Genomic DNA, 55,873 nt, shown 5'->3' on the forward strand with positions numbered 1-55,873 from the left:
GATGCCGACGGTGGTGATCTCCATGGGGATGGCTCCTGCATGAGCGTGGCTGCTGCTTTGACAGCAACCACATCTTGGCATCGAGATGCCGTCAGTCGGAGCGGGAGCCATCCACCCCATCTGCTTCGGAGTAGACATATCGCGAGAGCGGACACGGCTTTCAGAACGGCGCCGGCATTCTACTCGGCTGGCTGACCCGCGACTCCGCTCTCAGGCGTCTCCCTGGCAGCGTCGCCGCGCCCGAGCAGCCGCTCGAAGGCGACGTAGAAGGTCGGGGTGATGAACAGGGTGATGAAGGTCGCGACGACGAGGCCGCCGATCACCACCGTCCCCATGGAGACGCGGGCATGGGCACCGGCGCCGCTCGCGATGGCCAGCGGGATCGAGCCGGTGATGAAGGCGAACGACGTCATCAGGATCGGGCGCATGCGCAGCCGTGCCGCGTCCTGGGCCGCCTTTAGCACGTCCTCGCCCTGCCGGCGCAGGTCCTCCGCGAAAGACACGAGCAGGATCGAGTTCTTGGCGGCGAGCCCGACGAGCAGCAGCAGACCGATCTGGCCGAAGATGTCGAGTTCGAGCCCGCGCACCGCCAGGAAGCCGATGGCGCCGAAGATCGCGACCGGCGTCGCCAGCAGGATGACGAAGGGCAGGCGCAGCGACTCGTACTGCCCAGCGAGCAGCAGGAAGATCATCAGCACGCCGAGGCCGAAGATCAGCGGCGCGTAGCCGCCCGCAACCTTCTCCTGGTAGGCGACATCGGTCCATTCCACAGCATAGTCCGAGGGCAGCCGGCTCTTAGCGAGGGTCTCGACCTCCTTGAGCACCGTGCCGGAACTCGCGCTCGCGGACACCTCGATCGCCACTTCGATGGCCGGGTAGGTGTTGTAGGACAGGACCGCGGTGGGCCCGGTGGTGAACTCCGCCCGCACCAGGGAGCCGATCCGCACGGGCTCGCCCCTGCCGTTGAGGACCGGCAGGGCCGCCAGATCCTGGATCGTGCGCCGCCCCGTGGCCTCGCTCTGCACGTAGACCTGGTAGACGAAGCCGAAGCGGTTGAAGAGGTTGACGAAGCTCGACCCGACATAGGTCCCGAGGGCGTCGAACAGGTTCTGGAGCGGCACGCCGAGCTGCTCGGCCTTGGCCCGGTCGATTTCTAGGCGGATCTGCGGGACGCCGTAGCTCGTCGTCGGCAGCGCCTGGGCGATGTTGGGGCTCTTCTCCATCTCGTCGATGAAGCGCTGGGCCGCCTCGGCGAGCTTGATGCCCCCGGCGCCGCTGCGGTCCTGGATCTCGAGCGTCAGGCCGCTGCGGGTGCCGAGGCCCGGGAGCGGCGACGGGTTGACCACCCGCACCTTCCCGTCCGGATCGTGCCGGAATTCCTTCTGCACGCGGGCGATGATGGCGTCGGCCGAGGCCGCCCGCTCGCCCCAGGGCTTCAGGACCGGGATCTGGAACCCGTAGAACGGCGCCACCGCGTCGGCGAGGATGCTGCGGCCGACGACGCCGATCGTGTGATCGACCTCCGGCATATCCCGTAGGCTCCTGCCGAGCCGCTCGACCATCCGGTCGGTGCGCGCTACCGCGGCGCCCTTGGGCAGGGCGACGTCGGCGAAGAAGTAGCCCTGGTCCTCGTTCGGGACGAAGCCGGTCGGGCGCTGCATCACGAGGAGCACGGTGAGCGCCGCGAAGACCGCGAAGGCGAGGCCGACCAGCGCGAGGTGGCGGGTGAGCCGGCCGATGATCGCGGTGAGGAGGCCCGCGGCCCGCTCCAGCGTCCGGTTGAACCAGCGCAGCGGCGCCCTCCACCGACTCCGGTGCGCCCCGGTGCCCTCCGGGCGGTGCTTCAGGATCAGGCCGCAGAGCGCCGGCGTCAGGGTCAGCGAGACCACGGCCGAGATCATCACCGAGATCGCGATGGTCAGGGCGAACTGGTTGTAGAGCTGGCCGGTCAGGCCCGGGATGAAGGCCACCGGCACGAACAGGGCCGCCAGCACCAGGGTGGTGGCGATCACCGGGCCGGCGACCTCGTTCACCGCCTCCCGAGAAGCCGGGCGCGGCTCCATTCCCTCGTCCATGAGGCGCTCGGTGTTCTCGACCACGATGATCGCGTCGTCGACCACAAGGCCCACCGCCAGCACCATGCCGAGCAGGCTGAGGGTGTTGAACGAGAAGCCGAGCAGCGCCATCGGCCCGAAGGTCCCGACCAGCGCGACCGGCACGGCGATCGAGGGGATCAGCGTCGCGCGCCAGTTCTGCAGGAACAGGTAGGTGACCACCACGACGAGGATCAGCGCCTCGAACAGGGTGTGCACCACCTCGCGAATCGCCTCCCGGACAAACTCGGTGCGGTCGAGGGCGATCTTGTATTTGAGCCCGGGCGGGAAGCGCTGCGCCAGCTCGGCCATGGTGGCCTTCACGCCGTCCATGACGTGGACGGCGTTGGCGCCGGGCGTCTGGTAGAGGCCGAGCGTCGCCGAGGGCTGCCCGTCGAAGCTCGAGCGCACGCCGTACTGCTCCGAACCCAATTCCACCCGCGCCACGTCGCGGACCCGGACCACGGAGCCGTCCGGGTTGGCCCGCAGCAGGATGTTGGCGAATTCATGGGGCTGGCTGAGCCGTCCCTGGGTCACGACCTGCAGCTCGAAGGCGGTGGGCTTGCCGTCGGTCGGCGGCTTGCCGAGGGAGCCGGTGGTGATCTGCTTGTTCTGCTGGCTCACGGCCTTGATGACAGCGTCGGGGCTGATCGCGAGCGCCTCCATCTTCACCGGATCGAGCCACAGGCGCATGGCGTAGCGCTTCTGGGAGAAGTTCTGGATCCGGCCCATGCCGTCGACCCGGCGCAGTGGCTTGATCACCTGGGTCTCGGCCCAGTTGGCCAGGAACAGCTCGTCGTAGGGCGCGCCCGGATCGGCGTAGAGCACGATGTTGCCGAGCCGCTGGCGGGAGCTCTTCTGGATCTCCAGACCCTGCGCGCGCACCGAGGCCGGAAGCTTCGCCTCGGCCCGGTTGGCGCGGGTCAGCACCTCAGCGGCGGCCGCGTCGAGGTCGGACCCGATCTCGAAGGTGGCGTCGAGGTTGACGCTGCCGTCGGTGTTGCTGGTCGAGGCGATGTAGAGCAGGTGCTGGGCGCCGTTGATCTCCTGCTCCAGGGGTGTCGTGACCGCGTCGTAGGCCTGCTGCGCGCTGGCACCCGGATAGGTCGCCTGGATGTTGATGATTGGCGGCGCGATCTCGGGGAACTGCGCGATCGGCAGGGTCAGGCCGGCCACGGCGCCGATCAGGGTGATCAGCACCGAGATGACGGCCGCCAGGATCGGCCGGTCGACGAAGCGGGCGAACATCGCACCTCGGCGCTGCGGGGACGGTCGCGAGGACCGGGCGTGCAACGCGAGCGCGTTTGGCGTGTTCCCTGTCCGGTCCGGCGCGCGCAGCGCCGCAAAGGGGAGCGGACGGCGTGCGGGCGGGGGTGCGATACGGATTGCTCGGCTGCGGGGCAGCCCTGGTCCTGGCGGCGGGTGGCTGGTTGGCCCTGGGCCGACCGCAGCCGTCCGCCGTGATGGCCGCTCTGCCGGGGTCGGACAAGCCCGCTGCGACCGCCGAGACCGAACCGACCCTCGCCGTGACAGTCGTGGCGGCTCGGACGGAATCCGTGCCGATCAGCTTCACCTACACGGGCACGATCATCGCGCCCCAGGACGCGGCCCTGCAGGCCCGGGTGACCGGCAACGTCACCGAGCGTCCCTTTGAGCCGGGCAGCCACGTGAAGAAGGGACAGGTGCTGTTCCGGATCGATCCGCGCCCGTTCCAGGTGGCGCTGGCCCAGGCCAAGGCGCAGGAGGCGCAGGCCAAGGCGCAGCTCCAGTTCGCCCAGGCCGAGGTGAGCCGCACCGACACCCTGGCCGACAAGGGCTACGCCTCCGAGCAGCGGCTGCAGCAGCTCCAGTCGAACGCGGCCTCGGCTTCGGCGCAGGTCCAGGGGGCCGAGGCCGCGATTGCCCGGCAGAACCTCAACCTCGACTACGCGGTGGTCAACGCACCCTTCGATGGGCGGGTGAGCCTGTCGATCATCAACCCCGGCGACCTCGTCATCGAGAACCAGACGGAGCTGGTCAGCGTGGTGCAGCTCGACCCCATCGACGTGCAGATGGCCCTCTCCTCCGAGGATTCCGAGGCTCTGCGCGAGGCGATGCAGAACGGGCCCGTGAGCGTGGAGGTGCTGGACGAGGCCGGCAAGCCGGTGCGCGACGCCAAGGTCTACCAGCTCGACAATCGGTTCGATCCCCGCACCGCCCGGCGCCTCGTGCGCGCGCTGCTGCCGAACACCGACGAGCGCTTCCTGCCCGGTCAGTTCGTCCGTGCCCGGGTCAAGACCGGCACCGAGGAGAAGCTCCTGGTCCCGACGGTCGCGCTGTCGGCCCGGCTCGCCCAGCAGATCGTCTACGTCGTGGACGATGAGGGCGTGGTGCGCCAGAAGCCCGTGACCACCGGCGACAGCTTCGGCGACGCGACCGCGATCCTGACTGGGCTCAGGGCCGGCGAGCGGGTGGTGACCGACCACCTCCAGGACATGCGAGAGAACCTCAGAGTGGAAATCCGGTCCGCGGATGCCGGGGCTGCGGTCGAGCCTCAAGCGCCGGATGCCAATCGGCGTGCCGCGGGCAACCCGGGCTGACCGGACGATGCGATTCTCACTCGCTGTCGCACTGGTCTCGGCCCTGCTTCAGATGGCATCCATCACGCCGATATGGGCCGCATCGCGGACAGGCTGCCGCGTCGACCACACGCAGTATGCCTCTCTCACACCGGGGATGACATATCGGCAGGTGCGCTCCCGTCTGGGGTGCGACGGCCGGCGGGTTTCCCACCTGCTCATCGGGGACGTCCGGCGCGCGACGTATTCCTGGCTCGGGCGCGGATCGTACGGCGCCAATCTCACGATCACATTTCGCAATGACCGGCTCACTGATAAGTCGCAACTCGGCCTGCGCCCGGATTGAGTTATCCTTGCAGTTTTTACTGCCTGTCTGCTCGGCCTGGATGGGGACAGGGGGATGGCTTCCGACACCCCATCGCGCACCTGACCGCAAATAGTTGCCGGATAGCCTGCCCCATCCCCGTCATCGCATGAATGATGTTTGGCGATCAGCGCCGTCGGCGCGAGAGTCTGCTAGGAATCCGTGGCGCGTCGAGCGGCCTGTCTGAGCATGAGGCGGGCGAGAGCGACGAGGCGCAGGTCCGCCAGGGTGCCGGCACAGCGCTCGGAACCGTTGACGAGCCTGCGGAAACGGGTGGCGCGGCAAAGGAGCGCTCTACGCCCCGACGGCGTGGGTAGACGGCCGATTGCCGGGTCCGCCGCAGCGCGCAGTGCCGCCCGATGTCCGACTTCGTCGGGCCGCGGGCGGATCCGGTCACGCTCTCAGGCCCTGCCCGCCGGACGCGCCGGTACCCGCAGCTCCGGCGAGGCCGCGGGCGCCCCTCAGCCCCCCGCGGCCTCGCCGTAGAACCAGTGGATCGGCGCCAAGGCGAGCCAGGGCAGGTAGGTGCAGATCAGCAGCACCACGAGCAGCACGCCGATATAGCCGAGATTGACCTTGGTGGTTTCCCAGATGTCCGCCTTGGCAATCGCGCAGGCGGCGATCAGCACGGAGGCCACCGGCGGGGTCTGCTGCCCGATGGCGAGGTTCAGGGTGAGGACCAGCCCGAAATGGACCGGATCGATGCCGACCTGCTGGATCAGCGGCAGCACGATCGGCACCGTCAGGATGATAGCGGCCGCCGAGTGCAGGAACATGCCGAGGATTAGGAACAGAACGTTGAGCAGCAGCAGGACCAGATAGGGATTGGTGGTGTAGCTCTGGATCGACCGGGCGAGGGCCTGCGGCACCTGCGCCTCGGTGAGCAGCACCCCGATCAGCGCCGACGCCGCCACCAATAGCATCACGACCGCGGTCTGGATGGCCGCGTCGACCAGCGCCTTATAGAGATCTGCCAGGGAGAGTTCGCGGTAGACCAGCGTGGCGATCAGCAGTGCCGCCACGACCGCGACGGCTGCCCCCTCGGTGGCCGTGACGAAGCCGCCGAAGATCCCGCCCAGGATGATGACCGGCAGCATCAGCGCCCAGAGCGCCTCGCGCAGGGCTGTTCCCAGCACCGCCAGCGAGAAGTGCTGCTCGACCGGGAAGTCGTACTTGCGCGCGTAGCCGTAACTCGCCAAGGCGAGGCCGGCCGCACCGAGCAGGCCCGGGAGCAGGCCGGAAATGAACATCTTCACCACCGAGACCTGCGCCATAACGGCGTAGAGGATCATCGGGATCGAGGGGGGAAGGATGATCGCGAGGCTCGCCGACGACGAGGACACCGCTGCGGAGAACTCCTTCGAGTAGCCTCGGCTCTTCATCGCCGGGATCAGGAGCGTGCCCAGGGCTGCGACGCCGGCCACCGCCGAGCCGGAGATCTCTGCGAAGAACATCGAGGCGCCGATGGTCACCATCGCAAGGCCGCCGCGGACGAAGCCCAGCATGGCGGAGGCGAGATTCACCAGCCGCCGCGAGATCGACGACGAGTTCATGATGCCGCCCGCGAAAATGAACAGCGGGATGGCGAGCAGCGGAAAGTTCGTCGCCCCCTCGAACATGACCAGGGCGGCGTTCGGCAGCGAATCGGCCCCTTGCGTGAACCACATGGCGGCCACCGCTACGACGCCCAGCGCCACCGCGATGGGCACGTTCAGGAGCACCATCCCGAACAGGCCGCAGAACATGCAGACTAGGAGTGCGGTCATGACCGGGCCTTCCCGAGTGCGGGTTCCCGCGCCGAGTCGGTTGAGCCCAACGCTTCCTTCAGTTCATGGTCCTCGAACCCTCCGGTGCGGGCGTCGTGAATCACCTCCGGCAGGCGCAGCAGCTCGGCGACGATGAACAGGACCGAGGCGATCGGGATCACGGACTGCGTGACCGTCTGGGAGACGGCGGGCAGCGACACCAGCGTCGAGCCCTGGAGGACCATGACGACCTCCGTCCCGTAGACGGCCAACAGCAGGAAGAAGCCGATCACGATGGCTTCGGCCACCAGGGTGACGGCGACGCGCAGCCCCGGCGGGAACGCGTTGACGATGCCGGGGAAACCGATATGCGCCCCGCGGTGCGCCGCGAGCGCACTGCCGTAATAGGTGAGCCAGGCGAGCCCAATCGACGCGACCTCATCGTACCAGACCAAGGACATACCGAGGAACCGGTAAACGAAGCCCAGGACGAGGATGATCGTCAGCGCCGCCATCAGGAGCGCCGCGATGGCCTCCAGACAGCGGTCGAACGAGCGGCGGACGGTTTGCATGCGTGGGTCTCAGGCTCCCGCGCGATCCCGCCTGGACGAGATCGGGACGTGCTGGGATCGGTATCCGGTGGGGTGGCGGATCAGGATCCGTTACCGAGGGCTAGAGCAGGTTGTTTTTTGACGGAATCGAGGTTCACGGGCCGGCTGTGGTCTGGTTGTCTGTCAGCGCTGCAGCGGAGGGCGATGTGGGATGACGCAGCCCTATTCGGAGGATTTACGCGAGCGGGCCCTGGCCCGCGCTGAGGCCGGCGAGACGATCCGGATGATCGCTCGGGCTTTGGCGATCAGCCCGTCCTGCGTCTCGAAGTGGCGCAAGCTCAAGCGGGAGACGGGCACGCTGAGCCCTGGGCAGATTGGCGGCCACAAGAAGCCGGTGCTGTCGGGTGAGCCGGGCACATGGCTTTCCGAGCGGGTGCGGGGTGGGCCGTTCACCCTGCGGGGCTTGGTGGCGGAGTTGGCCGAGCGCGGGGTGAAGACGGACCTGCGTGCGGTCTGGGTGTTCGTGCGCGCCCAGGAGCTAAGCTTCAAAAAAAACGCTTCGGGCGAGCGAGCAGGATCGGGCCGACGTCGCGCGTAAGCGCCAACGCTGGCAAAGGCATCAGGCGAAAGTCGATCCGCGCCGTTTGGTCTTCCTCGACGAGACCTGGGTCAAGACCAACCTGGCGCCGTTGCGCGGCTGGGGACCGCGCGGCCAGCGCTTGGACGCGCAGACCCCACACGGCCACTGGCGTACGCTCACCTTCATCGCCGCGCTCCGCCATGACCGGGTCAGCGCGCCCTGGGTCGTCGACGGGCCGATCAACGGCGCCATCTTCCGCCGCTACGTCGAGACCGTCCTCGTCCCTGAGCTGAAACCGGGCGACGTCGTCATCCTGGACAATCTCGGAAGCCACAAAGGCAGAGCCGCCCGGGCTGCCATCCGAGCCGCCGGCGCGCATCTGCTGTTCCTGCCGCCCTACAGCCCCGATCTCAACCCGATCGAGCAGCTCTTCTCAAAGCTCAAGCATTTCACCCGAGCCGGCGAACCCAGGACCGTCGAGGCCACGTGGCGCCGCGTCGGGCACGTTCTCGATCTCGTCGCGCCCAACGAATGCGCCAACTACCTCACCAACTCAGGCTACGCTTCCGTGTGAAAACAACACGCTCTAGCGCCTTGTCGATCAGCTCGCGACCGCCAGGGACGTCCTTGGAGAACTCGTCGTAGACCGGCTTCGACGCGTCGATGAAAGTCTTCTTGTCCGCGTCGTTCACCTGCATGCCCGCTGCCTTGAGCTTGCCGAGCAGGTCGTCGTCGAGTTTGGCAGCGATTTCGAGGGCCCGGGGCTCCATCTCGACGGCGGTCTCCTCCAGTGCCTTGCGCACGTCCTCGGGCAGGCCCTTCCAGCGGCGCCCGGCGATGAGGTAGGCCGGCGTGTAGACGTGGCCGGTGAGCGAGAGGTACTTCTGAACCTCTTGGAAGCGGGCCGGGTAGATCTGCGCCAGGGGGTTCTCCTGGCCATCCATAACGCCGGTCTGGAGCGCCACGAAGACCTCCGAGAACGCCATCGGGCTCGGCGTCGCGTCGTAGGCCTGGAACATCTTCACGCGCCACACGCCCTTCGGCACCCGGAGTTTGATCCCCTTGAGATCCGCGGGCTCCTTGATTGGGCGCTTGCTGTTCGTGATCTGGCGGAACCCGTTTTCCCAGGTGGCGATGATCGTGTAGCCCGCCTTGGCGGCGATGGGCGCGAGGACCGGCTTAATAATTGCGTCGCGGATCTTGGCCGCATGGGCCCGGTCCTTGACGAGGTAGGGCATCTCGAACAGCCCGAATTCGGGCGCCACCGTGGTCATTACCGTCGAGGGCAGGGCGAGATCGAGGGTGCCCAGCTTGAGCTTCTTCAGCATCTCGTCGTCGCTGCCGAGCTGGCTGGACCCGAACACGACCACCTTGGCCTTTCCGGCGAGCTTCGTATTCGCGCGCTGCGCAAATTCTGCGGTCGTCTGATCGAACAGCGAGCCGGGCTCGCCGACATGCCCGAGCTTGACCTCGACTTCGGCCTGCGCCGCGTTCGTCGCGAGCGCCAGCACGGCGATGAACAGGGTCGTCCTGAAAAGCTTCACGACGCTTCCTCCAAGTGCTTTGCACGCGGCCGGTTTTTCCGGCCTTCTAGCCGTATCCCACCCAGGATCGGTCATTTGAGTTTTGAATACAATTTCCCAGATGACAAGCGGTAAATGTCGCCTCTTGCCAGCGTTATCGTCATCTGCCGTGATTGAAGGTGAGTTCGATGCCGGAGGCAAGAACAGGCCCGGCTGCGGTTGCCTGAATGACTGGTTGGCAAACCAATTTTAATGTAAGCAAATCAGTGGGTGAACGTCACCGCCCGGCAGGTCCGATCGCTCTTGTTCGACAGATCGTCGAGACGCCTCGATTTCGTCGTCCATCACCTGAGATTTGTGGTGCAGAGCCCTCCCGAATGTCTCGAATTCGAGAGCCGGCAATGGATGGCCAGCAGATCGCCAGCCGTGCGAGAACCTGTCTCAAGCTGGAGATCAAAACGGCTGACTCGGTATTGCGATCTCTCCGGTGCGACACAGGCGGGAGATTTGTGGCCTGGAGGCACATACATAGCTGGAGAAGACAGCACCCGTGTCAGGATAAACCTGACACGGGTGCGATCTGATGTCGGGAGGTACGGCAGCCGGGCCTGCCCGTATAGCTCCCGCGCTGGAATGGTTACTGGGCGTTAACCAGCTCTCACGGATCCGTGATCCGTCTGCAATGGGAAGGCTGATGCCGAAGCACTTTATACTCGCGATACCTCATGATCTGAGCGTCGTCGAAGTCCGGCGCCGCTTGGATCAGCGACTGGGACCGGTGCTGCGCCGGCTTGAGGAACGAAACGTCCGCGTCGCGACGACGGATTGGCGCGAAGGCAGCCGTACCTTCAACGCACGCGTGCTCGGCCAAAACCTGAGCGGCAACCTCTGCGTGGCTGCCGACAGTCTCTGGCTCGAAGGGACCCTGCCGTGGTCGATCGGTGCGTTTGCACCGTTCATCCGCGCGTTGGCGACGCACTACGTTGCACACCTTCTTACCTCGGAAAGAGAAGCTTCGGACGAAGTTGTTCGCTCCGGTGGGCGATCAGGTTCTGCCATGCCAGATTGCCAGTACATCGCGGCCGCGAAGCGCAGCTGAATCTGGAACAGGATCAAATCTTCGACCAAAGCGCGCCGGATGCCCACGCGCGTGCGCCAGAGTGGGACGGCGGCACACAATTGGTATTCACCTTACGCAGCGAGCGCGCTGCCTGCTGACCAGTAAATTCTTTTGGATCAGGCGCCGAGCGCGAGACAATGTCACCAAGATCGACTCGCACTCCGAATGCTTGGTAGCTGCGTAAGCGCATACCGACGATTAGACCACCGACTGCCGGCCAGCCACCCCGACTTTCGCGAAGATGCGTAGGGGTTATCCTGACGGTAAGACGGGTTCGCACGGACTCGAGGCGAAAACCAAAACAGTTAGGATATTGACGCCCATTCAACGTACGGCCGGCGACGTCTCCGCTTCGACACTTGCGAAGGTTCATATCTTCGTCCGCGGCGACCAAGCTTCGTCCGATGCTAAGCTTCGATGCGTATGCTGGTCGGACACGGCTGCTCGCAGGCTCTCTGAGAGGTCGTCATGACGCTTTCCAATATCATGGTCAGCCTCGATGCCAGCAGCAGCACTACGGGACGGGTCCGACTGGCCCGCAACCTGGCCGAGCGCTTCGACGCGAGCCTAACCGGCGTTGCGGCGCAGAGCCCTCTTCCGATCTCGATCTACGGGAAGGGATCTTACCTGGACAACCAGATCATCGAGACTGCCGCCGCCGGTGCGCGGGATGAGCTCGGGAAACAGGAGGCGGTCTTCCGAGAAATGACGCGCGGCTACAACAAGGCCCACTTGCGGGTGTACGACAGGGAGCCCCTGGAATGCTTGATCTCGGAATGCGCGCGCTGTGACCTGCTGGTCGCGCGGGGCCTCGACGACGTCAACTCGGGCGACATCGTCCAGGCGCTGAGCCCGGCCGAGATCATCCTGCGCGCGGGCCGGCCCGTGCTCGTCACGCCTTCGGAGCTCGATGACCTGCCCATCAAGTGCGCCGTCATCGCATGGAAGGACACGCGCGAGGCCCGGCGTGCCGTCGCGGACGCCTTGCCACTGTTGCGGAAGGCGGAACGTGTCCTTCTCCTGACCGTCGCATCGGTGGAGAGGGAGACGAACGTCCAGGCGACCGAGGCGTACCTGAAGTGCCACGACGTTCACTGCGAGCGGATCGAGCTTCCGGATACGACGAACATAGTCGAGGCGATGACGAAGCTCATCCGAGACGAGGCGGCAGACCTTGTGGTGGCAGGAGCCTATGGGCACTCGAAGATGCGCGAGCTCGTATTCGGAAGTCTCACCCACGAGCTTCTCACGTCGCTCCGTACGTCCTGCCTGTATAGCCATTGAGCGGCATTCATCTCAGTCGAAGCGATGGTGCCTCTCCCGGACGGTGACCTACGGCTCGGCCCTCGGGCCTGACCGGTGCCCGCCTGGAACGACACAATCCCAGTTTGCCGAAGGAGGGCACGGCAAAGGGCTCCCGAAGAGGCGAGCCGAACGAGGACCACAGGTCCCGAGCCCCGATAAGTCTGGAGAGGAAACGCGAAGGCCGCCCGCCTATGCGGGGCGGGCGGCTACGACACCCAGGGACGAAGACCGCATCGGTCGTCACGGCGGTTTCTGGATAGGCGGAAAGTCTCGAGAACGCTCCCGTGCCCGCTATCAGGGCGATGCCTCTGCAACGGCTGGATCATCGGCTTCCAAAACGCCCGAACCGAACATCTGCGTCGGTCACGTCATGAGTTTCCGATCCTCAACGCGACTGCCGGCCTATCCGCAGTCACTCCTAGCCCTGCCAACCGAAGGAGATCCTCCGACATGAAGCTCACGCTCGTCCTTGCCGTCGCGGTCCCGGCATTGCTCCTTGCCCAGCCCGCCGTGGCCGAGCCGCCCGGAAGCCCGGTCGAGGCGCTGTCCGCCGGAGCCCTCCCGACGAGCTACGTCCAGTACCGCCGCTTCGGCCATCGGCACCATCGCTACGGCCGCCATTACGGCTACCGGCGCGGCTACGGCTACCGCAGGGGGCCTGGTGTCGGTGCGGCCGTCGGCGCGGGTATCGGCGGCCTGGCCGCCGGGGCGCTCATCGGGGGCGCCATCGCCAACTCGCAGGCGCAGGCCGCCCGGGGCGCGGCGGACGCCGAGGCGGTCGCCGCCTGTGCCCGTCGGTTCCGCTCCTACGACGCGGCTAGCGGCACGTATTTGGGCAACGACGGCGCACGCCATCCTTGCCCCTGACTTTTCAGACCGCTCTCCAGCGCTCGCACCCCCAGCGGCACGATGCTGCCGCCATCCGAAAACACCTTCACCCCAAGGATACCATGCGCCTGCGCATCCTCGTGCCACTCGCCGGCCTGCTGGCACTCGCCGCATGCAAGGACGAGAAGAAGGCGGAGACGCCACCGGGCAACCCGGTGGCCAATCCTACGACACCGGTACCGGCCAACCCTGCTTCCCCCGTCGTGCCGGCACCGGCCGCCGAGCCCCCGGCCGAGAAGCCCGCAGGCCAGTGAGCCGCGCCATCACCTGAGGCGGTGGCGTTCTCGGCAGTCACGTGCTGTGGAGGGCGCCGTCGTCTAAAGACTTCAGCCAACGGCCTCCAGCGCACCGGCAACGAGGTTGGAGGCCATCAGCAGGCAGAACGCGGCGAGCATGGCCGTCGCGACGATGCCGAGGACGAGGTCGGACGTGCGGGGCTCGCCCGGACCCTGGTCGTTTAACGCGACGTGTCTGACGCGGCGGGTTCGGATCATGGGATGCAGCATGGCCGGCCTCCGTTCTGTGTCGTTCTAAAGATTGGGAAATGAATGCCTTTGGCGGCCGCTCGCGGTCGACGCCATGGGCGAGTTAGGACGTTAGGGCGATCAGGAGTCCCAAGACGCATGCTAGGGCCAGGAGCCCACAGCCACCGGCGCGGACCGCCCAAGCCATGGCGGGGCCGCGGTTCTCGTTCGCGGGGATCGGAAGCTCGCTCGGCCAGCGCCGCCACTTGCGGCAACACGAGGGCGCCACCTCAACCGAGTCTGCCGGCGGTACGTCAATGCGACGGCGGAACGACATCGTTCGAGTATCGCGTGCCTGCGCTGCCGAGGGCGAGCTCGCCCGAGGCATAATCGTCGGCAAGCTCGGGCAAGCTCAAGCCGCCACCGAACCGTGCCAGATCCTCGACGGAGCTCCTTCGCGCCGATGATGAGACCTTCATGCCCGCTCCCGCCGGTGCATGCGGTCTCCGGAAGACAGCCGGCTGCCCGCGCCAATCCCGCGCGAGCCGTGCCGTCCGTGCCAGTGCCATCCTCATGACGCCTCCTGTCGCTCGCGTCGCAACCCACGCGCGGGCCCCTCGGGACCGCGCCGTTCGGTGGCCGAGGCCGAGCCGCGTGCGGGGTACCTGTCCGGCCGGTTGCACATCAGTTCCCAGGATCGTGCTTAAGCCTTCGTGAAGCGGCAAGCGCCGCGCCGGGGCCGCGACGGGGGCTCCCCTCTACGCTGTCAGGGTTGTCCCCACAGGCCTGCGGTCTTCTCCGACTGCAAGCCCGCGCCCCGCACCACACATCATCTGTCGAGTGGGATGGGGACCGCCGGGCCCGAGCAGTATCCAAGGTCGAGCGACACCGGTGACTGGACTGCGGTTACCGATCCGAACCGTCCCGTAGGCACGCCGAACCATCGGGACCGTCCCGCTGCTCAACGGCCAGCCGCGGACGGCCATCCCAAGGCCATCAGGGAGCCGAGTAGATGAAACGCCTTTCGATCGCCCTCGCGGCAGCATCCAGCCTCGTCCTGTTCTCGCCGTCGAGCGAGGCGCGGCCCTTCGGCCGAGGACATGGCTTCGTCGGCCATTACCACGGCTTCCACGGCCACAGGGGGCTAGGCTTCCGGGGCCACCATCGCGGCTTCAGGGGTCATTATCGAGGCTTCCGAGGTTATCGTCACGGCTTCCGGGGCCATCACCGTGGGTACCGCGGCATCGGCTTCCGTCCAGCGCGCTTCGGCTATGGGCACCAATACGGCCGATACGGCTACCGCCGCGGCTATCGTGGCCTGGGCCTCGCCGCGGGCCTGGGCTTCGGGCTCGCCGCCGCGGCCCCCCGACCCGCGTACTACGGGGCATCCTACGGCTACGGCTACCCCTACGCCCCGGTCGGCTACCGCTACGGCTACGGCGTGGGCCGCCCTTACTGCGGCTACTGAGATGCGGGCGGAGAGGGGTGAAGGTCGCTCGATGCCAGACAAAGCTTCCTTCGCCACGGGAACGAATTCGCCCGGCATCGCGCGGTCCACTGACTGTTGGTGCCGGGTCGTCCACACGAGGATCCGAGGTAAAAATCATGAAGAACGCAGTCATCAGCGCCATCACTGCCAGTGCCATGCTCGTGATGCCCGCCCTTGCTCAGGATAAGCAGGCGGCCCAGCCTGCGAACGACCCGGCGAAGCCAATGGCAACTCCGCCGGCCGGCACCGCAATGCCGGCGCCCCCGAACGGCGCGGCAATGGGCGCTGGCGGAATGACGATGGCCGACACGGCGACCGCCAAGATCAAGTTCATCACGGCCAAGCCGGCCGAGGTCACGTCCTCGAAGCTCGTTGGCAAGAACCTCTACAACAACAAGAACGAGAACGTCGGCGAGATCGAGGACCTTGTCATCGACAACGGCAAGACAGTGACCGGCGTCGTCGTCAGCGTCGGCGGCTTCCTCGGCATGGGCGAGCGCTACGTGCTGGTCGACCCGTCATCGATCTTTCTGCATCGCGCCGACGGGTCGCTCAAGGCGATGGTCGACACGGACAAGGATGCGCTGAAAAACGCGCCGGAGTTCAAGTACAACAAAAAGAACACCTGACCGTGGACGTGCGGGGGACGGGCTACATGGCACGGCCCTCCGCTCGACCGGTGTCAATCCTCGCATGACCGGCACTCGGTTATCTTGGATGCAACGGTCAAGTTCAATCCATCCAACGGCTTGTCAGGAGGAGCCTGACGCCTGTCGGTGAGAGCGGTGAGACGAGGGAAGACGCCTTGTCCGCAGCAAAACCATGACCGCTACTCGCAATGGATACGAATGTTTCGTGCTGACTGCAGGGCGGTGCCATGATCATGGAAATCATCAAGCAGGGTGCGCGCGCCCGCACTGTGGGACGGCCGCGCGACGCCTGTCCTTACCCGGCGGACTCGCGCGAACGCAGGGCCTGGTTCGAGGGTTTTGACGGTTTTGCATGGGATTGCGGCACGCGGACCCCTCATCCGACCGTGACGCTCGCAGCCGGTGCGGCGAGGGGCGGCGGCATGGCTGACCTAGACGGGGCGCCGACGTTGTCCTAGGCCCGCAAGCTGTACGGTTCCGTATTCCCCATCATCCCGGCCGCCTTCTCGGCGCGATACGGACTTGAGCGGCGCCTCGGGAACGCGGATGGATGATCGTCATAAAAAGCGGTCCAGAGGCAGGCATGAGAGCTCGATTCAGGACCGCGTCCTGGGCCGGGTGGAACGGGTCGTTACCGTACTGGTCGAGGCAGGTCTGAAGGACCATGCCGCGCCACCTGACCTGATCGAGCGCCTGAGGCGCCTTGAGCTTGGTCTTCTGGAGTCGGGAAAAGACCGCCAAGCCTTGCAAGTGCTCGCCTCAGGTCGACGCCTGCTCGGGGATGCGGCCGAGCTGGCACCCACGCGGTTTCCGGACATTGTCCTGGCCGAGGAACCGACCCAACGCGGCGAGATCGGGTTGTCGTTTCTCCGCCATGGCCTCCCAGGTGAGTAGGACGAAGCAGGTCGCGTCGCCGATTGGGATTGCCGAGGGCGGGCCATGCGGGCGGCTGCCATGAAAAGGACGGGTTCACGGGATGAAGGTCGAGCACCCGGGGACCAGCTGAGCCGAGGGAGCGGACGCACGTTCGTTGCCCTGGCGTTTGCGGCCGCTATCCCGGTCCTGCTGCTCAGCGGTTGGGTTGCCACTCTGATGGCACAGCAGCAGCGCGACCTCACGCGGAGTGCCGCAGTCGCCAGCGCGACGCGCGTGGCCGAGCGCGTCGCCTCCGACATCGCCGCGCAGGTCGCGGTCCTGCAGGCCGAGGCGGCCTCGGCCAGCCTCGACCGACCGGACCTCGCCGCGTTCTACTCGGAGGCCGAGCGACTCCGGCAGGCCCATCCCCTCTGGGAGACCGTCGAGCTTTCTGACCCCCACGGCGTGCAAGTCGTCAACCTGCTCCGCACCCTCGACAAGGAACTCGGGCCCACCGCCGATCGCAAGAGCTTCGATGCGGTCGTGAGAACGATGCATCCCGTGGTGGGAGGGATCGGCCCGGTCGGATCGATCTCCGGCAAGCGCCTCGTCGCCCTGAGGGTGCCGGTCATTCGGGACAACAAGCTGCGCTACGTCCTGTCAGTCGGTCTCGCCACCAACGCGGTCAGCTCGATCCTGCGCGACGCAGGCGCGCCGGATGGCTGGGTCGGGACCATCGTGGACGCGGACGGCAACACCATCGCGCGCACCCGTGCCGAGGAGGAGGAGCTCGGCCATCCGGCAAACGCCGCCCTTCAGGCCGCGATTCGACGCGCGCCGCAGGGCTTCTACACCGCATCGACGCTGGAGGGCTCGAATGTGGAGGTGGTCTACCGCACGCTGAAGGACACGGGTGGGTGGTCCGTGCATTTCGGCTTGCCGGCCGCTACGCTGAATAAGCCTGTCTCGCGCTCCTATCTCGTACTGGGCGGCGGGAGCCTCGTCAGCATCGGCCTCGGCCTCGCACTGGTCGGGCTGGTCGGTCGGGACATGGCACAGCGCCGGGCCGGCGAGCAGGCGCGGTTCTCGCTCGCGCTCCGCTCCAGTGAGGAGCAGGGCGCGGTTGCAGTCGAGGCCGCGGAACTGGGCACCCTTCGCTGGGACACCGCCACGGGACGAGTGACCGGCTCCGCCCGGGCTGCACAGCTCCTCGGATGGGATGCATCAGGGTCGCGTGGCACGGAGAGCGCGACGGACGCCGGAAGAATCCTGGAGGCGATCCACACCGACGACCGAGAGCGGCTTACCGAGGCCTTGCGGCGAAGCCTCTCGGCCGGCACGCCGCTTGATGTCGAGTTTCGGATCGTCACCGCGGGCCACGACGAACGATGGATCCGCATGACCGGGCGTATGCCTCACCTGCATAAGGAGACCCCCGCGGGTCTGATCTACGGCGTGGTCTCTGACATCGAGCCGCGCAAGCGCGCGGAGGCCGAGCGGCTCGGCCTGCTGCGCCGCCTGGGCGAGGCGCAGGAGAACGAGCAGCGCCGGATCGCGCGCGAACTCCACGATCAGGTCGGGCAGACGGTCACTGGCCTGTCGCTCGGGCTCAAAAGCCTGGAACGCCTCATCGCGGGATACGCGGACTACGAGGCCAGTCGCCAAGTACAATGGCTGCAGTCGCTCGCTGGCGAGATCGGGCGCGATATCCACCGTGCCGCCGTCGACCTCCGCCCGACGGCCCTTGACGACCTCGGCCTGCGCGAGGCGCTCGCCAACCTGCTGCGCCAATGGACGCTGCGCCACGACATCCGCTCGGACTTCCAGGTGCTGGGCGAGAGCGTTCGGCTGCCGGCGGCGGTCGAGACGGCCATCTATCGCATTGTGCAGGAGGCGCTCACCAACGTTCTCAAGCACGCGCGCGCGTCCACCGTCAGCGTGTCCGTTGAGCAGCGTTCGGAGGAGGTGCGGGTCATCATCGAGGATGACGGCGTGGGCTTCGACGGCGAGGCTGAGCCCACGCCGGCTGCCAAGCCGCGCCTAGGGCTCTCCGGCATTCGCGAGCGGCTGTCCCTCCTTCGAGGGATCCTCACGCTTGAGACATCACCGGGATCGGGAACCACGCTGTACGTGTGCATCCCGCATCCGCAGCAGCTCGCATGAAGATGGAGGAACGATCCATGGACCGCATCCGCGTCTTCCTTGCCGACGACCATCCCATCGTCCTTGCGGGCATCCGTACGCTCCTGAATGCCGATCCCGACATCGAGCTCGCCGGCGAGGCCACGAATGGCGGCGAAGCCCTTCCGCTGATCCGCACTCTCGTCCCTGACGTCGCGGTGCTCGACGTCTCTATGCCGGGCCTCAATGGCCTCGAACTGACGCAGCGGGTCGCCGCCGAATGCCCAGCAACCCGGGTGCTGGTCCTGACGGTCCACGAGGACGCCGCCTACGTCCAGCCCCTGCTGAAGGCCGGCGCGCGCGGCTACCTCCTCAAGCGCTCGGCGGCAGACGACCTGCTCCGCGCGGTCCGCGCCGTTGCGGCGGGCGGGGTCTATCTCGATCCGTCGGTCGCCGGACACGCCCTGGCCGATCCATCCGCCCCGGCAGGCGGAACCGGACCGGACGAGGATGGCGAGGCCCTGAGCCCGCGGGAGACGGAGACCCTGCGCCTGATCGCGCAGGGCTTCAGCAACAAGGAAATCGCGCGGCGCATCGACGTCAGCGTGAAATCCGTCGAGACGTACAAGGCACGGGCGGCCGAGAAGCTGGGCTTGAGGACGCGTGCGGAGATTATCCGCTACGCCGCCGCGCACGGCTGGCTGGACGCGCTCACGCTTCGCTAGCCCCACGTAGCGCCACCAACTGAAAAGTGCTTGGGCAGGACCGCGGCCGAACCGTTCGGGAGGAACCATGCAAGACCGCATCGCCCCACTCGTGCGCGAGGCCGCGACGTTCGATGCCATCGCCGACGGCCTCGCCCAGGGGGCTGCCGCCCACGTCTGCATGGGCAATCGCTTCGGAGCCCGTATGCTCCTGCGCATGTGCCGAGAGCACCGGGTCAAGGCATTGATGCGACGCTGCCAGGCAGCGGCAATCCTGGGCCGCGAACTGCCGTCGACCGGCGAGGTGAGCAGTTAGACAATCACCGACGGCGATGCGACCGCACGCCGCCCACGACTTGAAAACGACGATCTTAATGGTTCCGGCGGCGGCTACTCCTCGTCCATTTGAGCGAGGCCCATGCGTTTGAGGAACGAGACCACGACGAGGATGGCTAGGCCGAAGCCCATCGCCGCGGCGAGCAGGGTGAACTGCGCCGCGCCGGCCACGATGCCGGCCGAGGCCGCGAGCCAGATGCTGGCGGCAGTGGTGAGGTTCCTGACTGTGCGTTTGGCATCACCCCGGGCGACGAAGATGGTGCCGGCGGCGATGAAGCCGATGGCCTGTGCGAGCCCCTGGATGACGCGCAACGGGTCGGCGTCCCCACCCCGCGCTTGCACCTCCGAGTAGAGGCTCAACGCTGACGTCGTGATGACCGCCGAACTCAGGGCGACGAGGGCATGCGTGCGGATGCCGGCGTCCTTGCCCTTGCGTTCACGTTCCAGGCCAAGAGCCAAGCCGCAGGCGGTGGCCGAGCCGAGCCGAAGGAGAATGTCCGCAAGCGAGATGGTGGTGGTGTCCAGCATCATGAAGGGGTCCGGTCCCCGCCGATCTGGCGAGGTTCAGGGTCAACACGCCCCGTGCGCTGCTTTTCCCAGCAACGGCTCACCGGTCTCACCAGCCAGGATCCGCTCCGGGCAGCGATCCCCTGTTCTGTGGTTGAATGGAACGGAGGCACTGGCACGACATCCGAAACCGGCTGTCCGATCTACGTGGCACCCCTCCGTCCAGCCCGTGGGCGGCGCACCCGGCAAGGTGCCTGGCGCAAGGGACCCGCGGGCATGAGCCGGAGGCATGCGCCTCCGTGCCGGGCGCAGCAGCATGTCTGCCGGTATCAGATGTCGATTCGGGCGCCGATCTCGACGGCCCGTTCGGCCGGGATGCGGAAGAACCGGGAGGCGTCCGTCGCCGTGAGCGCCATCGCGATGTACAGCCGGTCCTGCCAGACCGGCATGCCCGTGGTCGGCGAGGCCACAAGCACCCGGCGGCTCAGGAAGTAGGACAGGTCGTCCACGTCCAGGCCCGCATTGGCGAGGGCCCGGGGCAGGTCGGGCAACTCCGTGAAGCCGAAGCGGACCGTCACGCCGGTGAACGTGTCGGACAGCCGCTCGACGGTGACGCGCCCGGCCTCGTACACCCTGGGCACCTCCTCGGTCACCACGGTCAGGATGAGGTTGCGTTCGTGCAGCACGTGGCTGTGCTTCACGTTGTGCATCAGCGCCCCGGGCGCGTCGTCCGGCGACCCGGTGAGGAACACGGCGGCCCCCGGCGCGCGCAGGACCGAGCCGGTCTCGGCCATGCGCGTGAAGTCGGCCAGGGGGACGCGGTGCTGGTGGATATGCGAGGCGATCAGCGCCGAACCCCTCCGCCAAGTCCACATCGCCGTCACGAGCGCGGCGCCGATGGTCAGGGGCACCCAGCCGCCATGGAGGATCTTCAGGGCGTTGGCGGACAGGAACACCAGCTCGACGAGGAGGAAGGGCGCGAGGACGAGCGCCGCGACCGCCGCGGTCCAGCGCCAGAACCGCCACGCCACCACGAAGACGAGGCACGCCGTGATCACCATGTCCCCAGTGACGGCGATGCCGTAGGCGGCGGCCAGCGCGCTCGACGACTTGAACAGCACCGCCAGGAACACGACCGCGGTCAGCAGCCACCAGTTTACCCGGGGAATATAGATCTGTCCCTTCTCGGTCTCCGAGGTGCGCAGCACCCGCATGCGCGGCAGCAGGCCGAGCTGCATGGCCTGTTGCGTGATCGAGAACGTGCCGGTGATGACCGCTTGGCTGGCGATGACCGTCGCCACGGTCGCGAGTAGCACCATCGGCAGGAGGGCCCAGGACGGGTACAGCAGGAAGAAGGGGTTCTCGATCCGCTCGGGATGGACCAGTAGCATCGCGCCCTGTCCGAGGTAGTTCAGGGCGAGTGCCGGCAGGACGAGACCGAACCACGCCGCCCGAATCGGCTGGCGCCCGAAGTGGCCCATGTCCGCGTACAGCGCCTCAGCCCCAGTCACTGCGAGGAAGACGGCGCCGAGCGCGAGAAGGCCAGCCGTGCCGTGGCTGAGGAGGAAGGCGATGCCGTGGGCCGGGTTGAAGGCGGCCACGATGCTGAGATCGTCGAGCAGGTGACGGAGGCCGCCCAGCGCCATGACCGTGAACCACAGCGCTGTGAGCGGCCCGAAGAAGAACGCCACCTTCGCCGTGCCGTGGTTCTGGACCGTGAACAGCCCGACGATGATGGCAAGGCTGATGGGCAGGACGTACGGGTCGAGGGCAGGCGTCACGAGCTTCAGACCCTCGATGGCTGAGAGCACCGAGATGGCCGGTGTGATGATGGCGTCGCCGTAGAACAGGCTGATCCCAGTCATGCCCAAGACGATCACGAAGCCGCCGGACCGGCCCAACGCCCTTTGCGCGAGCGCCACCAGGGAGGGGGTCCCGCCCTCGCCGTCGTTGTCGGCGCGCATGACGATGAGCACGTACTTCAGCGTCACGATGAGGATGAGCGCCCAGAGGATCAGCGAGACGACCCCGAACACCATCTCGCGAGTGGGCGCGTTGCCACCGCCCGCGGCGGCATGCAGCGACTCCTTCAGGGCGTAGAGCGGGCTGGTACCGATGTCGCCGTAGACCACGCCGACCGAGCCTAGGGCTAGCGCCCAGAAGCCGGTCTTCGGGCCGTCCACCGCATCGACCGGCAGGGGTGTCTGCGACGTCGCGAACTCGGTCTTGGCGGATGCGGACATAAAGGGCTCCCCAGCTCCGCGACCATGGCGCACTCGCGAACCGTGCCCCCAACGGACGAGCGGCCAGGAACGTTCGCGCGGGTTGAGTCCGCGACGGACGCTGCTCCGGCATGCTCGGAAGAGAGCCTACGGGCTTGTCTTCAAGGAGGGCGCGGGCCGGCGATGGACGGCCAAATCGGGCTGCGGTGAACGCTGGGTGGTCTCACATGCGCTCCTTGATGCTTGCCGCCACGAGCCACCAGTTCACCGGGTAGGCTGTGACGAACCCTGCGGCCATCGCGAGCTGCATCACGAACCAGAACTCGACCGTGTTCACCTCGACCCTGGGCGCACCTAGGGCGGGCATGATGGCGAACTGCGCCAGCGCCATGAAGCCGTACATGCCGACCTGCCAGGAGATCAGCGACAAGCTGTCGGCTTTGAGCGCGGCCACGATACCCGCGCCCGGCGACAGGCCACGCATTGGCACGATGGCGAGGTACTGGAAGACGATCCCGAGCCCGAACGCGAAAAGGAAATCGAGCACCCACACCGCGTACATCTTCTCCGCGAAGATCGAGTGCCAGCCGAACCAGACAGCCACCGCGGGGACGAGGAAGGCCAACCACTCGGCGGCGACGTCGCCAAGCATGCATCCGGCGCCGCAATGGAGCGCGCCCTTTCCAACCATTGCGGGGAATGGCGTGTCGGTTATGTTCGGCGGCTTCTCGCCCCGCTCCGCGGCACGGTGGTGCGCCTCCATCGTGGCGAGTCGACCGTAGCGGAAGTAGGCCCAGACGACGGCGAGTGTGCCGAAAAGCGCCGTTACCGGCCAGACCACGTTCATTACGGCCATGTGCTGCGGCCGGCGGATCACATCGACCGAGACGACGAGGGCACATGCCGCGCCGAGCAGCAAACCCGACGCGGCGAGGATGTGCAGCCAGTGGGGAACCATCGTGGCCATCCCACTCAATGGTCGGCGACCAGCATCCACACGGCCATGGCGACCATCATGAGGTTCTCAGTAAGCGAGACGAAGCCGAGCGGCACGCTGCCTGAGCCGCCGACGCAGGCGCACTTGATCTCGCGTTTGTCGACGTAGACCGCCTTAAACACCGAGGCCGCGCCGACCGTACCGATGAACAGGGCGACGGGAATGGACAGCCAGTTCAGGGCGCCCGCCACCATCAAAACGCCCGCCAGCGCCTCGCAGAAGGGATAGGCGTAGGCGTAGCGCACCCAGCGCCGGGCGAGCAAGTCGTAGCCCAGGAACATCGACGAGAAGGTCTCGACGTCCTGCAGCTTCAGGATGGCCAGGACGCACATGCTGAAGGCAATGAACCACTCGCCGGCCCGTACCGTCAGGGGCGTGCCATAGACGGTGTAGCTCGCCGCCAGCGCCATCAGGGCGGTCATCGCGAACACGGCGACCACGGGCGCGTAGCTGGTGGCCTTCGGGTCCTTGACCTCCTTGCCGAGGTGGCGACGCAGGTCGTCGTAGCCACCGACCCGCTCACCGTTGATGAATGTCTGCGGCGTGGACTTCACGCCGTGCTCGGCCTTGAAGGCGTCGGTTTCCTCGCGTGTCGTCAGCCAGTGGTCGTCGACAGTGAATCCGTCACGTTCGAGCAGGTCCTTGGTCTTCAGGCCGAACGGGCAGACGTGCTTCTCCATCACCATTCGGTAGACGGTGGCCCTGCGGGTCGTATCGAGCATCACGGTTTCCTTTCGATCGAGGAGCAGGGGCTGTGCTGACAACCCAACGCGGGATGACGACCATCGCCTCCCGACGAGGTGTCGCGAATGCCCGCTGGTTGGCGTGGGCCGGTTGCGCCACGCCACCAGCCTCGTTGATGCAAGAGGTGGTGCTTCCAACTGTTGGAAGGTCAACCGCCGTCTTCCTCGATTCAACGAAAGGAGAGCAAGGACTACCGGAGCTGCGTTCCGCCCCGGACCAAAGTCGGCGTCCATAACCAGCTTGGCCGATGAGCGGGCAAGGCTATCGGACGGGTTTCTGGCACCGTCGCGTAGCCGCTCCGAAGACGAGACGCGGGTTTAGGCCGGTGAGGATGTTGAGGACTCAGACGACCTCACCCTCCTCGTGCATGGCGACGAACTTGGCGTGGCGCTGACGAAGGTCGTCCAGGTCGTGTGGATCGGCCACGTCTCGCTCGGCCGCCGCCTGGACAAGGTCTGCATGGCGGCGCAACTCCCGCAGGCGGGTCGTGAGACGCTCGATCTCGGCGACCCGAGTCAGCACGTCGAGCATCCGCCCGAGGACAAGCACGGACCCGGCGGAGTTCTGCCGGATCATGTGGAACATGGCGTCGCACAGGCCGTCGTAATCGGTCACTGGATGGACCAACACGACACGCCCCTCCCGGACGACCGCGCCGGTCGGAAGGTGGCGCGGCGCGATGCGGCACAGGGCGTCGCCGAGATGGTCCACGACGCTGCCGGCCGTGAACGGGTCGTTGATGCCCGGCGACAGGGCGCGGACCGCGATCTCGACCAACTGCCGGATCGAGTACTCCAGGTCCTGGAGCGAGGTGGGTCGGCGCCCGAGGGTGACCGCACGCGCAATGGCCTCGTCGGCGCCCTCGACGCCCGCGGACAGGAACGCGACGGGGAAGCCGCTGGGCACGTAGTCGCCGGGGCGGAACCGCAGGACGACGGTGATGCCGCGCTTTTCGGCCCAATCGGCCAGGGCGTCCGTGTCGACGGCCTGCAGGTAGCCGCCCCCGGTGGTGGCGACGGCGCTGCCGGTCGATGCGTCCGAGGGCCTGGCCGCATCGGCCGCGTCGAGGGTACGGGCTTCAATGGCCTTGCACAGGTCCTGCTGGACGGCGTCGACCACGGTCTCAATATTGATGCTCGTGGCGATGTGGTGGACGAACCAGACCAGCGTGCCGACCGCCACCAGGGCCAAAGCCATGGCGCCGGTGATGGCGAGGTGTGGGACGAACGGGTCTTCCTCGACGGTGCGGACCGTCCGAAGGACCATCAGCGCGTAGGCGAAGGTGCCGAGGAAGATGCCCAGAACCGTCTGGTTGCGGGCGTCGCGGATGAAGTTGCGCAGGAGTCGGGGCCCCATCTGGCCCGAGGCCAGGGTGAGCGCGGCGATGGTGATGGAAAAGGTCGTGCCGGCGACCCCAATGTTCGAGGACGCGATGGCACTGAGGAGGCCACGGGCCCCCTCAGCGCCGCCGGAATAGCCCCAGTTCGTGTTCGGCGAGGACGCATCGTACCCGGCGACGTGGGCCGTCTCCAACCAGACCCCGAACTGGGCGAGCAGGATGCAGCCGAGGACGATCAGGGCCGGACGAAGCCAGAACAGGTCGCCGAGGATCTCGATCCAGGCTTGCAGTCGCGCCTTCACGCCCGTTCCTCCGCCCGGCGGCCGGCGTCATCGTCCTCCCGCAGCATTCGCCAGCGGGCACGCGGCGGGGCCTTACCCGCGGGCCAGCCCTCGCGCTGTCGCGTACGGTCGCCGTCGGTCTCCTCGGTCTGGTCGTGGAACAGCACCTGGCTCGTCGGGTACGGCAGGTCGATGCCGGCCGCGGTCAGCGCTTCCTTCACGTTGGCGATGGCGTGGTCGAGGGCGTCGACAGCGTCCCGGCGCCGGGGCGGGTCGATCCAGAGACGGGCGGTCATGTCGACACCGGCCGCGCCGAGCCCGGTCACCAGTGCCTCCGGCGGCGGATCGGCGAGCACTCCCTCGGTGCCGCGCAGGGCCTCGACGATGACCCGGCGCGCCTCTCGGATGTCGTCGCCGTTGCCGATGGTCAGCGGGAAGGCGAGGCGCCGCTTGTCGTGGGCGGTGATCACCGTGATCTTGTCGACGAACAGCGTGGCGTTGGGGATCAGCACGCGCTGGTTGTCGTAGGTCCTCAGCACCGTGGCGCGCACCCAGACGTCCTCGACGGTGCCCTCATGCGAGCCGGCGCGGATCTGGTCGCCGATGACGAAGGGACGGGTCAGCAGGATCAGAATGCCGGCGAGCAGGTTCTGCAGGACGTCACGGAAGGCGAAGCCGATGGCCACGCCGCCGATGCCGAGCAGGTTGAACAGGTCGGCGGCGGACACCGATGGGAACGCCACGGACGCGGCCACTAGGAACGAGACCAGGACCGTCACGCCCCCCGCGATGCGGCCGAGGACGGAGGCCGAGCCCGGCGACGCGTCGCGCAGTTCCGCCGCGCGCCGGACGGCGGCGCGCACGCCCTTGGCGATCAGCAGGCCGATGCCGAACAGGACGATCGCGATGGCCAGCCCGGGCAGGAGTGCCACGGCCGAGCGACCGAGTTCTTCCAGCCGCCCGAGCGCTTCGGAGAAGATCATGGGGTACCGGGGGTCATGAGAAAGCCGCCGGAGGCGGTCGTGCCATCCGGCGGCGCATGGTCACCCGCGGCAGCTTCGAGCCGCCGCGGCGCGTTCGGGTCCCAGGTTCAGCGGCGCGGCCCGCCGGTGGTCCCGCCGTACTGCTGCCCGCGGGCGCCGCGCGACGGCATGGCGGCGTTGCCTCGGCTGGCCGAGCCCTGGCGCATCCGGTGGCGCCGGTGCATGCGCACCTCCACCAGGTCGGCGTTGGCAGGGGCGGTGACGCCGGCCGCGCTCATCGGCAAGGCCGAGGACGGCAGGGTGGAGGCGGCTAGGCCGAGACCGGCCAAGAGGGTCGAGGCGAGGATCGTGTGCTTCATGGTCGTGGCTCCTTCGATGTGTAGGCTTAGCTCTTCTTCTTCGAGTATTCGAACTTCGGCGCGTTCTTCAGGGTGTCCTTGTCGGTGTCGGCGTGGACCGCCCACTTGCCGTCCTTGTTGCTGATGGCCAGCGTGGAGGGGTCGAGCACCACGTAGCTCTCGCCCAGCCCGAGGAAGCCGCCGACGCTGACGACGACGCCGGTCAGCGTCTTGCCGTTCTCGATCACGAGGTCCTCGACCTCGCCGACGTTCTCGTTCTTGTTGTTGTAGACGGTGGTGCCGACGAGCTTCGACGACATCACGTCGGCGGGCTTCACCGTCACGTACTTCAGCTTCACCGTCGCGGTGTCGGCCATCTTCATGCCCGTGTCGGTGGCGGCGGGCATCGCCGTGCCGGGGGCCGGCGCTGTCGGCGTCGTCTGGGCCAGGGCCGGAACGGCCATGCAGGTGACGGCGAGCGCGGCGAGGACGGTGTTCTTCAAGCGAAAACTCCTTGGACCATGCCTCCGCCCAAGCGGCCTGGACCGGTCGGCGGAGGGCTGCGGCGCGCCCCCCTCGGACGCGTGATCGCGGTCGGTAACGTGCGGTGCCGGAAACCGTTCAGCAAAAATTCATCTGCGCAGGAGGCGTCCCCCGGATGTTCGGAAGCAGGTGTCGCTCAGGAACCAAGCTGGACGGATGATGCTTGCAGGTCGGCATGCCCATTGGTCATCCGCCTGAACAGGAGCGCGCTTCTTCAGTGTCAACGCATCGACGTTTCCGCCATGTGCGGACCGTGGCGAGCTTGCTCGCCTGCACCGCTGTCCTGTTCTCGGCGGGCCTGGCTGCGGCGCCGCCGGCCGCCGCGCAGTCGGCCGGGAGCGCCATCGACCAGCCGACTGCCGGCACGCTCCCGCCGGGGACGTCGACGGTGAAGGGCAACGGCGCCGCACCGCGCGACCAGTCAACCGGACAGGTCGCTCCCCCGAGTGCCATCCAATCCTCGACGGACGTGATGCAGTCGGAAGGATCGGTCCAGAGCAAGGACCAGGGAGGCAGGACCGACCCGATGAAACACCTGCCCAAGGACATGCGCCGGTAACCGAGCCCACCTCCTGAACCGAGGCATCCTCGGTGCGCCAGGCGCGGGAGGTTTGACCGGGCGGTCGTCGGGCCCCCCCGGCCAATCCTTCCTAACCCACTCCTCGGTCTCCCCGGCAACAGCGCCATGCCCAGGATCGACGCGACCGGTTCGAGGTCGCGAGTTCGATGTGCCGCCATCGCAGGAGTGGACCGGTTTATGTTGGGCCGCTCGTGAAGGCACTCGCCCGCCTCGTCTTGATCGTGCTCGCCGGGACCCTCGCGGCCGCGAGTTTGGTCCCGCTGGTCCCGACCGAATGGTGGGCGGTGCGGCTGCTCGACTTCCGGCGCCTGCCGCTCGCCTTCGCGCTGGCCGCGGTCTGTCCCGCGCTGGTGCCCTTCCTCCGTCGCAATTCCGAAACGACCGCGACGGCGCTCGCCCTGGCCGCCTGCGCTCTCGTCGTCGACCTCTGCATCCTGTGGCCGTACCTGCCAACGTCGACGCAGCAGGCCGACGCGTGCCCGGCCGAGCGCAAGCTCTCCGTGCTGGTCGCGAACGTGCAGTTGGGCAACCGGAGCGCCCGGCCGCTGGTCGACGCCGTCGAGCGTGAGCGGCCCGACCTGTTCCTGGCGATGGAGACGGACGCTTGGTGGGACGAGGCGCTGAAACCCTTGCGCGCGTCGATACCCCACGGCCTGCAGCGGATCACGGGGTCGTACTACGGCATCCACCTTCTCTCGCGCCTGCCCCTGGTGAACGGCGAGGTGCGCCACCTCGCCGGGCAGGACACGCCGGCTGTCGTGACCGGCGTCACCATGCGGACCGGGGAGGTGGTCGACTTCGTCGGCCTCCACCCGAGGCCGCCGCAGCCCTGGCAATCGGCCCGCGGGCGCGACGCCCAACTCTACGCGGCGGCGGTCGTGCTGCGTGAACGGGTCGAGCCGGGCGTCATCGCCGGCGACCTCAATGCCACGCCCTGGGAGATCGCGGTCGAGCGCATGATGAGGCTGTCCGGGCTGATCGACCCCCGCCGCGACCGCGGCTACGTCGCCACCTGGAACGCCCATTCGTCCCTGTGGCGCTGGCCGCTCGACCACGTCTTCCACGAAGGGGGCTTCGAGACGGTGTCGGTCGAGCGCCTCAACGCCTTCGGCTCGGACCACTTCCCCTATCTCGTGCGCCTCTGCCGCCGGTCCGGCGATGACCTGGTGTCGGAGGTGCCGCGGGAGGCCGGCGACGTAGCTGCAGCGAACGCCGTGCTCTCGGCCGCAGGCGCGACCGAACGCGTGCAGGCGCGTTGAGCCATCTCATCGCAAAGCCCCCCGCATCCTCCCGCGGCCCGGGCGGGGGAAGCCCGTGATCTCCATCTTCGACCTTGCCGCCCTGCTACTGACCCTGTCGGCCCTGTTCGGCTGGCTCAACCATCGGTTCCTGCGGCTTCCGCACACCATCGGACTGCTGGTGATGGGGCTGCTCGCGTCGCTCGCCCTGGTGGGCCTCGACCTCGCATTCCCGGAGCAGCATCTCTACGACGACCTCACGAAGGTTCTCCGCCAGGTCGACTTCACCGACGTGGTGATGAACGGCATGCTGGCCTTCCTGCTGTTCGCCGGCGCCATGAGCCTGGACCTTCGGGCGCTGCGCGACCGGGCCTGGGCGGTGGCGACGCTTGCCCTCCTCGGCACGCTGATCTCCACCGCCATCGTCGGGGGCGCCTTCTGGTTCGCGGCCGACGCCCTCGGCCAGCCTGTCCCGCTCGCCTGGGCGCTGGTTTTCGGCGCCCTGATCAGCCCGACCGATCCCGTGGCAGTGCTGGCCACCTTGAAGAACGTGCGGGTGCCGGAACCGCTTGAGGTCGAGATGCAGGGCGAGGCCCTGTTCAACGACGGCATCGGCATCGTGCTGTTCACGGTCCTCGTCGCGTTCGCCGCCGGCTCGGGCGGGGAGGCGACGAGCGCCGGCGGCGTCGCCCGCCTGCTCCTGCAGGAGGCCGGCGGCGGCCTCGTCCTCGGCGTGTTGACCGGCTACGTCGCCTACCGAGCGATGCGGGCCATCGACGACTTCCCGGTCGAGGTGCTGATCACCCTCGCGCTCGTCGCCGGCACCTACGCGCTCGCCCAGAAGCTCCACTTTAGCGGCCCGCTCGCGGTGGTCGCGGCGGGGCTGCTCGTCGGCGACCGGGCTCCGCGCGACGCGATGAGTGAGGAGACGCAAGGGTACGTGTCCTCGCTCTGGACCCTGATCGACGAGGTGCTGAACTCGGTCCTGTTCCTGCTCATCGGCCTGGAGGTTCTGGTCCTGCGCTTTGAGGCGGGCGGGCTCGTGCTCGCCGCTTGCGCCGTCCCCATCGTGCTGGTCGCGCGCCTCGTGGCGGTCTCGACGCCGTTGCTGGCGTTCCGGTGGGGCGGCAACCTCTCCCCACGGAACGTGCCGTTCCTGACCTGGGCCGGGGTGCGCGGCGGCATCTCCGTGGCGCTGGCCCTGTCCGTCCCCGAGAGCGACGGCAAGCCGGCCATCCTCGCGGCGACCTACGCGGTGGTGCTGTTCACCATCGTCGTCCAGGGCTCGACGCTGGGCATGGTGGCACGCCGCACGCTCAAGGATCTGCCGGAGCGGGACGCCGCATAACGACGTGGGCCGGCCGCGCCACCTTCCGCCAACTTGCCCCCTTCGGAGCGCCATCCATGAAACGGGACGGCTCGACCAGCGTCGTCTACGCCGCCCTTGGTGGCAACCTCGCCATCGCCGTGACCAAGTTCGGCGCTGCGGCCTACACCGGGTCGAGCGCCATGTTCACCGAGGCCCTGCACTCGCTCGTCGATACGGTCGACCAGGGCCTGCTGCTGTACGGCATGCACCGGGCGAAGCGACCGCCCGACGAGGCCCACCCGTTCGGTTACGGCCTGGAGCTGTACTTCTGGTCCTTCGTCGTCGCCCTGCTGATCTTCAGCCTCGGCGGCGCCTTCGCCATCTACGAGGGGATCGAGAAGATCCGCCACCCCGAGCCGATCCGCGACGCCTGGGTGAACTTCACCGTCCTGGGGCTCGCCGTTCTGTTTGAGGGCTACTCGTTCGGCGTGGCGTGGCGGGAGATGCGTCGGCGGCACGACGACGTCGGGATGTGGTCCGCGCTGCGCCGGTCCAAGGACCCGACCACCTTCACCGTCATCCTGGAGGACGGCGCGGCCCTGGTCGGCCTCGGCGTGGCCGCTGTCGGCGTGGCGGTGTCAGTGGGGTTCGACGAGCCCCGCGCGGACGGCGTGGCCTCGTTCGCCATCGGCGTGCTGCTCGTCGGCGTGGCGGTGGTGCTCGCCCGCGAAACGCGTAGCCTACTCATCGGCGAAGGAGCGTCCGCGGCCCTTCTAGCCCGGGCGCGCGACTGCGTCGGTCGGGACGAGCGCATCGCCCGCATCCAGGACGTGCGCAGCTTGCAGATTGGAACCGACAGCGTCGTCCTGGCCATGGTCCTGTCCTTCCGTGACGGGACAACCGCCGAGGAGCGGGACGACGCTTTCGAAGCGGCGTACGGGCGTCTGAAGTCGGCCCTGCCCAGCCTCACCTACGTATACCTCATGCCATCCCGGGGTGGGCCGTGAGAAAAGCGCGGGTTCTGGACAAGCGAACGGTCCTTTCTCAATGTCGCCAAGCTCTGCCGGCACCGACGTGCCGCGGCTTAGGCTTTCTCTGGTGGATGTCGCGCGCTGATTTGCGCTTTCCCTGCTATCCGAGAAGCCTTCTCGATTTGACTGTACGGCGCCTACTCTAGTAGCGCGGCGTGCGAGATGCCTTATGCGTATCCGAACTATTTCGGCCCGCTTACCTCCGCCTCGCCGTCGTCTGGCGGCGCGCAACTGCCTCGGCCGGCATTGCCACCTTGGAATAGTGCTACCGGCGGTCACGTGAAGTCGCATCGGGCGATGAGGCCTGACTCCCTTACGTGTCAGTACGCTCCCTCGTCGGGGATGTTCAGGAGGTTGCCGCAGGCCTTGCAGTGGACGGCGTCCGGCTCGTGCCTCTGCAGCCCGCAGGCGTCGCAGGGGAAGCGCACCTTGTAGGGGCGGAATACCACCTGCGCGAGGCGGAAGAACAGCGTCACGCCGCAGATCATCACGAACACCGACAGCAGACGGCCCATCGGCCCCGGCAGGGTTATGTCCCCATAGCCCGTCGTCGTCAGCGACGTGACCGTGAAGTACAGGGCGTCGACCGGCGTCTGGATCGCCGGGTTGTGGTCGTGCTGCGTGGCGTAGACGATGCCGGTCATCGTGAACACGAACACCACGAGGTTGGTCGCGGCCAGGATCGCGTCCTCGTTGCGGCGGAACAGGCCGCTGTCCTGCCGCAGGCGCTCCAGCAGGTGGTAGGTCCGCAGCATGCGCAGCGTCCGCAGGATGCGCAGGAAGCCGACGCCCTCGACTAGCACGGGGGCCAGGAACGAGGCCACTGCCACGAGGTCCGTCCAAGTGCTCAGGTGCCGGAACTCGCGCAGCGGCGCGCGGCTGATCCCGAGACGGGCAACGAAGTCGATGAGGACGCACAGGCCCAGCGCCGCGTCGCAGGCGATGATCCAGGCCATCAGCGGCAGGAAAGAGGTGACGATCACGAAGGCGATCGTCGCCACGTCGAACACAAGCAGGGCGTAGCGGAAGCGGTGCGCGCGCCGCGTGTCCCCCTCGTACAACTCACGCAGCGTCACCGTCAGGGCCGTCATCGGTCGTCAGTCCATCAGGGGCGGAGCTCAGGAGCCCTGCGTCAGCACGAACTCCGCTACTGCGCCCTCGGCATCGCCCGTCAACCACGACAGCACCAGCAGGATCATCGCCCCGAGAAGCAGGACCCCGGTGAGGGCGAGCACCAGGTCGGACAGGCGACCTTCGATGGCGCCAGGGCGACGCCGCGGGAACTGACGAGGCATGGTGCTTCACTTGGTTCATGGGTGCCGACGAGGGGAGGCAGCCGCCGAAGGCACAACGACGGCTGGTCTCGACTCAACGGTGAGCCGGACTCTGCGGGGCGAGCCGCAGCACCAGGGCCCCGGCCGCCATGCACGCCAGCGAGCCGAGCAGCACGCCGACTTTGGTCTCAGCTTCCAGATCCGGCTGCTGGGCGAAGGCCAGCAGGCCGATGAACAGGCTCATCGTGAAGCCGACCCCGCATATGACGGCGACACCGTAGACCTGCGCCCACGTCGCGCCGGCTGGGCGCTGCGCCCAGCCGAGTCGCACGGTCGCGAGCACGAAGCCGAACACGCCGAGCTGCTTGCCGAGGAACAGGCCGAGCGCCACGCCGAGCGTCACTGGATCGAGAAGCATCGCGGGCCTGAAACCCACGAAGGACACGCCGGCATTGGCGAATCCGAACACCGGCAGGATCAGGAACGCCGTCCACGGGCTGATCGCGTGCTCGAGGATGTGCAGCGGTGAGGTCGGGTCGTCCGGCCGCCCGACGCTCAGCCGGAGCGGCACCGTCAGGGCGAGCAGGACGCCCGCGATGGTCGCGTGCACGCCCGACAAGAGGGTAAACATCCACAGCACGGCGCCGAGGGCGAGATAGGGCCACAGGCGGCTGACCCCGGCTTTGTTGAGCCCATACAAGGCCGCCAGGACTACGGCCGCACCGCCGAGCATCGGCAGCGACAGATCCGCGGTGTAGAATAGGGCGATGATGATCACCGCGCCGAGGTCGTCGATGATGGCGAGCGCGGTGAGGAAGACCTTGAGCGAGACCGGCACGCGGGAGCCGAGCAGGGCCAGCACGCCCAGCGCGAAGGCGATGTCGGTGGCGGTCGGGATGGCCCAGCCGCGCAGCGTCTCGGGCGAGTGCCAGTTGATCGCGGTGTAGACGAGCGCAGGGGCGGCCATACCACCGAGAGCGGCGCCCCCCGGCAGGATCCGGTCCGGCCAGGTCCGCAGGCGGCCGTCCAGCAGCTCGCGCTTGATCTCCAGGCCAACGAGCAGAAAAAACACGGCCATCAGGCCGTCGTTGATCCAGTGCAGGACCGAGAGCGGCCCGACATGGGCCTTCAGCGCTGCGAAATAGGAGTCCGCCAGCGGCGAGTTCGCGATGGCCAGGGCCAGCGCAGCGCTTGCCATGAGCACGAGACCGCCGCCGGCGGCGCTCGTGAGCAGGTCGCGCAGGGACGAGAAGGGACGGCGGGGAAGAGACGGCACGCGCACACGCCTTCTGCCGCTGGCGGCCCGACCAGCGCAGAAGCCTGCCGACCCGACCTCCGGATCGCGCACCCGGGGCCGCCTATCGCATCGTTTCCCGCTCTCATCAACCTGCGGCCGGCGTCTGTTTGGGATGATTTGTCGCGCAAGGGCGGCGCGGCGGCCGGATCAGTCGGACGGTCGGCCGGAGGAAGTGCCCCTATCGCCACGCTGGTCAGGTTCGCATGAGGTCAGCGTCACCGGATCGGCCAGCGGCCCGACATAGGCGCTCATCGGCTGGCAGTTCCCCTGCCGGCACACGGACCAGTCCGCCGTCGCTCCCGAGCGCCGGAGGACGATCGCGCGAAGTGGGCCCACGTGCGGCTGCCAGGTCCAGGCGCCGTCGACCCACCGCGCATCGGCGGCGGGCTCCATGCCGGCGCCCGAACCCCGGACGCGGCTCGCAGTCAGGGTGAGCCCGGCGGCCGCGTCCACCCAGTCCTCCTCCCACACGATCTTCTCGACCGAGTGGGTCCAGCGCAGCGTGATGGTCTGCGCGCCGAGGGGGACAAGCACGCCCGCGGCGAGGAGGCAGATCACGCCGGCCGGACCGCGACCCCGCGCAGCCGCCAGAGATGCGCGCCGACCACGACGGCCCCGAGCAGGAAGCCGGCCTGATCGGTCAGCGGCAGGGCGACCACGAGGAGGAGAGCGCCCAGGACGGCGACGACCCGCTCCCACGCCCGCATCGGGCCGCGGAGGAAGCCGCTCGTGGCCGCGCCCCACAGGAACACCGCGGCGGCGGCCTTCACGCACATGTAGGCGACGGCGACCGCGAAGGCCGGTCCGCCGATCCCGGTGGTGTTCTGCGCCATCAGCGCCGGATCGTAGACCGCCATGTAGGGCACGACGAAGCCGGGCAGTGCAATCCGGATCGCCTCCAGACTGATCTTGAAGCCGCTCTCGCGCGCGATCGGTGCCGCGGCGAAGCAGGCCAGCGCCACCGGCGGCGTCAGATCCGCCATGATGCCGAAGTAGAACACGAACATGTGGCTGACGATCAGCGGCACGCCTAGCGTCAACAGCGAGGGCGCGGCGAGCGACGAGGTGATGATGTAGTTGGGGATCGTCGGGATGCCCATGCCGAGTATCAGGCTCACCACCATCGTCAGGATGAGGGACGCGATGAGTGAACTCTGGCCGACCGACACGACGTAGTTGCCGAAGATCGTCCCGACGCCGGTCAGCGTCATCGTGCCGATCACGATGCCGACGACCGCGCAGGCCAGACCGACCGGAAGGGCCTGCCGTGCGCCGTCGGCGAGGGCGTTGCGGCAGGCGACGAGCGTGTCGCGACCGCCGTGGGTGAGCAGGCTGGCGGCCACCATGACGAGGACGAGCGCCAGGACGAGCATGACCCCGACCCAGAGCGCCGCCGCGGCGATAAGGCCGAGCGTGACGTAGAAGATCGAGCGGACCGCGTCGCGGCCGAAGCCGAGGGCGATGGTGCCGCCGAGGATCAGGGTCACGGTGAGCGCGAGGCCGACCGAACCTGCGAACAGCGGCGTGTACCCCGCGAAGAGCAGGTAGACGAGGACGGCGAGTGGCAGGATGAGGAACCAGCGCTCGCGCAGGGCCGCCTTGGCGCTCGGCAGTTCGCCGCGGGGCAGCCCGACCAGACCGCGCCGGCCGGCCTCGAAATGCACGGCCAGGAAGGCGGAGAGATAGTACAGGAGAGCCGGGATGATCGCCGCCTTGACGATCTCAACGTAGGGCACGTCGATCGTCTCGGCCATGATGAACGCCACCGCCCCCATCACGGGAGGCATGATCTGGCCGCCCATAGAGGCGGTCGCCTCGACACCGCCCGCGAAGGCCGGCTTGTAGCCGAAGCGCTTCATCAGCGGGATGGTGAACTGGCCGACCGCCACGACGTTCGCGACGCCCGACCCCGAGATCGTGCCCATGAGCGCCGAGGAGAACACCGCGACCTTCGCGGGCCCGCCTCGCGCCGAGCCGAACAGGCTCATGGCGATATCGGTGAACAGCGCGATCATGCCGGCGCGCTCGAGGAAGGCGCCGAAGAGCACGAACAGGAAGATGTAGGTCGACGACACGTAGACGGGCGTGCCGTAGATGCCCTCCGTGCCGAACGCCATGTGCTCGACGACCTGCTCGAGGCCGTAGCCACGGTGGTTGAGCGGTGCCGGCAGGTACTGGCCGAGGAGGCAGTAGGCGAGGAACGCGCCGGCCACGATGACGAGGGCCGGCCCCATGATGCGGGCGACGAAGTAGAACAGCAGCGCGATCAGCGCGAGCCCGACGTAGAGGTCAGCGTCCGAGAGCTCGCCCGCGCGCGACACGAGGTCGTCGTAGAACGCCCACTGATAGGCGCCGATCAGGAACCCGGCCCCAGCGAGGGCCCAGCCGAGCAGCCGCGTGACGCCCGTGCGTGACCGATGGTTCGCCAGCAGGCCGCCGCCGACGAGGCACAGGAAGCCAACATGGAGCGTGCGGACCGCCTGGCTCGGCAGGCCGCCGGGGAACTTGGTGACGAGGCCGACGGTGATCGCCAGCGCGACCACAGCGAACAGCCCGTTTAGCGCCGGGCGCCGCCGCGCGGCAGCCCAGCCGACGAAGAGTGCGCCGGCCGCCAGGGCCGCCCACGCGAGATCGAGCGGCGTGACGCCGAACACGATCGCGCGGTCGAGCGGCACGCCGAAGGCGGTCATGATCTGGAAGGTCGAGAAGGCCACCGCCAGCCAGAACAGGAGGCGGCCCGACCAGCCCGCGCCGAAATTCTCCGGCAGCCCATGCTCGGGATTCTGCAATTCGGCCTGGTCGACCCGCTCGTTCATGGAGTGCCTTCCATCAGCGGGCCGAGCCGATCCTCCGAGCCCGCCCAGACGCATCGTGATCTTGGATTCGTCGTCGCACGCATCACTGGGCGGGGACAGGAACACCCTTCTCCTTGAGGTAGCGGGCCGCTCCGGGATGGAGCGGCACCGGCATACCCTCGGCCGCCTTCTGGACATCGATGGCCTTCGCGGCCGAGTGCGCGGCCTGTAGTTCTGGCAGGCTCTCGTACATCGCCTTCGTCATCCTGTAGACGAGGTCGTCCGAGAGGTCCGACCGAGTCACGAGGTAGTTCACGACCGCCGCCGTCTCGACCGGCTCGCCCTGTCCCTCGTACGTGTTCGCCGGGATCGACTGCTTCACGAAGGGGGCGCCCGCCTTGTCGACGATGGCCGCCGGAATGGCCACGACCGTGATCGGCGTCGAGGTCGCGAGGTCGCGGATCGAGGAGACACCGAGTCCGGCCGACTGCAGCGTCGCGTCGAGTTGGCGATTCTTCATCAGTTCGACGGACTCGCCGAAAGGCAGATACTCGACCTTGCCGAGATCCTTGTAGCTCAGGCCGGCGGCGTCCAGGATCACGCGCGCGTTCAGCTCGGTGCCCGATTTGGGCGCGCCAACGGAGAGCCGCTTGCCCTTCAGGTCCGCCAGAGTCTTGATGCCGGACTCCTTGGACGCGACGATCTGAACATAGTTCGGGTAGATTGCCGTCACCCCGCGCACCTTGTCGAGCTTGCGCCGGAAACCCGCCTCCTCGTCACCCTTCCATCCGGCCGCCAAGCTGTCGCCGAGGGTGAAGGCGAGCTCGCCCTTGCCACCCTGGATCAAGTTGAGGTTCTCGACCGAGGCCTTGGTGGCCTGAACCGACGGGCGCGCGCCCGATACCTTCTCGGTGAAGATCTTCGAGAGCGCGACGCCCATCGGATAGTACACGCCTGAGGTTCCGCCGGTGAGGATGGCGACGAAATCGTCGGCACGCGTCGGATTGGCGAGGCTCATGAAGGCAGCGGTCGCGAGCGCGAGCCCAGCGAAGCGTTTCGGCAGACCTGACATAAGCCCTCCCATATTGTGTTGCTGCCTTGAAGCAGATCTGACCCTCTGCGTCGATGCTCAATCGATCAAGCCGATGTCCGCTTGCGGGTTACGATCGACAGCGTTTGAACGGCTGGGAAGGGCGCAAAGCGGCCATGAGAAGTTGATCGGGCGGCGGGGTGAGTGCATCAAGCCGCGATGCCTGTTCGCTCTGTATGTCTTTCTGCCGTTAAGGTCAGGAGCTTGCAGGATTGGGGGTGCCCGATGATTGCTTGCAGCAGCTTCTCAATCGCCGCGGTGGCGAGTGCCTGATAGTCCGGAGAGTAAGCGGCGTAGATCTCGGTGATCGCGAATCCCCGCACCCGATGGCCGAGCTGCCCGGAGAGCTCCTCGAACGGCACTCGCTCCTTCCGCATCCAACGCGCCACCGTGTGTCGCGGGCTGTACAAGTTCACCCGCCCGTCGAGCCCGGCCCGCCGTCTGCTCTCGCCTAGCGCGGTGTAGTACCGGTTGACCGGCTTGCGTTGGTAGCTGACCACAAAATCTGATTCCCGCGGAAGCTGACGCAGGTACGCGATGAGACTCGGCGGCATCTTTACCACCGGGCGGCGCTTCGATGTCTGCTCGCGCTCCTCGGGATTGAGGTGCAACAGGCCGTCGTCGAAATCGACCTGCGTCCATCGCAGCTGCTTAACTGCCTCTGGCCGACTACCCGTGGCGAGGCAAATGAACAGCAGGGCATGGAAGTGCGGAGCTGAAGCATCAAGCCACGCGGCGCATTCCTCGACCGACAGCGGCCGCCCTTTCGGCTGCACCTTCGTCACTTTGACACTCGGCACATGGACTTGGCGTGTAAGTTCGCCACGCCGCCACGATCGGCTGAGCGCCGCCTTGCCCGCCGTCAGCACATTGTTGATCGAGGAGGGCTTGAGCTCGCGCCGACGGAGATCGTCGATGAACCGCTCGATCCGCGCTGGGCGGGTCGCAGCCCATACGCTTTCCGACTCGCCGTAGAACCGCACCCAGTGATCAATGGCGTACTTCAGCCACTTCCGGGAGGTCAGGTGCTGACCATGCTGGAGGTAGTAGGCCTGAACGATGTCCGCGATCGGCACCCGGGTGACGTCCTGAACGTCGGGCGTATCCCCGGCGAGATAGTGTGCCTTGAGCTCCCGGATGGCCGCGTCGAGGTCATCGGTTCCGGTCGACTTGCGCCGCAGCTGTCGACCTTCCATCCAGCAGATGCACCAAGCAGGGCTATTCGGGCGTTTGTCGAGCCAGAACTTGCCCGCTGCGTGCTCACGCTTGGTGTACCGGCCCATCGGACGCTCCCGTCATAGCTACCTGCTCCCGCCCTCCCCCATTTCGATGTTGAGGAGCAGGGCCACCCTCCGGACCAGGAGCAATGATGCCGGGATCCTCGCCACCCCAAAGCAGGACGGAGCGCTCGCCGAATACGAGGAAGTCGCAGAGCATCATCCCGAGGTAGGCGACCGAGCCATCCCCGAGGGGAACATGGGGGATCTTGGCAGCACGCCGCTTGCGCTTGAGGGTCGAGACGTCAGCGCTGCCCTCTCGGCGTTGATCAGGCGGGATGAGCAGGCCGGCGGCAGCGCGCTCGCCGTACTGCCGGTGGAGATCGATGTCATACGCTCGGGCGACGCTGTGCCGGATCTCGCGAAGGTGCTCCTTGTCGATGCGTGTCGGGTCTATGGTCATGGCAGCCTCCGGTTGAGGACGCGATGACCCGATCATCCGAGGCAAGGCTCGGCCGTTCTCGCTGCTTGGGCAGCGAGGTCTGGATCATCGCGATGGGTTGGTTGGTCGCCCTAATATTCTGGGCGATCGGGGGGAGCGAATTAGACAGTAGGCCGTATGGAGCGGCTCTGCCGGAGATCTGGAACGGGAGCTAACGCCCTGTCCTACCTAGCTTATGGTCGGGCCTGCCGCCGCCTTGATCGTTCTGAATGAAGGAAGCAGTATCGTATTACTCCCTTCTGGCCTCACCCCGATTGCCTGGATCCGACGTAGGCCCATCAGGTGGATCCTGATCGTCCGTAGCCCCTGAGGCATCCCCCTCACCCGCAGCCGATGTGCTCGCCTCGGGGAAATGAGTGGCCCGAGGGCCCTCCCCTGCCTCTTCGAACAAGAAGCCGATGTCGGTCTCGCCGGCCGGCGGCCTGGGCAAGCTCGACCCGCGTGCAGCAAGCGCCTCGTCCAGCTCGTCCTCGGTCATTTTTAAGATTGGCATGTACTTGGGCTTGGGGCCGCGCTTCTCCTGCTCTGCCCCGGGCCAGTTGATCGCGATCCTCAGCCTCTCGTGCCCGATCCCCTGTTGCAGCCACGCAAGTATGGCGAGCGCTTCATCGGAGAAGTGTCGGGGGTCCGTCTCCGGCAGATCCTCGTCGCGCTTCGGTGCGGTGTTCTCGTAATTGAACGTGAGAGGTGCCTTGATCGCATAGAAGCTGATGTCTCGAATGCTGTCGTCAACCGGCTTATTCTCGTACACACCCTTGACCATCACCTGATGTGGTAACTTCCATTGACCATTGAATTTCCTCTTACTGTTTCCATTGCCGTCAAGCCACCGTTCGAGATCCTCGCGCGGCGTCCCATTGAGGTCGATGAGGACGTGCATGTGAAGGAGGACGGCGTACCGAAGCCCGGGGAAGTCGACCTCCGGCAGATCCTTGTTGGCGGCGATCCGTGCACGCGCCTCATCGAGCAGACGCATCCTTGCGCTGAGCTTCATCCGGCGCCGCTCCGTTTCGGATGATATCTTCTCGTCCTTCTTGCGCTTCTTCGGCGGCTTACGCTCCTGTGTGGCGAGGACGCGCAGAGTCTTCGCCTTGATGCTGTGCTGGTGGTCTCCACCGATCGCGTGGCGGAGGTCGACGAGCTCCAACTCGAACATGCCGGTCACGGCGATGCCAGGAAGCTGATCCTCCTTGATGATGCGGTAGAGCTTCTTCCGCTCGCGCTTCATCACCTTCTCGATGGAACTCTTGAACTTAAGTCGCTCGGGGTAATTGGTTTTCGTGATCCCGGTGAACTCACGGTAGATGCACTGGAAGCCCTGGGCGAGCGTAATGATGTCCTCTCGGTCGAGTGGATTTGCCCGGCGCAACTGCCACAAATATGCCTCGTACCTGTCGTCATCGCGGCAGGAGATGAGGTCGGTCACTTCGAGGTCCGGTCGCTTGCGCCGAGATTTAAAACGGTGCCGCGCCTCCTCGATGACCTCGTTCCACCCAATGAGTCGGTCGGCATCAGTCGTGACGTTGTCGGGGTGGTAGAAGCGTCTGTCCCGGTCGTGGAGCCCAATCCAATCCTCTGCCAGCGCCAGACACAGTCCACGTTTAACCAACGCAGCCGACATCGCGCTACGGCGGTCCTCCTGCCAACGACGCAGGTAGCCGAGCATCTCGCGAGCATCGCGCCGGACGATGGACGCGGCGAAGTCCGCGATGTGCTCTCGATCGAGGTCGGGGTCTGGAAGAACGATCTCATTGAGGATCGTGACGTGTAGAAGGTTGGTCCTAGCCTGCTCGAGGTCGGAGCCGTAGCGCTGCTCCAATTGCGGCCGGGTGTCCTCGATCAGGCGCGCGGCGTACCGGTTGCGGCAATGGGCGCACCAGTACGACCCGCAAGCAAACGCTCCGTAGGCGCCGCACCTGTCGATCCGGTCCGCGACTGACGCGAGATGAGAGAGATGAAAATCGATCTCGAGCTCGATGCTCTCGGCGTAGGCCCTTTGAGCGGCCTCGACCTTGTGCTGATTCGAAGCAGCAGTAGTCAGGATCTCATCGTAGCGGCGGCGCGTCTCCGCGACGGTATCCCTAGCCCCTTGGTAACGGGGATCTTCATCGATGAAGCGTCGCAGTGCGGTGACGACGCGCGTCTTGCGGCCTTTGCCCCGGCGGCGGGATGTGGCCTTCGCGTCCATCTCAGCAGATTCTTCGGCGTCTCGGACGCTGCGGGCGGCTTCAGCAAGCGCACGTAGGCCACTCGTCACCCGAATCGGCGGGAGGACTGTCGGCTTGGTAGGTGCGGTCGCGCTCGGAGGCGTCGGCTTAGTGATGGCTTTTCTGAAGAACGCCTCAATGTCCTCATCCGTCCATGGCTCCTCGGCATCGTCGCCCCCCGATACCGACTGGGAAGCCCCTAACCGGGGGTGTTGTGTGGCTGCTTCTCGACCTCTGCCTAGGGAATGGTCGATTGCCCCCGCCGGATGTGTCGAGGAAGCAGCGTGGGTCGAAGGCAAGAAACCGAAGGCGTCCATGAGGAGCGCCTCCCAATCCGCATCCGCCGGGGGCTCATCCTCCCTTTTTGCGGGCTCGGTCACGACACCGCTGTCGGCAGGTCGCCGGCCGTTCAGTGCCGCCTCGTAAGCGACCAGTGGGAGGTAAGACGACCGGGGGGCAGAATGACTTCGATCGTCTCGACCCTGGGCGGCGTGCGTGACCGCGTTCGTGCCGGCGGGGCGCGCGCTGGTAGCGCTCGCCGCAGCACTCCCAGGGTCTACCGCCGCTTCGATATCGTCAGAGGTGGTCGAGGTTTCGCTCACGTGCGAAACCTCGTACCACTCTTCTTCGGTGTAGGCCCTTGCGGGGCTGATAGATTGTTTGGTCATTATCGAAGCTGTTGCTGTTGGAGAGAATGTCTATTCAGCGCAATTTCTTTGACCTGCGCATAATCATGGCTCCGCTGAGACACATTTTCAGCGCGGCTAAAGTTAAATTGCCAGTCGAATAACCGGTATCGCTCGCCGAAAACTTTAGGTTTTATCGCCGCCGGAGTCGCTACATTTGTACGGCTACGTGCGGCCCATCTCTCGTCGGGCGAGATGTCGTACCAAATTCAAATCAGCACTTCAAGAGAAGGCGTTTAGTGTCAATAGTTTATAGAACATGTACTAACAATAGGGACTAATTTGTGCGGCGCAGTATAGAACGCGCATCGCTGCTGCAACAGCACTTGGTATCGGTTATCTGATGACGCTGAAGTAAATCCGAAGTTGTCTCGAAGAGCTGGATGGCGGGGACACCGCCATCCTACCCATCAGGACTTTGCGCGGGTCCTTTTGCGTTTCGGCTTAGAAAACTGTGTCTCGGGCCCATCCCCTTCCGTTGCCGCCTCGGCCGTAAGTTCTTCCGCGGCCCGCTCGACTGCCGTTGATGCCTCTCCCTGGGCCACGGTCGCATCTATGGGTTGGCCGCTCTGACCCTTAGGCGCCTCGCTTGCATCCGGGTTCGGCGCGGTAGGGGTATCTACCGGCTCCGCAACCTTCGCCCCCTCCCCTGCCATGAGCCGATCGAACGCACCCGCCTCGTCGATCGCCCCGGCGATGATCTCCCCCGACACTGACCGCAGACCTACGCAGAACGCCAATATCCGCTCGGCCCGCTCGGAGATGGCCACGGCTGCCACGCCGATCTCCTCGCCGTTGCCTTCTCCCACCATCTCAATCAGCGCGCGGATCTCGCCGATCTCCATGCCTAGTCCCCGGCCGAGCCGGACAAACCGCAGACGGGCGACGTCGAGCGATCCGTACCGCCGCTGCCCCGTTACCGTCCGCTCGGGCTCCGGCAGCAGCCCCTGCCGCTCGTAGTACCGGATCGTCGGGATCTTCACCCCTGCCCGTTCCGATAGCTCCTTGATCGTGATGCCCATTTCCTTCCTCCGCGCTTCGTGACGCGGCGGACCCTCCTCCATCCTCCCCAGAGCTCAACGGGGCGACCTCGTAAAACTGTCTCCGGAAAGCAGCTCAAAAACCAAGCTTGGCATTGTCGAAACGAGCAGCTTCGTGCAAACCCTCGTTTTCAGGACATGCTTAACTGCGCTGACGACTTCGCATCATCAATGACGGCGCATGACACCCCGGCACGCGAACCACCAGAGGTTGTTCTCGTCGAAGTCAGACCGGGCAGGTTCGACGCCGGAACCCTGCTTGTCCTCGATGCGGGTTGAGTACCCTGGGGGATCGCCGGTCAGTCGGATCACCTCCGAGCGCCCCGGGCGGCAGTCGACGAGCTGCGACGTGACGGTCACCTCGTTCGGTACGTCGCCCGTCTTGGACTGGCTGATGACTGTCTGCGTGAGAACCTTCCAGCGCCCGTCGCCCGCCGCCGTCTTCTCGATCGCTGTGGAGGTGGCGACGAAGCCCTCGGGACCCATTGGGGCGTCGGAGACGCTGTATGGCTTCAGCACCTCGGCGTCCTCGCGCAGGAACCGTGCGGACGCCCAGCCGACGAAGCTGCCGATGCGGACCCTGCACCAGAGCTGATTGCGGGCTGGCCCGATGTCTGCCGGCGCTTGCCCGGTCTTCCCGTCCACGCAGCCGAGGTTCTCCAGGCTACGGGTCTGCGGCGGCAGCCCGGTGATCTTCCGCGCGCTCGCGTTTGGCTGCGCTCGCAAAGCCAAAGTATCGTCCGCCCGCACGTCCCGGACCGCGAACCGATCCGGGCCGTCCGCCGTCGCTTGGGCGGGGCCGCCGGCGAGAGCGCACGCTACTGCCAGCGACAACAAGCCTACTCGTGTCGCGCTGTGGTTCATGCCGTCCTCATCGCCGGGGGAGAAGGGATGTCGTACCGCTCGCGATCTGTTCGGCCATCGTCGGCATCACCCCACCGGGCACGGCGTTCACCGTGACGTTGAACACCGGGGCGACCGTGCTCGACGGGGCGAACTGCCGGCCACCACCGCCACGACCGCCCTCGCTGTTGGCCACCCGGACCATATCGCCGAGGCGGAACAGATCGATCAGCTGCCCGATCCCGCACAGGCCGAGCGTGAATAACCATAGCACCCCGGTCTTCGTCCGCCCGGTATAGAACCGGTGCAGGCCGCACAGCAGGAACAACCCACACCCCCAGAGAACCAACGCCACGAACCCGCTTTTGCGTCCCATCGCTATTCTCCCGTCGAACGCCGCCGCCAGACCCGTGTGATGCTCGGTCTCAGGCAAACCAGCGTTTTTCGGCGACCGGCGTCCGGGCGGATCGCGGCAGGGTCAACGCAGGCTCCGTTGGCTCCTGAAACTGTCTCCGAGAAAACGGGCGCGGAAGCGGGGACGGCCCGCGTGTGAGACACGGAGATGGACGTGCTGATCGGCTACGCGCGGGTGTCAACGCAGGACCAGAACCCGGAGCTTCAGGTCGACGCGTTAGAACGCGCCGGGTGCGATCGGCTGTACGTCGAGAAGGCGTCGGGGGCGCAGCGTGACAGGCCGGAGTTGAAGGCGGCGTTGGCCTCGGTGTCGACGGGGGATACGCTCGTCGTGTGGAAGCTCGACCGGGTGGCGCGCTCGCTGAGCCAACTGATCGCGACGTTCGACGACCTGGAGTGCCGGGGGATCGGGCTCCGCTCTCTGACCGAGGCGATCGATACGACGACCTCCGGGGGCAAGCTCGTATTTCACATCTTTGGGGCGCTTGCGGAGTTCGAGCGCTCGATCATCCGCGAACGGACGATGGCCGGGCTGCTGGCGGCACGAGCACGGGGCAGGCTCGGTGGGCGGCCAAAGGTGTTAAGCGCGGCGGACATCGACGTGGCGAAGGTACTGCTGCGGGACGGGACGCTGACAGTCAGCGCGGTTGCCGGGCGGCTCGGGGTGACGGCCTCGACCCTGTACCGATACCTTCCGGCGGCCCGGTCGGCCCACCTGGAGAGTGGAGCCGAGCCGGCACCGACACCCTAGCTTCGCGCGATAGAGGACAAATTAGATAGTTGGGTCGATCCTTGATCGAGCGCCAAATGGGCTAACCCGTTGTTCGACTTGGGGTTCGATGGATGCGGGCTCAGGTTGGATGATCGAGGAGAGGAATAGCAGTGTCGCTATTAGACCGGCATCCGATCAGATTGCATCGTATCCTGCAGCGGCAAGGTAGACTCGACATTCAGCTGGCGCAAAGCGAGATAGGCTGCGCTGTATGGCGTCCCAGAGGTCTGGGATGGTTCGCGCCACCGCACTGCGCAACAGCGCCTTCAGCTTTGCGAAGGCCTGTTCAATCGGGTTGGAGTCAGGGCTGTAGGACGGAAGGTAGAGCAGCCGAGCCCCTACAGCCTCGATCGCATCCTGCACACCCGCAACCTGGTGGGTTGGCAGGTTGTCCATGACGACGATATCGCCAGGGTGCAGCACCGGGACCAAGGTCTCGGTGACATAGCTGCAAAAGCGCCTTCCGTTCGAGGGGCCGTCCAACAGCGCGGTCGCGCACAGCCCGCTCGTGCGCAGGGCGGCCGTGATGGTCGTGGTTTCGCGACCAGATCGATCGCGGCGTTGTCGTTCTCGCTCATGGCGAAGGGCTCCGGCGCAGGTGGCGGTGAGGTGCCCGTGCATTCACGGGCCGGGTGTGCATGATCGGCGTCGACGCGCTCGCGCCGCAGGGCGGGCGCCGCACACAGCGAGGATCCGATGTTCGATTTCGATGCCGCCTTCGAGAAGCTGAAGGCGGAGAAGACGGCCGCCAATGACGCGGCGCGCAAGCAGCGCGGGGCGGACCACGAGCTGCTTCACACCCTCTACCGAAAGCTCGACGCCTTCCGGGACAAGTGGTCGATCCCGCTCGATACCCGCCTTGAGGATGGCGTTCTGCACGCCTCGAAGAACCAACACGATGGCCGTCAAATCACCGTCAGCGGCGGCCAGACGTTCGATGTCAAGCGTGTCCGCGCGGGTGTCGTGTCGACTGGTAGCGACCTCGATCTCGTCGGCCTGGACGAACAGGCGGTGACCGATCACCTAGTTAGCTGGGCGGTCGGCGACTAAGTCTCGGCGCGCGCCTCATGGACCCGGCGCTGGCGCTGCCTCTCGCCAGTGCGTCGCCGTCCAACCCCGCGGCAGCGCTCGCCAGCACGGCGCGGGGTTCCGGGCCGTGCCGCCCTCGCACCACTTGCACTGGGTGAAGATATAGACCCGCAGGCGCTCGCGTCCGGCGACCCAGCGCTTGGCGCGGAGGTCAATGCGTCGGTCTCTCGGCGCAACGGATATCGGCAGCCATAGCAGTTCGAATACCGCATCGCTCGGGCCAAGCCGCTCCCCTAGCAGTTCAGCGGTCCGCCCGGCGCCGTCCGCGCGACGAGGAAGGGCAGAAGCGGTCATCATTTCGGTCGCGAGCGCGGTCACCACCAACTCGTCGCCGTGGCGACGGCGCAGCGCATCAATCTCGGCCAGCACGACCGAAAGGCTCACGTTCGGTCCGGCCACAAGCCCGTGTATCGTGTCCGCTACGGCGACAGCGTCGGTCATCAGGAACTCAGGAAATGTTTCAGAAGCGGGGACGGTGCGGTCGGTGTCAGCAGGTAGTAGATTTCGGGTTTGTTCACGTGGCCGAGTACGAGGCTCGCGACATCCTACCGCCGCTGAGGCAACCCGGTTTGTCCGTTCGGGCAGTGGTCTATACCGATGATGGGGATGGCCCCGACGTGACTGGCTACGGGACCGCTTTGTGCCCGCTGTGCGGGCGGCCCTCGTTTTTCCTGTTCACGGCCAAGCAGCGGCATCTCCACAATATTCGGGAAAGTCTGCAGGCGTCCTCGGGGTTGTTTGGTGGCGGCAGCCTCATAACGCTGGTCGAAGCGCTACCGCTTCCGGCGAGGCCCGAGATCGACCCGCACTGGCCAGCCGAAATTCACGAGTACTTCCGCGACGCTCAGGCACTTCTGGCGGAAGGGCGTTCGCCAGCCATCATCATCACGACCTGCCGATCCGTTCTGGAAATGAGCGTGAAGCGCCTGGGCGCTACGGGAAGAGATCTGCGCGGCCGGATCGACGACCTACGCACCAAAGGCCTCATCACCCAGGGCATCGCCGACTGGGCGCATGCGACGCGCACGGCGGGCAACGAGGCTGTGCACGAGCTCGGGGGCACGGCCGCCGAAGCGCGCGAGATGGTCGAGTTCGTCCGTCAGTTCCTCGACGTGGCCTTCACCTTGCCGGCCACGATCGAGGCAAGGAAGCGCGAAGCAGCGCAGGCGTGAGGACTGACGGGCATGCCGATCCTCACGCGTCAGGAAGCTGCGGCCGAGATGGTCGATGCCGCGATCGGCCATTGGCTCGACGGGCGGCTCGCTTGCGCGATCACGCTGGCCGGCGCCGCCGAAGACGGCATGCCGCGGATGAAGCCGGGTGCGTCGATGTTCGAGATGCACCGTCAGATCCTCGCGAAAGTCGGGAAATGCTCTCCGGACGAAGCTGGGAGACTGCTGCGGACTGACAAGAATTGGCTGAAGCATTTCAGCGAAGACAAGCCAGAGACGATCAGCACGGATGAAGCTTGGTCGCAGGTCTTTCGGGCATATCTGCACTTCCGCTCGGTCTATCCAACCGCGGATCGCACCGAAAATATGAAGAAGCTGGACGCCAAGATCTTCGAGCACGTCGCCCCCTTCTTAAGTCTAGCCCAAGGGATCGGCACGCTCGTTCAAGGTCTCATGAAGGGGCTCGCCCAGATGTTCTCGCCGAAGGGGTGATCATCCAGGCCGCGTATCATGCCGTTGCTACGACCTCGGCACCGCGTCGGCCGGCACGTGCCACTGGCCGGCGATCTTGCGGACCAGACCGCGGCGGGCCTGTTTTAACCCGGCATCCTTGCTCACGCCCCCTGCGCGGCAGGCCTGAGTCAGGGGGATCATGGCTGCGCCGGGACGGGCGTCGACCGCCAGAACCGCACGAAGCGCTTCGGCGGCCCGCGCAGCGGCTTCCTCGGCTAGCTCAGCGGCTTCCAGGGCCGCGAGGCAGGGGGGCACGTCAGGCGTCATCGGCCGCTGGCGCCGCCCCTATCGCACTGTAGGCGGTCCCGGCGAGCCGGCAGAGCTGGGCGTGGTCCTCGTCCCGAAGCAATCGGACCGACGCGCCCCGTCCTTGAGCCGGGGCATTAATGCGTCCACTCTTCTGCATCACGTCCTGGGCGTTGATGCAGAGGCTCAGCAGCGCGTTCTCCATATGCGACGGGTCCACGAGCGCGGGCAAAGTCGAGCGACCCCGACCACCTCGACCTCGTAGATGGGATAATTCGATGGGTAGAGCCGTCCTGCGAATGACTGAAGCCACGATTGCTTATGCGGCCGAGTCCGAATCGGGTTTCATACTCGCGCGTAGGCGGGCAGTCTCCGCCGGGCCGAGCGCGAGGACAAACCTGATGCAATCCTCGAGGAAAGCTGCTTCACCGGTGCCAGACTGTTTGGCTGCGCGCAGAATTTCATGCGCTAGCAGCGTGTCAGCCAGAAAGGACATTTGTCGAAATGCCGCCATCGCTTGCCTGCTAATTGCCGGAGGCATAATTGCATTAGGAATTTTCGCGGCAGGACTTGGGGACGAAGAAGGATGATCTGAGCGGCTGCGTATCTCGTGCCTGCCTTGCGTCACGAGACGATCTGCCCGTTCGTTGAGTGGGTCTCCGGCGTGGCCCTGAACCCACGTCCACTGCACATCACGCTGGCTAGCAAGTTCGTCCAGGCGCTGCATCAAGTCGAGATTCATCACCGCGCCCTTCGAGTTGCGCCAGCCCTTGGCCTTCCAGCCGCTCATCCACTCGGTGACGGATTTGACCACGTACTGGCTGTCGCAGCGCATCTCGATTTGCGCGCCTTCAGGGAAATGCTTCAGTGCCTCGATAGCTGCAGTCAGCTCCATGCGGTTGTTCGTACTGTTAGGCTCGCCGCCGCATAGATCCACTGGGCCCTGCGGCGTTGAGATGACGACCCCCCATCCACCCGGGCCAGGATTGGGCGAGCAGCCGCCATCGGCGTAGACAACGATTCGCATCAGGGCGTGATCCTTCGGGTAGGGAGGCGTGTCCGCGGCCTGAACTGCAGCGGAAGCAACCTCGTCCCGGCTTGTAACCTCCTCTCCCGCCGACCTCTACAGGGGGTAAGTCAATAGCAAGCAAGTAGTAAGCAATCTCGTGCACCCAAATGACCTCAGGTGCGCCCGCGTGATCTAAGATGCCGCGAAGTAAGATCAAATGCACGGCAAATAAAATCATCACAATATTGTGTGCAGAAATTCCATCGGATCCTGTCCTGTTCTCTTCGAAGACGGGCCACCGGCCCGCTCCGGCTGACTCGCCCCGCTAGCTAGCGGCCGCTCCGGCGGTGAGAAGGCCGTCCGATACAGACTCGGGACAATCGGGCCCGGGCGTTCGCGCGGTCGGACCCCGTCGAGCCGACCGGGCGGGCGTTTCGGCAGCCCCCGGCATCGTCGGCCCGGCGGCGGGCCTCGCGCCGCGTGCGTCCCGTCGGTCCCGCCGCGAACTCCCGATCCGCCGGAGGAGAGACCCTTCGGCCGAAAGTATGGGCGCGGCTTACCCAGCAAGATGTAGCCCGGTCGCGACGGATTCGTCTTATCCCGCGGGATGAAGAGAGCGGTTTCGAACGTCGGGGGCCGTGATGAGGACGCAGGGATCCGAGGGCGGCAGGCATGATGCACAGATGATCGGTCTCGATGCGGCGCGATTCCTCGCCGCAATGCTGGTCATGGTCTTTCATCTGGGCGCCTACGCGTGGCAGGCGCCGCTCTCGACGGCCGGGCGCGCCTTCGACTCCGCCGCAGCTTACCCCGGCCTGTTCGCCTGGACGTGGTTCGGATGGATCGGGGTCGAGCTGTTCTTCGTCATCTCGGGCTTCGTGATCGCCTACTCGGCCGAGCACGCGACCCCGCGCGCCTTCCTGCGCAGCCGCATCCTGCGCCTCGTGCCGGCGGTCTGGATCTGCGCCACGCTCACCGCCCTGGTCTCGCTCGCCATCGGCCGCATGGGGTCCGGTCGGCACGTGCTGCGGGCCTATCTCGACTGCGTCCTGTTCGTTCCAGTCGAGCCGTGGCTGGACGGCGTCTACTGGACCCTCGGCGTGGAGATCGCCTTCTACGCACTCGTCTTCGCGCTGCTGCGGCTCGGGCGATTCCGGAGCATCGGCCCGGTCTGCGCCGCGGTCGGCGGTGTGAGCACCCTCTTCTGGGTCGCGACCTTGGCCGTGCCGAACCTCCCCGCCCTGGCGGCGAACCGCGTGGCCGAGCTGACGCTCCTGCGCCACGGCTGCTTCTTCGCGCTCGGCGTCTTCCTGTGGTTGTCGCTCGTCAAGGGGCCGACGGCCGGTCGGCTCTGCGTGATCGCCGTCTGCGCCGTCGGGGCGCTCGTCGAGATCGGTGACGCGGCCGGGTCGTTCCTGTTCCAGATGGGCCGCAGCGAGGATCCGCTCCTCCCGCGCCTCGTCTTCGCGGGCTGCGTCCTGATGATCGTGGCCAGCGTGCGCGGCAACGCGTGGCTCCGCGTGCGGCTCGGCGAGCGGGGCTGCGCGCTGGCCCGACGGCTCGGACTGATGACCTACCCGCTCTACCTCCTGCACAACGTCAACGGTGCCGCCCTGATCCACCGCCTCGTCGGCGGCGGGGTTCCGCCCTACGCGGCGCTCGTGGCCGCGTGCTGCGCCATGCTCCTGCTGAGCTACGCCGTGATGCGCTGGGCCGAGCCGTTCGTCCGCGCCCGCCTGTCCGCCACGCTCGACAGGGTCGGCCTCGAGCGGCCGCTCCGCGCGGAGGGCCGCCCCGCCCCGGGGCTCTGAGCCGGGCGAGGACCGCGCCACGCCGGCCGTTTCGACGGCTCCGATCGTTGCGCCGCGCGCTCCGAGGGACCAGAACGGGCCCGCCCCGCACCCGGAGTGAGCCGAATGCGCACCGAGACGCCGCCGCTGATCCGCCTCGAGGAATACCGGCCCAGCGACTACCTGATCGATCGCGTCGACCTCGACATCCGTCTCGACCCGCACGCGACCCGCATCGACGCGACGCTGACGCTGCGGCCGAACCCGGCCGGCGTGCCGGCGGCACCGCTCACCCTCGACGGCGACGATCTCCGGCTGGTCTCGGTCGCGCTCGACGGCGCGCCGCTGGCGCCCGACTCCTACGCGGCGACGCCGTCCGGCCTCATCCTCCGCGATCCGCCGCAGCGGCCCTTCGCGCTGCGCCTCGTCACGGAGGTGGATCCGACCGTCAACACGAAGCTGATGGGCCTCTACCGGTCGAACGGCGTCTACTGCACCCAGTGCGAGGCGGACGGCTTCCGCCGGATCACCTACTTCCTCGATCGGCCGGACGTACTGTCGGTCTACACCACGCGCATCGAGGCCGACCGGGCCGAGGCGCCGGTCCTGCTCGGCAACGGCAATCCCGTCGAGACCGGCGCGGCCGGGCCGGACCGCCACTTCGCGATCTGGCACGATCCCCACCCGAAGCCCGCCTACCTGTTCGCCCTCGTGGGCGGCCGGCTCGGGAAGGTCGAGACGCGCTTCACCACGATGGAGGGCCGCCCCGTCACCTGCGCGGTCTACGTCGAGCCCGGCAAGGAAGACCGGGCGGGCTACGCCCTCGACGCCGTCATCCGCTCCATGGCCTGGGACGAGACCGCCTTCGGCCGCGCCTACGACCTCGACGTGTTCAACGTCGTCGCGGTGTCCGACTTCAACATGGGCGCCATGGAGAACAAGGGCCTCAACATCTTCAACGACAAATACGTCCTGGCGAGTCCCGAGACCGCGACCGACGGCGACTACGCGGCGATCGAGGCGATCATCGCGCACGAGTACTTCCACAACTGGTCTGGCAACCGCGTCACGTGCCGGGACTGGTTCCAGCTCTGCCTGAAGGAGGGTCTCACGGTCTTCCGAGACCAGGAATTCTCCTCCGACATGCGCTCCCGGCCGGTGCACCGCATCGCCGAGGTGCGCTCCCTGCGGGCGCGCCAGTTCCCCGAGGATGCCGGGCCGCTGCGGCACCCGGTGCGGCCGCGGGCCTACGCGGAGATCAACAACTTCTACACGGCGACCGTCTACGACAAGGGCGCCGAGATCGTCCGGATGCTGCGGACGCTGATCGGTCCCGAGGCCTTCCGGGCCGGCATGGACCGGTACTACGCCGACAATGACGGCCGCGCCGCCACCGTCGAGGACTTCCTGGCGGCCTTCGCGGCGGTGACCGGGCGCGATCTCGGCGCCTTCGCCCGCTGGTACGAGCGTCCCGGCACGCCCCGCCTCGCCGTCGCGGCCGCGTACGATCCGGCCGCCGCCCGCTACACCCTCCGGTTCGCCCAGAGCCTGCCCGGCGGCGGCGGGGAGTCCGACGGGCCGCCCCTGGTGATCCCCGTGGCCCTCGGGCTGGTCGGGGCGTCCGGGCCGCTGGCGGGCGCGACCTGCCCGGACGTGCGGGACGGCGTCTACGTGCTCGACCGCCCCGAGGCCGAGATCGTGTTCGACGCGGTCGCCGAGGAGCCGGTCCCCTCGCTCCTGCGCGACTTCTCCGCCCCGGTGCGGCTCGACCTCGCCCTGACCGACGCGCAGCGGATGCGGCTCCTCGCGCAGGACAGCGACCCGTTCAACCGCTGGCAGGCCGCGCAGGACGTCGCTTTGCGGCTGATCCTCGAGCCAGACGCCGATCGGACGGAGGCGTTCGCCGCGGCACTCGGCCAGTTCCTCGAAGACGAGGCCCTGGCCGACCCGGCCTTCGCGGCCCTGGTCCTGGCGCTGCCGAGCGAGGGCGAGGCCGCCGACGCGGTGCCGGCCGACGTGGATCCCGACGCGATCCACCGGGCGCGATTCAACCTGCGGGCGCGTCTGGGCCAGGCCCTGCGGCCGCGGCTCGAATCGATCGACGCGGCGCTCGCGACGGTGGCCGGTGCGCCCTACAGCCCCGACGCCGCCTCGGCGGGGCGCCGGTCGCTCCGCAACGCGGCCCTCGACCTGGTCGCCGCCGGCGATCCCCGGGAGGGCGCCGCCCGCGCCGCCGCGCGGCTGGCCGAGGCCACCAACATGACCGACCGGCTCGCGGCCCTCGGCACGCTGGCGCTGATCCCGGGGGAGACCCGCGAGGCCGCCTTCGCGGAGTTCGCGGCCCGCTACGCCGACGAGCCCCTGGTCCTCGACAAGTGGTTCGCCCTCCAGGCCCAGATCCCCGAGCCCGGCACCCTCGACCGGATCGCGCGGCTGCAGGAACACCCGGCCTTCACCATGACCAACCCGAACCGCGTGCGGGCGCTGATCGGGAGCTTCGCGTTCGGCAACCCGACCCAGTTCGCCCGGCGCGACGGGGCGGGATTCGCCCGCGTGACCGAGACGGTCGCGGCACTCGATTCGACCAACCCACAGGTGGCCGCACGGCTCCTCACGGCCTTCGGATCCTGGCGCCGGCTGGAAAAATCACGCGGCGCCAAAGCGGTCGAAATGCTGAATGGGATCAAGGCGATCCCGGGGCTTTCCCGGGACACCGCCGACATCCTCGCGCGCACCCTCGGAGGCGGCTAACCGTCTGAACCTGCGGTAGAAATCGATTCTCGGGCTCCCAGGCAACACCTGGGTTCCGTCAAGCCATTATGGTAAAAAATCCGTGGACAAACTGCCCCCCGAAGTGATTGTATTCAGTCAGATTCGGGGGGCCTTCGGGGGCCGGGTGCCCACACCGGATCACAGTTCCCACGGGCGAGGTTCGGCCATGCCGGAGGCGGCTTCCGCTTCCTTCTCCGCGCGTGCGGATTCGAGTCTCACGATCTCGTGGCCCATGCGGAGCCGGGATCCGCGGCTCGGCCAGGCCGAGCGCTGGCTGCGCTACGCCGTGCCGGGAACGCTGGCGGTGTTCCTGGCCTGCCTCGTCGGGCTCGCCACCCTCCATATCCAGGGCCAGCGTGCCGAGATCCTGGCGGGCGCGAAGGCCGAGGTCGAAGGCTTCGCCCGTCTGGCCGCGCGGGCGGTGGATCCGGCCGGCACCGTGGCGGAGGACCTGCGCGCCCTGATGCCCGAGAGCGAGCGGCATCCCGGCCGCCGCCTGCTGGTGGTCCGCCCCGACACCCGCATCGTCGCCGCCCATCCGCCGCTGCCGGCCGACCGCACGACCCTCTCGGCGGTGCTCGGCGAGAGCGAGCCGCTCTCCGGCCTCGGCGAGCGCGCCGGCGCGATGGCCCTCGAGCTTCCCGGCGGCGAGAGCGTGCTCGCCGCGGTGCACAGCCTGCCCGGCGGCGCGGGACAGGTGGCGGTGCTCCAGCCCATCGAGCCGCTGCTGCGCGGCTGGAGCGCCCGGACCCGCGACCAGATCGTCCTGATCGCCGCCGCCGCGATCGTGATCGTCGGAGTCGGACTGGCCTACGGCCTGCAGACCCGCCAGGCCGCCCGCGCCGACCGGGCCCGCGAGCAGATCCGCGGCCGCTTGGAGACCGCCCTGCGCCGGGGCGCTTGCGGGTTGTGGGACTGGGACATCGCGCGCGGCCGGATCTACTGGTCCGATTCGATGTACACGCTGCTCGGCTACAGGCGGCAGCACGAGTACCTCTCGTTCGGGGACGTCAACGGCCTGGTCCATCCCGACGACGGCGACCTGTACAGCCTCGCCCGGGGGCTCGCGGCCAACCAGACGCATATCGACCACGCCTTCCGCATGCGCGGCGCCGACGGGGCCTACGTCTGGCTGCGCGCCCGCGCCGAGGTCGTGGCGGACGCCGCCGACGGCGGCCGCCACCTCGTCGGCATCGCCAACGACATCAGCGAGCAGCGGGCCCTGGAGGAGACCAACGCCGCGGCCGACATGCGCCTGCGCGACGCCGTCGAGGCGATCTCGGAAGCCTTCGTGCTCTGGGATACCGGCAACCGCCTGGTCCTGTGCAATTCGAAATTCCGCCACCTCCACGCCCTGAGTCCCGAGGATGCGCAGGCGGGCCGGAGCTACACGGACGTGATGGGCCGCGGCGTGCTGCCCCAGGTCCGGCGGGAATCGCCCGAGGCCGGGATGGCGCTGACCGGCATGGCCGCCCGCACCTTCGAGGCGGAACTCGCCGACGGCCGCTGGCTGCAGATCAGCGAGCGGCGCACGAAGGACGGGGGCTACGTGTCGGTCGGGACCGACATCACCAGCCTGAAGCGCAATCAGGAGCAGCTCCTCGCCTCCGAGCGCGAGCTGATCGAGACCGTCAAGGACCTCAAACGGTCCCGCCGCACCCTCGAACTCCAGACCCAGCAGCTCGCG

The 55,873-nt window shown here is 67.2% G+C and carries 52 protein-coding genes and 1 pseudogene (1 of these 53 cut by a window edge); 25 read left to right on the top strand and 28 right to left on the bottom strand.

Annotation, left to right across the window (positions count from 1 at the left end; all coding sequences use genetic code 11):
* Positions 1 to 179: 179 nt before the first annotated feature.
* Complete coding sequence (locus ACLBX8_RS25025) at positions 180 to 3,341, bottom strand: efflux RND transporter permease subunit (RefSeq protein WP_447715876.1); 3,162 nt, start codon at positions 3,339 to 3,341, stop codon at positions 180 to 182.
* 113 nt (positions 3,342 to 3,454) lie between these two features.
* On the opposite strand from ACLBX8_RS25025, the gene ACLBX8_RS25030 reads away from it, so the two are divergent.
* Positions 3,455 to 4,672 (top strand): efflux RND transporter periplasmic adaptor subunit, encoded by a 1,218-nt coding sequence (locus ACLBX8_RS25030; RefSeq protein WP_447715877.1) that lies wholly within the window; start codon positions 3,455 to 3,457, stop codon positions 4,670 to 4,672.
* Positions 4,673 to 5,476: 804 nt separating this feature from the next.
* Here ACLBX8_RS25030 and ACLBX8_RS25035 read toward each other — a convergent pair.
* Together ACLBX8_RS25035 and ACLBX8_RS25040 are read right to left on the bottom strand one after the other, a co-directional pair.
* The gene (locus ACLBX8_RS25035) at positions 5,477 to 6,781 is read right to left on the bottom strand and encodes a TRAP transporter large permease (RefSeq protein ID WP_447715878.1); all 1,305 of its coding nucleotides are present in this window, start codon (positions 6,779 to 6,781) and stop codon (positions 5,477 to 5,479) included.
* Positions 6,778 to 7,332 (bottom strand): TRAP transporter small permease, encoded by a 555-nt coding sequence (locus ACLBX8_RS25040; RefSeq protein ID WP_447715879.1) that lies wholly within the window; start codon positions 7,330 to 7,332, stop codon positions 6,778 to 6,780. Before ACLBX8_RS25040 ends, ACLBX8_RS25035 begins: the two co-directional genes overlap by 4 nt.
* 190 nt (positions 7,333 to 7,522) lie before the next feature.
* Here ACLBX8_RS25040 and ACLBX8_RS25045 point away from each other — a divergent pair.
* A protein-coding gene (locus tag ACLBX8_RS25045) for an IS630 family transposase (RefSeq protein ID WP_447715880.1) occupies positions 7,523 to 8,465 on the top strand; the annotation gives its coding sequence in 2 pieces (ribosomal slippage) (positions 7,523 to 7,858 and positions 7,860 to 8,465; 942 coding nt in all).
* Here the strand turns inward: ACLBX8_RS25045 and ACLBX8_RS25050 are convergent.
* A complete protein-coding gene (locus tag ACLBX8_RS25050) occupies positions 8,437 to 9,435 on the bottom strand; it encodes a TRAP transporter substrate-binding protein (RefSeq protein ID WP_447715881.1) in 999 nt (332 codons plus the stop codon). The genes ACLBX8_RS25045 and ACLBX8_RS25050 overlap by 29 nt on opposite strands.
* A 673-nt stretch (positions 9,436 to 10,108) precedes the next feature.
* On the opposite strand from ACLBX8_RS25050, the gene ACLBX8_RS25055 reads away from it, so the two are divergent.
* The 4 genes from ACLBX8_RS25055 to ACLBX8_RS25070 all read left to right on the top strand — a co-directional run bounded on the left by ACLBX8_RS25055 (position 10,109) and on the right by ACLBX8_RS25070 (position 12,981).
* A complete protein-coding gene (locus ACLBX8_RS25055; protein WP_447715882.1) occupies positions 10,109 to 10,513 on the top strand; it encodes a polyhydroxyalkanoic acid system family protein in 405 nt (134 codons plus the stop codon).
* 489 nt (positions 10,514 to 11,002) lie between these two features.
* Entirely contained in the window at positions 11,003 to 11,818 is an 816-nt protein-coding gene (locus tag ACLBX8_RS25060) for a hypothetical protein (RefSeq protein WP_447715883.1), read from the top strand.
* A gap of 471 nt (positions 11,819 to 12,289) precedes the next feature.
* Entirely contained in the window at positions 12,290 to 12,706 is a 417-nt protein-coding gene (locus tag ACLBX8_RS25065; RefSeq protein ID WP_447715884.1) for a BA14K family protein, read from the top strand.
* An 83-nt stretch (positions 12,707 to 12,789) separates the two neighbouring features.
* Positions 12,790 to 12,981 carry a hypothetical protein gene (locus ACLBX8_RS25070; protein WP_447715885.1) on the top strand — a complete coding sequence of 64 codons (192 nt, stop codon included), beginning with the start codon at positions 12,790 to 12,792 and terminating at the stop codon, positions 12,979 to 12,981.
* A 72-nt stretch (positions 12,982 to 13,053) separates the two neighbouring features.
* Here ACLBX8_RS25070 and ACLBX8_RS25075 read toward each other — a convergent pair whose 3' ends face one another.
* Positions 13,054 to 13,233, bottom strand: coding sequence for a hypothetical protein (locus ACLBX8_RS25075; protein WP_447715886.1), 180 nt, complete (start codon positions 13,231 to 13,233; stop codon positions 13,054 to 13,056).
* A 970-nt stretch (positions 13,234 to 14,203) separates the two neighbouring features.
* On the opposite strand from ACLBX8_RS25075, the gene ACLBX8_RS25080 reads away from it, so the two are divergent.
* The 7 genes from ACLBX8_RS25080 to ACLBX8_RS25110 all read left to right on the top strand — a co-directional run bounded on the left by ACLBX8_RS25080 (position 14,204) and on the right by ACLBX8_RS25110 (position 19,326).
* Entirely contained in the window at positions 14,204 to 14,659 is a 456-nt protein-coding gene (locus ACLBX8_RS25080; protein ID WP_447715887.1) for a hypothetical protein, read from the top strand.
* Between the two features lie 137 nt (positions 14,660 to 14,796).
* The gene (locus tag ACLBX8_RS25085; protein ID WP_447715888.1) at positions 14,797 to 15,309 is read left to right on the top strand and encodes a PRC-barrel domain-containing protein; all 513 of its coding nucleotides are present in this window, start codon (positions 14,797 to 14,799) and stop codon (positions 15,307 to 15,309) included.
* Between the two features lie 254 nt (positions 15,310 to 15,563).
* Positions 15,564 to 15,788 (top strand): ribosome modulation factor, encoded by a 225-nt coding sequence (locus ACLBX8_RS25090; protein ID WP_447715927.1) that lies wholly within the window; start codon positions 15,564 to 15,566, stop codon positions 15,786 to 15,788.
* A gap of 88 nt (positions 15,789 to 15,876) precedes the next feature.
* Positions 15,877 to 16,224 (top strand): hypothetical protein, encoded by a 348-nt coding sequence (locus ACLBX8_RS25095; protein ID WP_447715889.1) that lies wholly within the window; start codon positions 15,877 to 15,879, stop codon positions 16,222 to 16,224.
* A gap of 60 nt (positions 16,225 to 16,284) precedes the next feature.
* On the top strand, positions 16,285 to 18,348 hold the full coding sequence (locus ACLBX8_RS25100; protein ID WP_447715928.1) for an ATP-binding protein: 2,064 nt from the start codon (positions 16,285 to 16,287) through the stop codon (positions 18,346 to 18,348).
* Positions 18,349 to 18,365: 17 nt separating this feature from the next.
* On the top strand, positions 18,366 to 19,031 hold the full coding sequence (locus ACLBX8_RS25105; protein WP_447715890.1) for a response regulator transcription factor: 666 nt from the start codon (positions 18,366 to 18,368) through the stop codon (positions 19,029 to 19,031).
* Positions 19,032 to 19,098: 67 nt separating this feature from the next.
* Positions 19,099 to 19,326, top strand: coding sequence for a hypothetical protein (locus ACLBX8_RS25110; protein WP_447715891.1), 228 nt, complete (start codon positions 19,099 to 19,101; stop codon positions 19,324 to 19,326).
* Positions 19,327 to 19,400: 74 nt separating this feature from the next.
* Here the strand turns inward: ACLBX8_RS25110 and ACLBX8_RS25115 are convergent, their stop codons facing one another.
* The 8 genes from ACLBX8_RS25115 to ACLBX8_RS25150 all read right to left on the bottom strand — a co-directional run bounded on the left by ACLBX8_RS25115 (position 19,401) and on the right by ACLBX8_RS25150 (position 27,260).
* Positions 19,401 to 19,877, bottom strand: coding sequence for an MgtC/SapB family protein (locus ACLBX8_RS25115; RefSeq protein WP_447715892.1), 477 nt, complete (start codon positions 19,875 to 19,877; stop codon positions 19,401 to 19,403).
* Positions 19,878 to 20,182: 305 nt separating this feature from the next.
* A complete protein-coding gene (locus tag ACLBX8_RS25120; RefSeq protein WP_447715893.1) occupies positions 20,183 to 22,096 on the bottom strand; it encodes a potassium transporter Kup in 1,914 nt (637 codons plus the stop codon).
* Between the two features lie 202 nt (positions 22,097 to 22,298).
* The gene (locus ACLBX8_RS25125) at positions 22,299 to 23,033 is read right to left on the bottom strand and encodes a DUF4396 domain-containing protein (RefSeq protein ID WP_447715894.1); all 735 of its coding nucleotides are present in this window, start codon (positions 23,031 to 23,033) and stop codon (positions 22,299 to 22,301) included.
* Positions 23,034 to 23,047: 14 nt separating this feature from the next.
* On the bottom strand, positions 23,048 to 23,794 hold the full coding sequence (locus ACLBX8_RS25130) for a glutaredoxin family protein (RefSeq protein WP_447715895.1): 747 nt from the start codon (positions 23,792 to 23,794) through the stop codon (positions 23,048 to 23,050).
* A gap of 364 nt (positions 23,795 to 24,158) precedes the next feature.
* Complete coding sequence (locus ACLBX8_RS25135; RefSeq protein WP_447715896.1) at positions 24,159 to 25,457, bottom strand: DUF2254 domain-containing protein; 1,299 nt, start codon at positions 25,455 to 25,457, stop codon at positions 24,159 to 24,161.
* Positions 25,454 to 26,419, bottom strand: coding sequence for a mechanosensitive ion channel family protein (locus tag ACLBX8_RS25140; protein WP_447715897.1), 966 nt, complete (start codon positions 26,417 to 26,419; stop codon positions 25,454 to 25,456). The genes ACLBX8_RS25135 and ACLBX8_RS25140 overlap by 4 nt, the downstream gene beginning before the upstream one ends.
* Positions 26,420 to 26,526: 107 nt before the next feature.
* Entirely contained in the window at positions 26,527 to 26,778 is a 252-nt protein-coding gene (locus tag ACLBX8_RS25145; RefSeq protein ID WP_447715898.1) for a hypothetical protein, read from the bottom strand.
* Between the two features lie 26 nt (positions 26,779 to 26,804).
* Complete coding sequence (locus ACLBX8_RS25150) at positions 26,805 to 27,260, bottom strand: PRC-barrel domain-containing protein (RefSeq protein WP_447715899.1); 456 nt, start codon at positions 27,258 to 27,260, stop codon at positions 26,805 to 26,807.
* A 203-nt stretch (positions 27,261 to 27,463) separates the two neighbouring features.
* On the opposite strand from ACLBX8_RS25150, the gene ACLBX8_RS25155 reads away from it, so the two are divergent.
* From ACLBX8_RS25155 to ACLBX8_RS25170, 4 genes are all read left to right on the top strand, one after another.
* Positions 27,464 to 27,859: a hypothetical protein gene (locus ACLBX8_RS25155; RefSeq protein ID WP_447715900.1), complete on the top strand. Its 396-nt coding sequence runs from the start codon at positions 27,464 to 27,466 to the stop codon at positions 27,857 to 27,859.
* A gap of 212 nt (positions 27,860 to 28,071) precedes the next feature.
* Positions 28,072 to 29,139, top strand: a complete 1,068-nt coding sequence (locus tag ACLBX8_RS25160; protein ID WP_447715901.1) for an endonuclease/exonuclease/phosphatase family protein — start codon at positions 28,072 to 28,074, stop codon at positions 29,137 to 29,139.
* Between the two features lie 55 nt (positions 29,140 to 29,194).
* Positions 29,195 to 30,466: a cation:proton antiporter gene (locus ACLBX8_RS25165; protein ID WP_447715902.1), complete on the top strand. Its 1,272-nt coding sequence runs from the start codon at positions 29,195 to 29,197 to the stop codon at positions 30,464 to 30,466.
* 56 nt (positions 30,467 to 30,522) lie between these two features.
* On the top strand, positions 30,523 to 31,434 hold the full coding sequence (locus tag ACLBX8_RS25170; protein WP_447715903.1) for a cation diffusion facilitator family transporter: 912 nt from the start codon (positions 30,523 to 30,525) through the stop codon (positions 31,432 to 31,434).
* 344 nt (positions 31,435 to 31,778) lie between these two features.
* On the opposite strand, the gene ACLBX8_RS25175 is transcribed toward ACLBX8_RS25170, so the two are convergent.
* From ACLBX8_RS25175 to ACLBX8_RS25205, 7 genes are all read right to left on the bottom strand, one after another.
* On the bottom strand, positions 31,779 to 32,549 hold the full coding sequence (locus ACLBX8_RS25175; protein ID WP_447715904.1) for a potassium channel family protein: 771 nt from the start codon (positions 32,547 to 32,549) through the stop codon (positions 31,779 to 31,781).
* A gap of 27 nt (positions 32,550 to 32,576) precedes the next feature.
* Entirely contained in the window at positions 32,577 to 32,753 is a 177-nt protein-coding gene (locus ACLBX8_RS25180; protein WP_447715905.1) for a hypothetical protein, read from the bottom strand.
* A 73-nt stretch (positions 32,754 to 32,826) separates the two neighbouring features.
* Entirely contained in the window at positions 32,827 to 34,008 is a 1,182-nt protein-coding gene (nhaA, locus tag ACLBX8_RS25185; RefSeq protein ID WP_447715906.1) for a Na+/H+ antiporter NhaA, read from the bottom strand.
* A 168-nt stretch (positions 34,009 to 34,176) separates the two neighbouring features.
* On the bottom strand, positions 34,177 to 34,587 hold the full coding sequence (locus tag ACLBX8_RS25190) for a DUF1850 domain-containing protein (protein ID WP_447715907.1): 411 nt from the start codon (positions 34,585 to 34,587) through the stop codon (positions 34,177 to 34,179).
* Complete coding sequence (locus ACLBX8_RS25195; protein WP_447715908.1) at positions 34,584 to 36,845, bottom strand: TRAP transporter permease; 2,262 nt, start codon at positions 36,843 to 36,845, stop codon at positions 34,584 to 34,586. Before ACLBX8_RS25195 ends, ACLBX8_RS25190 begins: the two co-directional genes overlap by 4 nt.
* 82 nt (positions 36,846 to 36,927) lie before the next feature.
* Positions 36,928 to 37,896, bottom strand: a complete 969-nt coding sequence (locus ACLBX8_RS25200) for a TAXI family TRAP transporter solute-binding subunit (RefSeq protein WP_447715909.1) — start codon at positions 37,894 to 37,896, stop codon at positions 36,928 to 36,930.
* Positions 37,897 to 38,063: 167 nt separating this feature from the next.
* A complete protein-coding gene (locus tag ACLBX8_RS25205; protein ID WP_447715910.1) occupies positions 38,064 to 39,197 on the bottom strand; it encodes a tyrosine-type recombinase/integrase in 1,134 nt (377 codons plus the stop codon).
* 46 nt (positions 39,198 to 39,243) lie between these two features.
* Here ACLBX8_RS25205 and ACLBX8_RS25210 point away from each other — a divergent pair, with 46 nt between their 5' ends.
* Positions 39,244 to 39,621, top strand: coding sequence for a hypothetical protein (locus ACLBX8_RS25210; protein ID WP_447715911.1), 378 nt, complete (start codon positions 39,244 to 39,246; stop codon positions 39,619 to 39,621).
* Positions 39,622 to 39,862: 241 nt separating this feature from the next.
* On the opposite strand, the gene ACLBX8_RS25215 is transcribed toward ACLBX8_RS25210, so the two are convergent.
* From ACLBX8_RS25215 to ACLBX8_RS25230, 4 genes are all read right to left on the bottom strand, one after another.
* Positions 39,863 to 42,157, bottom strand: a complete 2,295-nt coding sequence (locus ACLBX8_RS25215; RefSeq protein ID WP_447715912.1) for a hypothetical protein — start codon at positions 42,155 to 42,157, stop codon at positions 39,863 to 39,865.
* A 779-nt stretch (positions 42,158 to 42,936) separates the two neighbouring features.
* Complete coding sequence (locus tag ACLBX8_RS25220; protein ID WP_447715913.1) at positions 42,937 to 43,548, bottom strand: MerR family transcriptional regulator; 612 nt, start codon at positions 43,546 to 43,548, stop codon at positions 42,937 to 42,939.
* Between the two features lie 186 nt (positions 43,549 to 43,734).
* Positions 43,735 to 44,430: an SH3 domain-containing protein gene (locus ACLBX8_RS25225; protein ID WP_447715914.1), complete on the bottom strand. Its 696-nt coding sequence runs from the start codon at positions 44,428 to 44,430 to the stop codon at positions 43,735 to 43,737.
* A gap of 7 nt (positions 44,431 to 44,437) precedes the next feature.
* Positions 44,438 to 44,842 (bottom strand): TM2 domain-containing protein, encoded by a 405-nt coding sequence (locus tag ACLBX8_RS25230; protein WP_447715915.1) that lies wholly within the window; start codon positions 44,840 to 44,842, stop codon positions 44,438 to 44,440.
* Positions 44,843 to 44,971: 129 nt separating this feature from the next.
* Here ACLBX8_RS25230 and ACLBX8_RS25235 point away from each other — a divergent pair, with 129 nt between their 5' ends.
* Positions 44,972 to 45,574, top strand: coding sequence for a recombinase family protein (locus ACLBX8_RS25235; RefSeq protein WP_447715916.1), 603 nt, complete (start codon positions 44,972 to 44,974; stop codon positions 45,572 to 45,574).
* A 156-nt stretch (positions 45,575 to 45,730) separates the two neighbouring features.
* Here ACLBX8_RS25235 and ACLBX8_RS25240 read toward each other — a convergent pair.
* Positions 45,731 to 46,183: pseudogene (locus tag ACLBX8_RS25240) on the bottom strand (IS630 family transposase); the annotation flags it as partial.
* Positions 46,184 to 46,291: 108 nt separating this feature from the next.
* On the opposite strand from ACLBX8_RS25240, the gene ACLBX8_RS25245 reads away from it, so the two are divergent.
* A complete protein-coding gene (locus ACLBX8_RS25245) occupies positions 46,292 to 46,645 on the top strand; it encodes a hypothetical protein (protein WP_447715917.1) in 354 nt (117 codons plus the stop codon).
* Positions 46,646 to 46,660: 15 nt separating this feature from the next.
* Here ACLBX8_RS25245 and ACLBX8_RS25250 read toward each other — a convergent pair whose 3' ends face one another.
* Positions 46,661 to 47,125, bottom strand: coding sequence for a hypothetical protein (locus ACLBX8_RS25250; protein WP_447715918.1), 465 nt, complete (start codon positions 47,123 to 47,125; stop codon positions 46,661 to 46,663).
* A 77-nt stretch (positions 47,126 to 47,202) separates the two neighbouring features.
* On the opposite strand from ACLBX8_RS25250, the gene ACLBX8_RS25255 reads away from it, so the two are divergent.
* On the top strand, positions 47,203 to 47,856 hold the full coding sequence (locus tag ACLBX8_RS25255) for a DUF4145 domain-containing protein (protein WP_447715919.1): 654 nt from the start codon (positions 47,203 to 47,205) through the stop codon (positions 47,854 to 47,856).
* A gap of 12 nt (positions 47,857 to 47,868) precedes the next feature.
* Positions 47,869 to 48,348, top strand: a complete 480-nt coding sequence (locus ACLBX8_RS25260; protein ID WP_447715920.1) for a hypothetical protein — start codon at positions 47,869 to 47,871, stop codon at positions 48,346 to 48,348.
* A gap of 27 nt (positions 48,349 to 48,375) precedes the next feature.
* Here the strand turns inward: ACLBX8_RS25260 and ACLBX8_RS25265 are convergent, their stop codons facing one another.
* Together ACLBX8_RS25265 and rnhA are read right to left on the bottom strand one after the other, a co-directional pair.
* On the bottom strand, positions 48,376 to 48,636 hold the full coding sequence (locus ACLBX8_RS25265; protein WP_447715921.1) for a hypothetical protein: 261 nt from the start codon (positions 48,634 to 48,636) through the stop codon (positions 48,376 to 48,378).
* Between the two features lie 298 nt (positions 48,637 to 48,934).
* Positions 48,935 to 49,642 (bottom strand): ribonuclease HI, encoded by a 708-nt coding sequence (gene rnhA, locus ACLBX8_RS25270; protein ID WP_447715922.1) that lies wholly within the window; start codon positions 49,640 to 49,642, stop codon positions 48,935 to 48,937.
* Positions 49,643 to 50,307: 665 nt separating this feature from the next.
* Between rnhA and ACLBX8_RS25275 the strand changes: the two genes are divergently transcribed.
* The 3 genes from ACLBX8_RS25275 to ACLBX8_RS25285 form a co-directional block, all read left to right on the top strand.
* On the top strand, positions 50,308 to 51,435 hold the full coding sequence (locus ACLBX8_RS25275) for an acyltransferase family protein (RefSeq protein WP_447699633.1): 1,128 nt from the start codon (positions 50,308 to 50,310) through the stop codon (positions 51,433 to 51,435).
* 105 nt (positions 51,436 to 51,540) lie between these two features.
* On the top strand, positions 51,541 to 54,165 hold the full coding sequence (gene pepN, locus ACLBX8_RS25280) for an aminopeptidase N (protein WP_447715923.1): 2,625 nt from the start codon (positions 51,541 to 51,543) through the stop codon (positions 54,163 to 54,165).
* A 253-nt stretch (positions 54,166 to 54,418) separates the two neighbouring features.
* Positions 54,419 to 55,873 carry the 5' portion of a PAS domain-containing sensor histidine kinase gene (locus tag ACLBX8_RS25285; protein WP_447715924.1) on the top strand. 840 nt of this gene lie beyond the right edge of the window, so the window shows 1,455 of its 2,295 coding nt (coding positions 1-1,455); it begins with the start codon at positions 54,419 to 54,421; its stop codon lies off the right edge, out of view.

It is taken from the genome of Methylobacterium sp. D48H (assembly GCF_053345715.1).

What these genes read in the sequence shown, in the direction of transcription:
- ACLBX8_RS25125 (WP_447715894.1), bottom strand. Translation starts at nt 23,033, where the DNA reads ATGGTTCCCCACTGGCTGCACATCCTCGCCGCGTCGGGTTTGCTGCTC.
- rnhA (WP_447715922.1), bottom strand. Translation starts at nt 49,642, where the DNA reads ATGCGAATCGTTGTCTACGCCGATGGCGGCTGCTCGCCCAATCCTGGC.
- ACLBX8_RS25195 (WP_447715908.1), bottom strand. Translation starts at nt 36,845, where the DNA reads ATGAACGAGCGGGTCGACCAGGCCGAATTGCAGAATCCCGAGCATGGG.
- ACLBX8_RS25090 (WP_447715927.1), top strand. Translation starts at nt 15,564, where the DNA reads ATGGAAATCATCAAGCAGGGTGCGCGCGCCCGCACTGTGGGACGGCCG.
- ACLBX8_RS25100 (WP_447715928.1), top strand. Translation starts at nt 16,285, where the DNA reads ATGAAAAGGACGGGTTCACGGGATGAAGGTCGAGCACCCGGGGACCAG.
- ACLBX8_RS25055 (WP_447715882.1), top strand. Translation starts at nt 10,109, where the DNA reads ATGCCGAAGCACTTTATACTCGCGATACCTCATGATCTGAGCGTCGTC.
- ACLBX8_RS25070 (WP_447715885.1), top strand. Translation starts at nt 12,790, where the DNA reads ATGCGCCTGCGCATCCTCGTGCCACTCGCCGGCCTGCTGGCACTCGCC.
- ACLBX8_RS25200 (WP_447715909.1), bottom strand. Translation starts at nt 37,896, where the DNA reads ATGTCAGGTCTGCCGAAACGCTTCGCTGGGCTCGCGCTCGCGACCGCT.
- ACLBX8_RS25115 (WP_447715892.1), bottom strand. Translation starts at nt 19,877, where the DNA reads ATGATGCTGGACACCACCACCATCTCGCTTGCGGACATTCTCCTTCGG.
- ACLBX8_RS25235 (WP_447715916.1), top strand. Translation starts at nt 44,972, where the DNA reads ATGGACGTGCTGATCGGCTACGCGCGGGTGTCAACGCAGGACCAGAAC.
- ACLBX8_RS25275 (WP_447699633.1), top strand. Translation starts at nt 50,308, where the DNA reads ATGATCGGTCTCGATGCGGCGCGATTCCTCGCCGCAATGCTGGTCATG.
- ACLBX8_RS25060 (WP_447715883.1), top strand. Translation starts at nt 11,003, where the DNA reads ATGACGCTTTCCAATATCATGGTCAGCCTCGATGCCAGCAGCAGCACT.
- ACLBX8_RS25220 (WP_447715913.1), bottom strand. Translation starts at nt 43,548, where the DNA reads ATGGGCATCACGATCAAGGAGCTATCGGAACGGGCAGGGGTGAAGATC.
- ACLBX8_RS25105 (WP_447715890.1), top strand. Translation starts at nt 18,366, where the DNA reads ATGGACCGCATCCGCGTCTTCCTTGCCGACGACCATCCCATCGTCCTT.
- ACLBX8_RS25265 (WP_447715921.1), bottom strand. Translation starts at nt 48,636, where the DNA reads ATGACGCCTGACGTGCCCCCCTGCCTCGCGGCCCTGGAAGCCGCTGAG.
- ACLBX8_RS25085 (WP_447715888.1), top strand. Translation starts at nt 14,797, where the DNA reads ATGAAGAACGCAGTCATCAGCGCCATCACTGCCAGTGCCATGCTCGTG.
- pepN (WP_447715923.1), top strand. Translation starts at nt 51,541, where the DNA reads ATGCGCACCGAGACGCCGCCGCTGATCCGCCTCGAGGAATACCGGCCC.
- ACLBX8_RS25225 (WP_447715914.1), bottom strand. Translation starts at nt 44,430, where the DNA reads ATGAACCACAGCGCGACACGAGTAGGCTTGTTGTCGCTGGCAGTAGCG.
- ACLBX8_RS25025 (WP_447715876.1), bottom strand. Translation starts at nt 3,341, where the DNA reads ATGTTCGCCCGCTTCGTCGACCGGCCGATCCTGGCGGCCGTCATCTCG.
- ACLBX8_RS25260 (WP_447715920.1), top strand. Translation starts at nt 47,869, where the DNA reads ATGCCGATCCTCACGCGTCAGGAAGCTGCGGCCGAGATGGTCGATGCC.
- ACLBX8_RS25145 (WP_447715898.1), bottom strand. Translation starts at nt 26,778, where the DNA reads ATGAAGCACACGATCCTCGCCTCGACCCTCTTGGCCGGTCTCGGCCTA.
- ACLBX8_RS25140 (WP_447715897.1), bottom strand. Translation starts at nt 26,419, where the DNA reads ATGATCTTCTCCGAAGCGCTCGGGCGGCTGGAAGAACTCGGTCGCTCG.
- ACLBX8_RS25080 (WP_447715887.1), top strand. Translation starts at nt 14,204, where the DNA reads ATGAAACGCCTTTCGATCGCCCTCGCGGCAGCATCCAGCCTCGTCCTG.
- ACLBX8_RS25110 (WP_447715891.1), top strand. Translation starts at nt 19,099, where the DNA reads ATGCAAGACCGCATCGCCCCACTCGTGCGCGAGGCCGCGACGTTCGAT.
- ACLBX8_RS25095 (WP_447715889.1), top strand. Translation starts at nt 15,877, where the DNA reads ATGGATGATCGTCATAAAAAGCGGTCCAGAGGCAGGCATGAGAGCTCG.
- ACLBX8_RS25210 (WP_447715911.1), top strand. Translation starts at nt 39,244, where the DNA reads ATGTTGAGGAGCAGGGCCACCCTCCGGACCAGGAGCAATGATGCCGGG.
- ACLBX8_RS25035 (WP_447715878.1), bottom strand. Translation starts at nt 6,781, where the DNA reads ATGACCGCACTCCTAGTCTGCATGTTCTGCGGCCTGTTCGGGATGGTG.
- ACLBX8_RS25215 (WP_447715912.1), bottom strand. Translation starts at nt 42,157, where the DNA reads ATGGACGCCTTCGGTTTCTTGCCTTCGACCCACGCTGCTTCCTCGACA.
- ACLBX8_RS25065 (WP_447715884.1), top strand. Translation starts at nt 12,290, where the DNA reads ATGAAGCTCACGCTCGTCCTTGCCGTCGCGGTCCCGGCATTGCTCCTT.
- ACLBX8_RS25180 (WP_447715905.1), bottom strand. Translation starts at nt 32,753, where the DNA reads ATGCCTCGTCAGTTCCCGCGGCGTCGCCCTGGCGCCATCGAAGGTCGC.
- ACLBX8_RS25205 (WP_447715910.1), bottom strand. Translation starts at nt 39,197, where the DNA reads ATGGGCCGGTACACCAAGCGTGAGCACGCAGCGGGCAAGTTCTGGCTC.
- ACLBX8_RS25075 (WP_447715886.1), bottom strand. Translation starts at nt 13,233, where the DNA reads ATGCTGCATCCCATGATCCGAACCCGCCGCGTCAGACACGTCGCGTTA.
- ACLBX8_RS25130 (WP_447715895.1), bottom strand. Translation starts at nt 23,794, where the DNA reads ATGCTCGATACGACCCGCAGGGCCACCGTCTACCGAATGGTGATGGAG.
- ACLBX8_RS25250 (WP_447715918.1), bottom strand. Translation starts at nt 47,125, where the DNA reads ATGACCGACGCTGTCGCCGTAGCGGACACGATACACGGGCTTGTGGCC.
- ACLBX8_RS25170 (WP_447715903.1), top strand. Translation starts at nt 30,523, where the DNA reads ATGAAACGGGACGGCTCGACCAGCGTCGTCTACGCCGCCCTTGGTGGC.
- ACLBX8_RS25245 (WP_447715917.1), top strand. Translation starts at nt 46,292, where the DNA reads ATGTTCGATTTCGATGCCGCCTTCGAGAAGCTGAAGGCGGAGAAGACG.
- ACLBX8_RS25120 (WP_447715893.1), bottom strand. Translation starts at nt 22,096, where the DNA reads ATGTCCGCATCCGCCAAGACCGAGTTCGCGACGTCGCAGACACCCCTG.
- ACLBX8_RS25040 (WP_447715879.1), bottom strand. Translation starts at nt 7,332, where the DNA reads ATGCAAACCGTCCGCCGCTCGTTCGACCGCTGTCTGGAGGCCATCGCG.
- ACLBX8_RS25175 (WP_447715904.1), bottom strand. Translation starts at nt 32,549, where the DNA reads ATGACGGCCCTGACGGTGACGCTGCGTGAGTTGTACGAGGGGGACACG.